The sequence below is a fragment of the Pseudarthrobacter sp. CC12 genome (genome assembly GCF_039907755.1).
Lineage (GTDB): Bacteria > Actinomycetota > Actinomycetes > Actinomycetales > Micrococcaceae > Arthrobacter > Arthrobacter niigatensis.
Genome location: NZ_JARDJH010000003.1, coordinates 222,094 through 274,872, shown reverse-complemented (window position 1 = coordinate 274,872; position 52,779 = coordinate 222,094). Strand labels below are relative to the sequence as shown.

Here is a 52,779-nt window from a genome sequence, read left to right as displayed (position 1 = left end):
TCACCAACGCCCCATCACCTCCCGCCCCAACTCACCAACGCCCCATCACCTCCCGCCCCAACTCACCAACGCCCCATCACCTTGAAACCATCCAGGTCTGTTCCTGTGGATAACTCCTGCAGGGGTCTGGCCTTCTACGCCAGAATGCCAGCATGCATAAGCGCGCTGATCTACCGTCGACCCTGGCCAGCTCTCCGTTCACATACGACTCGGCGGTGACTGCCGGTGTGTCAGCGAAGCGGCTGCGGAAGGATGACGTGGTCCACGTGAGCAGGCGGTTGTACCGCCCCTCGACTTGGAGCTTCGAGTTGGAAGGCGCGGCACGGGTCCTCTCCGAAGTTTCGCCAGGTGCGTGGGTTTCGCACGTCACAGCTGCGCGTTTGCACGGTCAACTGCTTCCCGCGTGGCTGTCGGATTCAACTGAACTGCATATGAGCAAACCGAAGCATTTGCCGCAGGTGCGCCGGAAAGGTGTGGTTGCCCATAAGGTCATTGCCAGTGCCGACGAAATCGAAACTGTCGACGGTATCCGCATCAGCACCCGTTCCCGAACCTGGCTCGACTTGGCCCGGCGGCTGTCGCTGGCTGAGCTGGTCTGCCTTGGAGACCAAATCATTCGCATCCCTCGAGCGGAGTTTGAAGCCAGGTCACAGCCCTTTGACACATTGGAGGGTCTCAGCGCTCTAGTCAGCCGGCACCCTAATCTTCAGGGGGTCGTGCGTGCCCGGGAAGCTTTGGAGCTTATGCGGGTCGGCGCTGATTCGGCACCGGAATCGATGCTGCGGCTGGCAATGCTTGACGCGAACCTGCCAGACCCTGACCTGCAGATCGCACTTCGACCGAATGATGCAGCTTCCCCTACTGCCGACCTGGGCTACCGTCACCGGCGCCTTGCAGTCCAGTACGACGGCGGTCACCATCTTCTTGAGGCTCAGCGATTGAGTGATCGACGGCGCGACAAAGCCTTCGAATCAGCTGGGTGGACGGTTCTGGTATTCACCAAGGACGATGCCACGGACGGTTTTCAACGAGCTGTGGCGGCAATCAAACGACACCTTCACACGGCGTGGATTGACCAATCCTACTCGGCCGGTTTTGCCGGAAGCGGGTGAAAACAAAACTCCACCGCCGCCTCCAAAATCGCAGCCGCTGTGTTTACGCTCCTCAGGGGACGGGAAGTGATGGGGCGTCCCGAAAAAGCCGGCAAAAAGTGATGGGGCGTCCCGAAAAGGCCGGCAGGAAGTGATGGCGCGTTTCGGGAGACTACGCAGGAAGTGATGGGGCGTCCCGGAAAAGCTGCAAAAGGTGATGGGGCGTCCCGGAAAAGCCGGCCGGAAGTGGTGGGGCGTATTAACGCAGGACGCTCCCCCACCCGGTGAGGGTGAGGGAGCGTCCGGGCACCGGGAAAAGACGGTTTTAGCGCTCCAGGTCGCCGCGGATGAAGGCCTCGACCTTCTCGCGGGCGAGGTCGTCGTTGAACTGCTCCGGCGGGGACTTCATGAAGTAGCTGGAAGCGGAGAGCAGCGGGCCGCCGATGCCGCGGTCCAGGCCGATCTTCGCGGCACGGATTGCATCGATGATCACGCCGGCGGAGTTGGGGGAATCCCAGACCTCCAGCTTGTACTCCAGGGACACCGGGGCGTCGCCGAAGTTCCGGCCTTCAAGGCGCACGAAGGCCCACTTGCGGTCATCGAGCCACTGGACGTAGTCCGACGGGCCGATGTGCACGTCCTTGGCAGCCAGCTCGGCTTCCACGTTGGAGGTCACGGCCTGGGTCTTGGAGATCTTCTTGGACTCCAGCCGGTCACGCTCCAGCATGTTCTTGAAGTCCATGTTGCCGCCGACGTTCAGCTGGTAGGTCCGGTCCAGGGTGACGCCCCGGTCCTCGAACAGCTTGGCCATCACGCGGTGGGTGATGGTGGCACCGATCTGGCTCTTGATGTCGTCGCCCACGATCGGGACACCAGCGGCGGTGAACTTGTCAGCCCACTCCTTGGTGCCGGCAATGAACACGGGCAGGGCGTTGACGAAGGCCACGCCGGCGTCGATCGCAGCCTGGGCATAGAACTCGGCGGCCTGCTGGGAACCGACCGGGAGGTAGCAGACCAGGACGTCAGCCTTGGCGTCCTTCAGGGCCTGGACCACGTCGACGGGCTCTTCGGTGGACTGCTCGATGGTCTCGAGGTAGTACTTGCCCAGCCCGTCCAGGGTGTGGCCGCGCTGGACCGTTACGCCCGTCGGAGGGACGTCGGCGATCTTGATGGTGTTGTTCTCGCTGGCCAGGATGGCATCGGAAAGGTCAACGCCGACCTTCTTGCCGTCCACATCGAACGCGGCGACGAACTCAACGTCACCCACGTGGTACTGGCCAAACTCAACGTGCATCAGGCCCGGGATGGTTTCGGCCGGGTCGGCGTCCTTGTAGTAGTGGACGCCCTGCACCAGCGAGGCGGCGCAGTTGCCCACGCCAACGATTGCAACACGGATGGGATGTGAAGACACGGAACTCCTTTGGGGACAAACGTCAGCCGGCCTGGTTGGCCTCCGAGTAATGGACGACGGCGGCCGGCTGGCTTGGCGCCGCGCGGCGCCATTTCATACTACCCAACACAGCGGGACCGGCCGTTGTTCCGCCGGTCCCGCTGTGTAATGAAAACAGGTGTGCCTTAGGCGTCCTGTTTCCAGAGGTTGATATCGGATTCCACGGCAAATTCGTCAATCGCGTTCAGTTCATCGCCGGAGAAGTCGAGGTTGTTGATGGCGGACAGGGTGTCCTCCAGCTGCCGGACGCTTGAGGCGCCCACCAGGGCCGAGGTGACGGGTGAGCCCTTGGGCTGGTCCCGCAGGATCCAGGCGATGGCCATCTGGGCCAGGGACTGCCCGCGGCCCTCGGCGATCTTCCTCAGTCCGCGGACTCGGTCCAGTTTCTCCTCCGTGATCAGGCCCTGGTCCAGGGATTTCTGCTGCGCCGCCCGGGAGTCTTCCGGGATGCCGTGGAGGTAGCGGTCCGTGAGCATCCCCTGCGCCAGGGGCGAGAAGGCGATGGACCCGGCACCCACCTGGTCCAGCACCTCGTACAGGTTGGGCGAGCCGTCCTCGGTCCACCGGTTCAGCATGGAGTAGCTGGGCTGGTGGATAAGCAGCGGCGTCCCGAGTTCCTTGAGGATGCGGGCGGCCTCGAGGGTCTGTTCGGGGGTGTAGGAGGAAATTCCCGCGTACAAGGCCTTGCCGGAGCGGACAGCGTAGTCCAGGGCGCCCATGGTTTCCTCCATGGGCGTCTCGGGATCCGGCCGGTGGCTGTAGAAGATGTCCACGTAGTCCAGGCCCATCCGCTGCAGGGACTGGTCCAGGCTGGAGATCAGGTACTTGCGGGAACCCCATTCGCCGTAGGGGCCGGGCCACATGTAGTAGCCGGCCTTGGTGGAGATGACCAGTTCGTCGCGGTAGGGCTTGAAGTCGTCCCGCAGGTGGCGGCCGAAGTTGGTTTCGGCCGATCCGGCGGCCGGGCCGTAGTTGTTGGCGAGGTCGAAGTGGTTGACGCCTAGGTCGAAGGCACGGCGGAGGATGTCCCGCTGTTCCTCGAACCGCTTGTCGTCCCCGAAGTTGTGCCACAGGCCCAAGGAGATGGCCGGGAGCTTGAGCCCGCTGCGGCCCACCCGGCGGTAGGGCATGGTTTCATAGCGGTTGTCCGCTGCTGCGTAGGTCATGCGTTCTGTCCCTCCTGTTGGGTTGCGATGATCGCGGCACTCCAGGGCGCCATGGCCAGTGCCCCGCCGTCCAACCCGGTTCCGTCGTCGGTAGCCAGCAGGACGCTGCCGGAACCGTCCAGCCGGACCTTGGCGTCGGAGAAGTTCACCAGCACCTCGACGGAACCGCGCCGGAACCGCAGCCAGCGGGCGTCGTCGTCGAACGAAACGTCGGTGCCGCCGAAGCCAAGCCCGGCCAGGTCCGGATGGGATCGGCGCAGCGCCGTCAGGGACCGGTACAGCTCCAGGAGCCGCGCATGGTCACCCGTGGAAGCCTCGGCCCAGTCCAGCTTGGAGCGGCGGAAGGTTTCCGGGTCCTGGGGATCGGGCACGACGGCGGGATCCCACCCCATGCGCTCAAACTCCCTGATGCGCCCTTCCGCGGTGGCCTTGCCGAGCTCAGGTTCGGGGTGCGAGGTGAAGAACTGCCACGGCGTGGAGGCCCCGTATTCCTCGCCCATGAACAGCATGGGCGTGAACGGCGAGGTCAGCGTGAGCACCGCGGCCACGGCCAGCTGCCCATAGGACAGGGACTGGGAGAGCCTGTCCCCCGTGGCACGGTTGCCGATCTGGTCATGGTTCTGGTTGCAGACCACCAGCGCCGCCGGGTGCACCAGCGAGGCGTTGATGGGGCGTCCGTGGTGCCGGCCGCGGAAGCTGGAGTAGCTGCCGTCGTGCAGGAACCCGTCCTTGAGCACCTTGGCCAGCACGGCCAGGGAGTCGAAGTCGGAGTAATAGCCGGTGGTTTCGCCGCTGACGTTGACGTGCACCGCGTGGTGGAAGTCGTCGCTCCACTGGCCGGCCAGGCCGTACCCGTTGGCGTCCCGGGGGTAGATCAGGCGCGGGTTGTTGAGGTCCGATTCCGCGATGAGGGTCTTGGGCAGCCCGGTTTCGGCCGAAATGGCGTCGCCCAGGGCCCCTAGGTCCTCCAGGATGTGCACGGCCCGCTCGTCCCGCAGCGCGTGCACCGCGTCCAGGCGGAGGCCGTCCACGTGGTAGTCACGCAGCCACAGGGCGGCGTTGTCCAGGATGTATTCGCGCACCACGTCCGAGCCGGGGCCGTCCAGGTTTACGGAATCGCCCCAGGTGTTGGCGTCCCCCTGTTTGAGGTACGGGCCGAACTTGGGAAGGTAGTTGCCGCTGGGTCCCAGGTGGTTGTACACCACGTCCTGGATGACGCCGAGCCCTGCCGCGTGGGCGGCGTCGACGAAACGCTGGTAGGCGGCCGGCCCACCGTAGCCCTCGTGCACGGCGTACCACTGGACACCGTCGTAGCCCCAGTTGTGGGTGCCGTTGAACCCATTGACCGGCAGCAGTTCCACGAAGTCGATGCCCAGGTCCGCCAGGTAGCCCAGCTTGTCAACGGCGGCGTCCAGGGTTCCTTCGGGGGTGAAGGTGCCCACGTGGAGTTCGTAGATCACGGAGCCCTGCAGGTCCTTGCCGCCCCAGCCGGAATCCTGCCACTCGAAGGCGGCGGGATCGTAGGTCCGGGACAGTTCGTGCACGCCGGCGGGGAGCCGGCGCGACCGCGGATCCGGGACGGGGGTGCTGTCCCCGTCCAGCAGGTAGCCGTAGTCGACGTCGCCGCCGGCCGGGGCGTCGGGCGCAGTCCACCACCCTTCAGAGCCGGGCGCGGTCTCCTTTTTTTGCATCGGGTACTGCCGGCCGTCGGCCAGCAGTACTACCGATGCTGCTTCCGGCGCCCACACGTCGAAGCGCTCGGGTCCTGCGTTGACCAGGGTCATGCCTTTTCTCCATCCACGGGTACCAGCAGGGCCACGGGGTAGGTACCCAGCACTTTGGACACCGGTACCGGCCCCGGACCGTGGCTGGTACCGGTGAGTTCGTCACGCATGGCAGCGGAAAGCTCGACGGCGGTGTCCCGCCACCCACCGGCGGCTTTCAGGCCGGCGGGCAGCCGGGTAGCCAGGGTCACCGCGCCGGACGAGGCTGCCGAGGTGCCGCGGGAAAACGCGAGCAGGTGCCCTGCGGCCGGGCCGGTGGCGGCGAGCGGGGTGTAGCCCTGGAACAGCTCAGGCCTGTCCCGGCGAAGGCGCAGGGCCCGGGAGGTGACCAGCAGCTTGCTTGCCTCCGTGCCCGCGACCGGCAACTCACCGTCGTCGAGCTTTGCCAGCTCTGCCTGCCGTGCGGCGAAGTCCACGGGCCGGCGGTTGTCCGGGTCGGTCAGCGACCGCTCCCAGAACTCGCTGCCCTGGTAGACGTCCGGCACGCCCGGCATGGTGAGCTGGACCAGCTTCGCGGACACCGAATTCGCGGCCGAGAAGGCGTCGATGCGGGCCACGAAGTCCCCCACGACCTTGGCCACCTTGGCGTCGTCGAAGACTGCGTCGACGGCGGCTTTTACCGCCGCTTCGAAGTCCTCGTTGGGATCGGTCCAGGTGGTGGAGTTGCCGGCCTCCCTGGCTGCCTTTTCCGCATAGCCCTGCAGCCGCTCCCGGCTTGCAGGCCATGCGCCGACGATCGCCTGCCACAGCAGGTTCTCGTACGGCCCGTCCGGAATCGGCGCCAGTCCGCGGAGCGCCTCCAGCGTTTCCGCCCACTCCTGCGGCAGTTCGGCGATGACCGAGATCCGGGCCCGGGCGTCCTCGCTGCGCTTGGTGTCGTGGGTGGACAGGGTGGTCATGGACAGCGGCAGTTCCTGTTGGCGCCGCTGCATGCGCTGGTGGAATTCCTCCGGTGCCACCGCGAACTCGGTGGGCTCGGCACCCACCTCGGTCAGGGTGCCCAGGCGGGTGTAGCGGTAGAACGCCGTGTCCTCCACGCCCTTGGCCATGACCATGCCGGAGGTCTGCTGGAAGCGGACGGCGATGGGGTTGGCAGGGTCCAGCAGCAGCGGCAGGAGGGTTCCCACCGCTACGTCCAGATCCGGCCGGTGCGCCGCGGCGGACTCGCAGGCTTCCTTGAGGACGTCGGCTCCCACCGGCAGGTAGGACCGGTAGACCGGGAAGGACGCGATGATCTCCGCGATGGCGTCGGCTGCCTGGTCCACGGTGATCCCGTGGGACTCGGGGACCAGCCGGGCCAGGCGCAGCACCTCGGAGCGCAGGATGCCGTCGGCGATCATGCGCTTGGTGCCGCGAATCATCCCGGCGTAGTCGGCAGGCGCGGACGTTCCCCGCAAGGAGGCGTCCAGTGCGTCCAGGGCCTGCTGCCCTGCGGGGTCCACGAAGACCCGGTCCACGTCCGCCAGTGCGTCGTAGCCGGTGGTCCCTTCGCAGGCGAAGTCCTGGGGCAGGACTTCGCCCGGTTCCAGGATCTTCTCCACCAGGACGTACGCGCCGCCGCTGAGGTCCTTGAGCCAGCGGAGGTAGCCGGCGGGGTCGGCCAGCCCGTCCGGGTGGTCCACGCGGAGCCCGTCCACCAGGCCGTCGGTGAACCAGCGGCCCACCTCGGCATGGGCCTTCTCGAAGACGGACGGCTCTTCCACCCGGATGCCGGCGAGGGTGGTGACCGCGAAGAAGCGCCGGTAGTTCAGCTCGGCATCGGCACGGCGCCAGTCCATGAGCTGGTAGTGCTGGCGGCTGTGGACGTCCTGCGGGGAGTCACCCTCGCTGTACGTGCCCTCGGCCAGCGGGAACCGGTGGTCGTAGTAGCGGAGCTCGCCATCCTTGACCTCGAGCTTGTCCAGGTCGGCGTCCGAGCCGAGCATCGGCAGCCGGACCTTTCCGCCGCCCAGGTCCCAGTCGACGTCGAACGCTTCGGCGTACGGCGATTCGCGGCCTTCCTTGAGGAGGGACCACCACCACGGGTTCTGTACCGGGGTGGCAACGCCCACGTGGTTGGGCACGATGTCCACCAGGACGCCCATGCCGTGCTCGCGTGCAGCCTTGGAGAGGGCCAGCAGGCCTTCCGGGCCGCCGCGGTCCGGGTCCACCGCGGAGGGGTCCGTCACGTCGTAGCCGTGGTCCGAGCCCTTCTCCGCGGTGAGGATGGGCGAGAGGTACACCCAGTCCACGCCGAGGTCCTTCAGGTACGGGACCTTTTCGGCGGCGTCGAAGAGGGTGAAGCTGCTGCGGATCTGCAAACGGTAGGTGGAAACCGGGGTCCTCATGCCGTGGCGTCCTCGTCGGTGCCCGTTGCCCTTGCCTCGCTCGCCTCCGCAGCCTTGGTCTGTGCCTCCACCATTTCCTCCTGGGCTTCCTCGTGCTCGGCCATGGAGGCCAGGGACGCGGCTGCGGAAGTGTCTACCTCGGCTTCGGGGCCGGAGTAGGCGCGCAGGACCACCATGGACTTCGCGTCCAGGGTCAACGTGGCCCCCGCCTTGAGCGGCTCGTAGGCGTCCGCCTGGGCGGCGGTGTCGATCAGGACCTCCCAGTACTGCGAGTACTCGTCCGACGGAACGCAGAAGTCCACATCCTCGTCGTGGGCGTTGAAGGCCATGAGGAAGCTGTCATCAGTGATCCTGCGGCCGCGCGCGTCCTGTTCCTGGATGCCGTCACCGTTGTAGAACACGCCGATGGTCCGGCCGAAGCCGCTCCCCCAGTCCTCCGGCAGCATTTCGGTGCCATCGGTCTTGAGCCAGACAATGTCCGGCAGCTTCTCGCCTTCGCCACGGCGCACCGGGCGGCCGTCGAAGAAGCGGCTGCGGCGGAACGTGGGGTGGTCGTGGCGGAGCTTGTTCACGAAGGCCGTGAACTCCACCAGCGGCTGGTCCATGGCTTCCCAGTGCACCCAGCTGAGCTCGGAGTCCTGGCAGTACGTGTTGTTGTTGCCCTGCTGCGTGCGGCCCAGTTCGTCGCCGTGGAGCAGCATGGGCACACCCTGGGAGAGCAGCAGCGTGGCGATGAAGTTCCGCTGCTGCCGGGCACGGAGGGTCAGCACCTTCTCGTCGTCGGTGTCCCCCTCCACGCCGCAGTTCCAGGAACGGTTGTGGGATTCGCCGTCGTTGTTGCCTTCGCCGTTGGCCTCGTTGTGCTTCTCGTTGTAGGAGACCAGGTCCCGCATGGTGAAGCCGTCGTGGGCGGTGACGAAGTTGATGGAGGCCACCGGGCGCCGGGCGGAGCTCTCGTACAGGTCGGCGGAGCCGGTCAGGCGGGAAGCGAACTCGCCCAGGGTGGAGGGCTCACCGCGCCAGAAGTCACGGACGGTGTCGCGGTACTTGCCGTTCCATTCCGTCCACTGCGGCGGGAAGTTGCCCACCTGGTAGCCGCCGGGTCCAACGTCCCACGGCTCGGCGATCAGCTTCACCTGGGAAACTACCGGGTCCTGCTGGATGAGTTCGAAGAAGGTGGAGAGCTTGTCCACGTCGTAGAACTCGCGGGCCAGGGTGGAAGCGAGGTCGAAGCGGAAGCCGTCCACGTGCATCTCGGTAACCCAGTAGCGCAGGGAATCCATGAGCAGCTGCAGGGAGTGCGGGTGGCGCACGTTGAGCGAGTTGCCGGTGCCCGTGTAGTCCATGTAGTGCTTGAGGTCGTTGTCCACCAGCCGGTAGTAGGCCTGGTTGTCGATGCCCTTGAAGGACAGCGTGGGGCCCAGGTGGTTGCCTTCGGCCGTGTGGTTGTAGACGACGTCGAGGATCACTTCGATGCCGGCGCGGTGCAGGTCGCGGACCATGGCCTTGAATTCCTGGACCTGGTGCCCCACGTCGCCCGTGGAGCTGTAGGTGTTCTGCGGGGCGAAGAAACCGATGGTGTTGTAGCCCCAGTAGTTGTTGAGGCCCTTCTCTTCCAGGGTGCCGTCATTGACGAACTGGTGGACCGGCATGAGCTCGATGGCGGTGACGCCGAGCTTCTTCATGTGCTCGATCACGGCGGGGTGGGAAACGCCGGCGTAGGTGCCGCGCTGCTCCTCGGGGATCTCGGGGTGCAGTTCGGTGAGGCCCTTGACGTGGGCTTCGTAGATCACCGACTGGTGGTACGGGATCTTCAGCTGGCGGTCGCCGTCCCATTCGAAGAACGGGTTGATGACCACGCCGTGCATGGTGTGCGGCGCGGAATCGGCGTCGTTGCGGGAATCAGGGTCGCCGAATTCGTACGAGAACAGCGCGGGGTCCCAATCGATTTGGCCCTGGATGGCCTTTGCGTAGGGGTCCATGAGCAGCTTGTTCGGGTTGAACCGGTCACCGCTGGCGGGGTTGTACTGACCGTGCACCCGGTAGCCGTACTTCTGGCCGGGCTGGATGTGGGGCAGGTAGCAGTGCCACACGTAGCCGTCCACTTCGGTCAGCTCGATCTTGGTTTCGGTCAAGTCATCGGCCAGGAGGCAGAGCTCGACCCGCTCCGCCCGTTCGCTGAACAGGGCGAAATTGGTGCCGGTGCCGTCAAAGGTAGCTCCCAGCGGGTAGGCAGTTCCAGGCCAGACTTCCATCGTGCTCCTCATTATTTGGTCAGCAGCAGACGGCATTGGAACGCCCCTGCTGCTGGTGCGAACTAATGCCTACCGTAGTGGTTGGCTGTGACTATTACGTTTCCAGGCTCCATATTTACTAAGCATGCTGACTTTACCCCAAATTTCGGGTAGTGCTTCCGCAACACGTCCCGCGGTGATCGGGCCGCCGGACACGGACGCCGACGCCGCCGTCCCGGCCTGGCCGTGCAGGGCAGCACCCAGCGCTGCGATGGCGGCCCACCGCGCGCCGGCGCCGATGCCCAACGCACTGAAGCGCCCGGCGTCGTCCCCTGACTGGGCGAGCAGCGCACCGATGACGCCGGCCAGCACATCCCCGCTGCCGGCCGTGGCGAGCCAGGGCGTGCCGTCCGCCTGGCTGAAAATGGCGCCCTGCGGTGCAGCTACAAGCGTGGTGGCGCCTTTGAGCAGGACGGTAGCCCCGGTGCGCTCTGCCGCGCTGCGCACGGCTGCCAGCGTTCCGGCCTCCACCGCTTCACGGTCCTCAGGGCGGCCCAGCCGCTGGAACAACGATGCGAGTTCCCCGGCGTGCGGGGTCAGCACCACGTGCGGGGGCAGGACGGCGGGGAGCGCCGGCAGCGCCCCGGCGTCGGCCACCACCGGAAGGCCGGACGCGATCGCGTCCCGTGCCCGGGTCAGTTGATCATGGTCCTCCGGCCCCAGGCCGGAGCCCACCAGCCAGGCCTGGACGCGGTTTCCAGCCACGGTCCCGGTGCTGCAGACAACCTCGGGGCACGACTGGCGGACCAGGTCTGCCACCGACGGCGGCCCCAGGTACCTGACCATGCCAACTCCCGCGGCCAGGGCGCCGCGGCAGGCGAGCACCGCCGCGCCGGGGTAGTCCTCGGAGCCCGCCACCACGCCCAGCACGCCGCGGGAGTACTTCTGGGCCCGCCGGGACGGGCGGGGCAGGAGGCGCGCCATGTCAGCGTCCTCGAGCCGGCGCAGGGAGGGCTCCGGCAGGTGCTTCTCGATCCCGATGGGCACCACCAACACCCTGCCCGCGTGGTCCGCGCCGGGGTCGGCGAGCAGGCCGTTCTTCGCTCCGCCGAACGTGACCGTGAGGTCGGCCGGGAGGATGGGTGTGGCGGCCTCGCCGGTGTCCGCGTCCACGCCGCTGGGAAGGTCGCACGCCACCACAAAGCCGCGGCGGTGCGCGTCAGCGACAGCCTGGACGAGGGCTGCGGCGCTCCCCCGCAGGCCGCCCTTGGCGCCGGTTCCCAGCACGGCATCAATCACGACGTCGGCCCGGGCGGCTTCTTCTGCCAGGTCAGGAAGTCCAGCGTCCGTGAGCCGCTGCACCCTGCTGCCGGCGCGCTCAAGTGCGGCCAGGCCGGCCTGGTGGGCCGCGTCCGCGGTGAGGACCGCCGTCGTACGCATTCCCCGGGCGGCCAGGAAGGCGCCGGCGAACAGGCCGTCACCGCCGTTGTTGCCCTTGCCTGCCAGCACCACCACGCGGGCGCCATTCAGGCGGCTGTAGCGTGAACGAAGTTCATTGACGACGGCGTTGGCCAGGCCGTGCGCGGCGCGCTGCATGAGCACGTCCCCCAGCCCGTCGGCGAGGAGTGGCCCCTCGGCGGCCCGGACCTGCGTTCCGGTGTAGGCGCTGATCATGCGGCGGGGGCCTGGTCAGCCTTCGGCCAGGACCGTGGCCGTGGCGATGCCGCCGTCGTGGCTGATGGACAGGTGCCAGCGCTTGACGCCCTTGGCCTCGGCCACCGCAAGGACCGTTCCCTTGACCTGAACGGTGGGCCCGTTGCTGTCCAGGCCGATCCAGCAGTCCTGCCAGTTCATGCCGGCGGGCGCACCGAGGACCTTGGCCACCGCTTCCTTGGCGGCGAACCGGGCGGCCAGGGACCGGGTGTTCAGTTCCCGTTCCGCCGGAACGAACAGGCGGTCCCGCAGACCCGGCGTCCGCTCCAACTGCCGCCCGAACCGCTCGATGTCTACTACGTCTACCCCGATGCCAACGATCATGGGTGCCATTCTACGGTGGCGGCTGCAGCGGGAAGGCTGGTGCGCGCCGGTCATTCGGGCTGTCCGCCATCAGCGGAAACGCGTGACTTTTGGGGCGATCTTGCGGAGCGCACGCCGGGAACCGGGGGCTCCGGGGCCGGGCCGGCGTAAAAGTTACGCAGATCCGCCCGGCCCCAGGTATCAACGTTTTTCCATTTGCTGGAGATAATGCCCTATGGACAAGTCGATAGGCCCCCAGGCGCCACGGAGGAGAAGACCTTGGCGAAGGGTTTTCAAAGGAGTCCTGATCGCACTCGCCGTCATCGCTGCTCCGTTTCTTGTGTTGCAGGCGTCGTACGTGTTGGGAACGGCCAGGATGGTGTCACTCGCCGACAGGCTCCATCCGTTGGCCGGGTGGGAACCCGATGGTGAAAACGTCAGCGGCGACTTCTTCTGCGTCCCTGTCGCTGTGCCTTGCGACAGCATGTGGCGCCAGTACAGGACTCAGCAACCCCCTGCTCCCTCCGACATCCGCAAACTAACCGTGGCGGCGGGGCTGGACGGGAAAGTGGACGGGGACTGTGAAACGTCTCCCCTTCCTCCGAATGTCACCGGAATGTACACAGCATGCAGCGCAGCCGGAGTGTTGGACGGCTTTGACGTTGAGGTTCGGGTGCTGAAGTTGGCGGAGAACGACCCGGAACGGATCATCCAGTTCCGGCTAAGCAACATCAAAAACCGCTAGGCAAAACAGAAACCCCGGGCCGCTGTGGCCCGGGGTCTGCGTTCCATTGGGTTTATTCGACGGTGACGCTCTTGGCGAGGTTGCGGGGCTGGTCCACGTCGTAGCCCTTGGCTGCGGCGAGTTCCGCGGCGAAGATCTGCAGGGGGACGGTGGTCAGCAGGGGCATCAGCAGGGTGGGGGTCTCGGGGACGTAGAAGACGTACTCGGCGTAGGCCTTCACGGCTTCGTCGCCTTCCTCGGCGATGACCAGGGTGCGGGCGCCGCGGGCACGGACTTCCTGGATGTTGGAGACCACCTTGGCGTGCAGCGAGTCACGCCCGCGCGGGGACGGGACGACGACGAACACGGGCTGGCCTTCATCGATCAGGGCGATGGGGCCGTGCTTGAGCTCACCGGCGGCGAACCCTTCGGCGTGGATGTACGCGATCTCCTTGAGCTTCAGCGCGCCCTCGAGGGCCACGGGGTAGCCCACGTGGCGGCCCAGGAACAGCACTGACTTCTCGTTGGCCATGCTGCGGGCCAGTTCGCGCAGCGGGCCGGCGTTGTCCAGGATGGTCTGGATCTTGGCGGGGATCTTGTTCAGGTCCGCCAGTACGTCCTTGATCTGGCCGGAGAAGATGTTCCCGCGCAGCTGCGCCAGGTACAGGCCCAGCAGGTACGCGGCCGTGATCTGGGCCAGGAACGCCTTGGTGGAGGCCACGGCGATCTCCGGGCCGGCGTGCGTGTACAGCACGGCGTCGGATTCACGCGGGATGGTGGAGCCGTTGGTGTTGCAGATGGAGATGGTCTTGGCGCCCTGTTCGCGGGCGTACCGGACGGCCATCAGGGTGTCCATGGTCTCGCCGGACTGGGAGATTGAGACCACCAGGGTGTTCTGGTCCAGGATCGGATCCCGGTAACGGAACTCGTGGGCCAGCTCCACCTCGGTGGGGATCCGGCACCAGTTCTCGATCGCGTACTTCGCCACCATGCCGGCATACGCGGCGGTGCCGCAGGCCAGGACGATGATCTTGTTGACCTGCTTCAGCAGCTCCGGGTCGATCCGCAGCTCATCCAGGGTCAGCTTGCCCTTAATGTCCGAACGTCCCAGCAGGGTCTGCGCCACGGCGTCGGGCTGGTCATGGATTTCCTTCTCCATGAACGAGGAGAAGCCGCCCTTTTCCGCGGAGGCCGGGTCCCAGTCCACGTGGTATTCCTTGCCCTGGGCCAGGTTGCCGTAAAAGTCGGTGATCTCCACCGTGTCCGCGGTGATGGTCACGATCTGGTCCTGGCCCAGCTCCACCGCGCGGCGGGTGTAGTCGATGAACCCGGACACGTCCGAACCCAGGAAGTTCTCCCCCTCGCCCAGGCCCACCACCAGCGGTGAGTTGCGGCGGGCGGCCACGACGACGTCGGGCTGGTCCGCGTGCACAGCCAACAGCGTGAAGGCGCCCTCCAGGCGCTGGCAGGCGAGCTCCATCGCCTTGGTCAGGCCGCCGTTGGCGGTGTCCCCGCCCAGCTTGTTCCGCAGGATGTCTGCCAGCAGCGCGGCAGCGACCTCGGTATCCGTCTCGGACAGGAACGTCACGCCCTTCTCCAGCAGCTCCAGCTTGAGCTCGGCGAAGTTTTCGATGATGCCGTTGTGGATCACGGCGAGCTTGCCGCCATCAGCCAGGTGCGGGTGCGCGTTGCGGTCCGTCGGCCCACCATGCGTCGCCCACCGTGTGTGGCCAATACCGGTCAGCGCCTCCGGCAACGGCCGGGCCTCCAGCTCGCCAATCAGGTTGCTCAGCTTCCCGGACTTCTTCCGCGACTCGATAGCACCCTGGGACACCACAGCCACACCGGCAGAGTCATAACCGCGGTACTCCAGGCGGCGGAGCCCCTCAAGGACAACATCCAACGCACTGTGACCATTAACTGCACCGTCCACGGAACGGCCTACGTAACCCACGATTCCACACATAGGGACAAGACTATCGGGCGCGTGTCACTTGTTCTAAACAGGAGGACCACGATGCAGCGCCCCCGTGATAGGTGCCGCCGCGCTGAACAGGGGCGTCATTTCGCGATGCGCCGGGCGGGGGGCAGAATCTTTAGCGTGACTTCGCAACGCAATGAAGCGAACGGGGAGGGTGCCTCGCCGTTCGTGGAGCTGGACCGGCATACCTGGTCCCGGCTCGCAGCCCAGATGGAACAGCCCCTCAACGAAGAGGACGTGCTGCGCCTTCGCGGGCTCGGCGACCCCTTGGACATCAAGGAGGTCAGTGACGTCTACCTGCCGCTGTCACGGCTCCTGCACCTGTATGTGGAGGCTGCCGGACAGCTGCACGCGGCCACCACCACCTTCCTTGGCGAGCAGACCCAGCGCACCCCCTTCGTGATCGGCGTGGCCGGCTCGGTCGCGGTGGGCAAGTCCACCATCGCCCGTGTGCTGCGGGAAATGCTGCGCCGCTGGCCGGGCACGCCCAACGTCGAGTTGATCACCACGGACGGTTTCCTCTACCCGCTGGCCGAGCTCAAGCGCCGGCAACTGCTGGACCGCAAGGGGTTCCCGGAATCCTATGACCGGCGGGCGCTGCTGCGCTTCGTGAGCGAGATCAAGGGCGGCGCCGAGGAAGTCCGGGCGCCCTGGTATTCGCACGTCACGTACGACATCGTGCCCGGCAAGGAAGTGGTGGTCCGCCGCCCGGACGTGCTGATCGTCGAGGGCCTGAACGTCCTGGCCCCGGCCCGCCCCCGGCATGACGGCCGGCAGGGCCTGGCCCTGAGCGACTTCTTTGACTTTTCCATCTACGTGGACGCGAAGACCTCCTATATCGAGGAGTGGTACGTGGACCGGTTCCGGAAGCTGCGGAGCACCGCGTTCGCGCAGCCGGAGTCCTATTTCCACCGCTACGCCACGCTCTCCGACGATGAGGCAGAGAACACCGCCAGGGACATCTGGAAGCGGATCAACGAGCCCAACCTGGAGGAGAACGTGCTGCCTACCCGCGGCCGGGCGCAGCTGGTGCTGACCAAAGACGCGGACCACTCCATCCGCCGCATGCTGCTCCGGAAGGTTTAGCACAGGTGTGCTACGAATGCGGGTCGCACAGCCGGCGCAGCTTCACGCGCTTCCTCGCTGCGGGGGCCGGGCTGACTGTCCTGTCCGCCTGCACGCCTGAGGCACCCAAGGCGGCGTCGTCGTCGTCCGCTGCTCCATCCCCGTCCCCCTCCCCTGCGGCCGCCACCGCGTCAGCGGGCCCGACGGCGGACGCGGCCACCGTGGGCCAGCCGCCTGAGGCGCCGTCCCCCACACCGTCGCCATCGGCAGCTTTGGCACGGCAGTTTTCGCTCGATGATCCGGCGAGCCCCTGGGTCATCGCGAACAAGCACCGGCCTTTGAAGCCGGCCGACTATGTGCCTGCCGACCTGGTGCGTCCCACCGTCGCCATTTCCGCCGCAGGTGAGGCGGCGCTGCTGAACAGCACCACGGCAGCAGCGGCCGAGGCGATGTTCGCGGCGGCCGCGCAGGACGGTGTGGCGATGGTCCTGGCCAGCGGCTACCGTTCGTACAGCACCCAGCTGACCACCTACAACGGGTACGTCGCGTCGCGCGGACAGGCCGACGCCGACACCGCCAGCGCGCGTCCCGGCCACTCGGAGCACCAGACCGGGTGGGCGTTCGACATTGGGGACGGCGGGGGCGCCTGCAGCTTCCAGCCGTGCTTTGCAGAGCAGCCTGCGGCCACGTGGGCGAAGGCGAACGGGCACCGGTTCGGATTCGTGGTGCGCTACCCGTGGATGCTGCACCCCATCACGGGGTACTACTACGAGCCCTGGCACCTGCGGTACGTGGGGGTTGAGGCGGCAACGGACATGCTGAACCGCGGCATCGGAACGCTCGAAGAATACTTCGGGCTGGAAGCGGCACCGGGATACTTCTAAACGTTCCGCACGCCAATCCGGTTCCCAAGACGCGATAAAAATTTACCGCCGCGTTATCTGAAGCACTCCCTCCGTGGGCTAGCGTGGGTCCCATGCTGACAGGATTCAAGAATTTCATTATGAAGGGCAACGTCGTAGACCTTGCCGTCGCTGTTGTCATGGGTACTGCCTTCGGCGCGGTTGTAACCGCGCTGGTGAACAAGGTGCTCATGCCGTTCATTGCAGGGCTTGTGGGATCGCCGAACTTTGACAGCTTCGCCAAGGTGGACTTCAACGGCAACGCCGTGGAGTTTGGCGTCCTGCTAACTGCGATAGTCAACTTCCTGCTGATTGCCGCCGCCATCTACTTTGTGGTGGTCATGCCCATGAACCACATGATCGAGCGCCGCAACCGCCGTCTCGGCATCAACCAGGACGTCAAGGAAGAATCTGCCGAGGACCCGCAGATCGCCCTGCTGACCGAAATCCGTGACTCCCTCCAGAGCCGGAATATCTGACCCCGTATCCGCCCCACGACTGTGGCCCGTCTCCTGATGGAGGCGGGCCACAGTTGGTTGCAGATGTTAGCGGTTAGTTGGGTCCCGCGTTGTCGTGACTACCTGCGGGTCTTGCTCAGGATCGCGGCAATTTATGGGAAATTTACGCCATTAGGTCCCCTTGTCCTATTAGGCTCAGTGCACCGCAGCCTCATTGGGGAGGCCGCGGAACCGTGGCTGCAGATGTTGGGTCTGCAACTCTCTGGAAGGCTTTTGATGAAACTTCGCCAGCAGTCAACGTCAATTGACATTGAACGGGTAATTCTCGTCCCGATCATGGCGCTCTTGTTATTGTCGGCCGTGTCCGCACTATTTTCGGGCTCGAAGGTCGCTTCGTCCTCTGCCCTCGTCACCGGGTTGCACGTCTCCTACCAAGTCCTGATGACCGTCTTCTATCTGATGGCGGTCTACTTCCTTTTGACCAGGAACTCTGCAAGCGCCCGGAGCGGGCGGATTGCTCCCACAGTCGCGGCCTACGTCGGGACCTTCCTGCCTTTCCTGCTCGCGTTTGCCGGCGGGACGGAAGTATCTGACGGTCTGGCACTTTTTTCGGTGGCCCTCATGACCCTGGGAATGGTCTTTACTGTCTGGTCCCTGATGACGCTCGGCAAGAGCTTCGGCGTAGAGCCCCAGGTAAGAACGCTCGTACAGCACGGCCCCTACCGGCTGATCCGCAACCCTCTTTACGTCGGAGAGATGATCACCCTGATCGGGGCTGTCTGCTTCAGCCCCACTCTGCTGAAGATGGCAATCCTTGTGGCACTGGCAGCCGTTCAGGCATACCGGGCAATTCAGGAGGAGCAGCTGCTGGCTGAAAACGTGCCCGAATATGCCGCATACAAGCTGCGGACTGCGCGGTTCGTGCCCGGCTTATTCTGACCCTGCTGATGGTCCCGGAAACCGCTTGGCAGGTCCCCCAGCGAAATGTGGCCCGCTTCCCTTTCGGGAGGCGGGCCACATTTCTTTGGCTTCTAGTTTGCGGCGAGCTCCAGCGCGAGTTCGGTCCGGACCACCTGTGCGAGGTGTTCGGCAATGGACTGGGCCGTCTCTTCGTCCGCCGCCTCCACCATCACACGGACAACCGGCTCGGTGCCGGAGGGGCGGAGCAGGACGCGTCCGGTGTCACCCAGAGCGGCTTCCGCTGCCGCCACGGCCTGGGCCAATACCTCGCTGCTGCCCACCCTGCTGCGGTCAACACCCTTGACGTTGATGAGTACCTGCGGGAGCTTGGTCATGACCGTGGCGAGCTCCTTGAGCGGCTTCCCGGTCAGGGCCACCTGTGCGGCGAGCTGCAGGCCGGTCAGGAGGCCGTCGCCGGTAGTCGCGTGGTCGGAGAAGATCACGTGGCCGGACTGCTCGCCGCCCAGGTTGTAGCCGCCGTCGCGCATTCCTTCGAGTACGTACCGGTCCCCCACGGCTGTTTCCATAATGGTGATGCCGGCGTCGCGGAGGGCGATCTTAAGGCCCAGGTTGCTCATGACGGTCGCCACGAGGACATCGTCCTTGAGCTTGCCGGCCTTCTTGAGCGCGACGGCGAGGATGGCCATGATCTGGTCGCCGTCCACCTCGTTGCCTTCATGGTCCACGGCCAGACAGCGGTCAGCGTCGCCGTCGTGGGCGATGCCGAGGTTGGCGCCGTACTTGATGACGGCGTCCTTGAGCGGGCCGAGGTGGGTGGAGCCGACACCGTCGTTGATATTCAGTCCGTCAGGATCCGCGCCGATGACGATGACGTGGGCGCCGGCGTCCTTGAAGAGCTGGGGCGAGCAGCCGCTGGCGGCACCGTTGGCGCAGTCCAGCACCACGGTGAGTCCATCCAGACGGTGCGGCAGGGTGCGGAGCAGGTGGACGATGTAGCGGTCCTCCGCATCCGAGAAGCGCTGGATGCGGCCGACGTCGGGGCCGGTGGGGCGGACGGCTTCCTTGCTCATCTGTGCCTCAATGGCGTCCTCCACCTCGTCGGGCAGCTTCTGGCCGCCCCGGGCGAAGAACTTGATGCCGTTGTCCGGCGCCGGGTTGTGGGAGGCGGAGATCATGACTCCGAAATCGGCGTCCAGGTCCGCTACAAGGTAGGCGGCGGCGGGGGTGGGCAGGACGCCGGCGTCATAGACGTCGATGCCCGAGCTGGAGAGGCCGGCTTCCACGGCTGCGGCGATGAATTCGCCGCTTGCGCGCGGGTCACGGGCCAGCACGGCGCGGGGCCGGGAGCCGTTGGAGTTGCGGTCGTGGCCGAGCACGACGGCGGCCGCCTGGGCCAGCTGCAGGGCCAGCTCTGCTGTCAGCAGGCCGTTGGCCAGCCCCCGGACACCATCAGTTCCAAATAATCTAGACACCGGTCAAGTCTAGAGGATGGGGTTGCCGCAGCTTTAAGCGGCTGGCCAGCGGCTTTTTTCCCGCCCCGATTCGGGTGTCCAACGCGGACAGGGGCATGCAAGAGTCCATAACGGCAAAAGCCCGCCCCACCAACCGGTGGGACGGGCTTTTGGGCAAGCGGATTTAGCGCTTGGAGTACTGCTGAGCCTTACGGGCCTTCTTGAGACCGGCCTTCTTACGCTCGATGACACGGGCGTCGCGGGACAGGTAACCGGCCTTCTTCAGGGTCGGGCGGTTGTTCTCGACGTCGATCTCGTTCAGCGAACGGGCGATGCCGAGGCGCAGGGCGCCTGCCTGGCCGGAGATGCCGCCGCCGTGGATGCGGGCGATGACGTCGTAGGCGCCTTCGAGATCAAGGATCTTGAAGGGCTCGTTGACGTCCTGCTGGTGCAGCTTGTTCGGGAAGTAGTTGTCCAGCGCACGGCCGTTGATGGTCCATTTGCCGGAGCCGGGCACGACGCGGACGCGTGCAACGGCTTCCTTGCGGCGGCCAACAGCTGCGCCAGCAACGGTCAGGGCCGGGCGCTCCTTCTTGGGAGCAGCTTCAGCAGCTGAGCTCTCAGAGGTGTAGCTGGTCAGGTTTTCCTCGGCTTCGACAGCCTCGGTGGTCTCTTCGTTCTGAGCCACGATTCTCCTTGTATAGATAAGTTGTTTGGTGGCCAGGACTACTGGGCGACCTGGGTGATTTCGAAAGTCTTGGGCTGCTGGGCGGCGTGCGGGTGCTCAGCACCGCGGTACACCTTCAGCTTGCCCAGCTGCTGGGCAGCGAGGGAGTTCTTGGGGAGCATGCCCTTGATGGCCTTCTCAACGGCGCGGACCGGGTTGGTTTCCAGCAGTTCCGCGTAGTTGACGGAGGTCAGGCCGCCCGGGTAGCCGGAGTGGCGGTATGCGCGCTTCTGCTCCAGCTTGGCGCCGGTCAGGGCTACCTTCTCGGCGTTGATGATGATGACAAAGTCGCCCATGTCCATGTGGGATGCGAAAGTGGCCTTGTGCTTGCCGCGCAGCAGGATTGCGGTCTGGCTTGCAAGACGACCAAGGACAACGTCGGTGGCGTCAATGACGTGCCACTGGCGGTTGATATCGCCGGGCTTCGGGGTGTACGTACGCACGGTGTTTGCCTCGTTCTTGTTCTGGCGTTCTTGTTTAGGTGTCGCTAGCTCGCGCACCTACTGTCTGCGCGCTACCGGAACAGAGGTGAGGGCTCCATGTAACCAGTCATCCTGAAGTTCCGAATGTGCACGTTGAGTAGTTATCCTGCAACCGGATCCTCAAGCGGGCACGCACCATCGGAATAGGACACGCACAACGACTACCTAGATTAGCGCGTCAGGTGGTTCGGGGTCAAAATGAGGTAGCCGGAGGCCACTGGGGCCGCGCCGGCCCAAACCAACGCAGGGGGATGCAGTGTTGTCAGCGGGGAACTGGGACCCTAACGCGGTGCTCTTGGTCGTTGGCGCCGCGCTCTTGGGAACCGTCCTCTCCCCCATCGCCGAGCGACTGATCGCAAGGCTGATTCCCAGGCTCGGGGAAGTGCCGCGCCCGCAGGCAAGAATTACGACCGCGGCAGTAACCGCCATCGCGTGCGCCGCCTTTGCCACGCGTTTCGGCAGCGCGCTGAGCCTCCTGGCCTTCCTTTTACTTGCTGTCCTGGGCGTCCAGCTGGCAAGGATCGATGTAGCACTCCACCTGCTGCCGAATCCCCTCGTGTTGATGTTGCTGGCCGGGGGTCTTCTATTGCTTTTGCTGCCGGGGATATTCGATAAGCAATCTGATGATTTCCTCCGCGCAGTCCTGGGAGCCGTCATCTTGTTTGCCGGATACCTTGTTTTGGGACTTATCTCGCCCGGCGGCATTGGGATGGGCGATGTGAAGCTCGCAGCGCCCGTCGGCCTTTACCTGGGGTACCTAGGTTGGAGCCACCTCCTCTACGGGGGGCTAATCGGCTTCGTCCTGAATGGCATCGTCACGGTGATTGTCTTGAGCAGGAAAGGCCGGGATAAAGCCATTGAAGTGCCTCACGGGCCCTCCATGTTGGGCGCCCTTACCCTCGTCGCACTCCTTTTCTCCTAGCGGATGAGGCGTATCCGCTGTTCCTCGGCAGTGCCGCGGCTTCACAGCACCGAGTAGTCCGCCGCATACCTGCAGAGACTGGCTGAGTACCGAACCGCGTATTCGAGTACCTATTTTTGGCGTACCCCTAAAAAGTCGAGTACTACTACGCATTGTTGCGCCCTACCCCTCAGTGACAATCTCTTCTTAGCGAAGTCCAGCCGCTAAAGATTTATGGGGGCAGCTGGAAATTCGTTGAAATCAAAATATCGATTTATTTCACCGAATAAAGGAAAATATAATGACTTCTCTCATGGTCTCAATGACTGCTTTCATCGCCGGCGTAAAGGATCGCTTGGTAGGCGAGGAGAAAGGCGCCACAGCCGTTGAATACGGCCTGATGGTCGCCCTGATCGTCATCGCCGCAATCGTCGGCATCGCAGCCGTCGGAACCAATTTGAACACCATGTTCGACGGCATTTCCGGCCGGCTCGTAGCACCGTAACGCCGCACGCGCGACATCGCTTGATGGCGGCTCCCAGGCCTCCTGGGAGCCGCCATCACCTTTCAGGGACAAGGGTCGGAAAATGCGCAACAAAAAAGAAGAGGGCGCAGCGGCAGTCGAGTTCGCATTGATTCTACCTGTGCTGCTGCTGATCTTGATCGGAATTATCGAATTTTCTCTTGCATTTAATGCTCAACTGTCATTAAATCAGGCCGCACGTGAGGGGGCCAGGTACATGGCCATCCACAACAACCCCGGAGACGCAGCCGCGGCAGCAGGCAATGCTGCCGGTCGCCTCACACCCGCCTCGGTGACCACGACTTTTTCTGTCACGGGTGGCGGGACGACATGCTCAGCCGGCAAACAGGTCACGGCTATCACTAGTTATACGTTGACCACGGCTACCGGCTTCCTTGACGCATTCACCGGCACCATCGTCATGACCGGAAAAGGAACCATGTCATGCGGAGGCTGAACCGAACTTCCGAGAATGAACGCGGAGCCACTGCCGTGATGGTGGCGGTCATGATGGTGATGCTCCTTAGCTTTGGCGCCATAGCCGTCGACGTCGGAGGGATGTACGCCGAGAAATCCGTTGTTCAAAACGGGGCGGATGCGGCAGCTCTGGCGGTCGCACAGAAATGTTCCAAGAACAAAGACGACCCTGCCTGCGTTACAGGCTCGGCGCTTTCAGGCACCCTGGCGAATGCCAACGCCAAAGACAACCTAACAAACGTGGCTTCAACTGTCGTGAACAAGCCAGCCGGCAAGGTGACGGTTACCACGAACGCCCAGGATACTTCCGGAGTTCATTTCTCGACATTCTTTGCCAGGATCTTCGGGACCAACACGACGAACATCAGTGCGGTCGCGGAAGCGAAGTGGGGCGGAGCAAAGGCAGGAGATATCTTCCCGATTGCCTTCTCGGAATGCGAAGTCGACCTCAGCACCTCGGGAGATGGCGCACTGCAATTCCTTCTGTCCCATGGAACCGGTGCGGGAAAGAAGGACACCTGCCACAGCACCGCGTCGGGTCTTGAGATTCCAGGCGGCTTTGGCTGGCTGGTTACGGGCGGCTCGTGCACGGTCAAAGTCGATCTGGCATCACCATGGGTAGCCAGCAATACCGGAAACAATCCCGAGGCCGGCTGCGGGAGCATCCTTCAAGACTGGAAGGACAAACTCATCGCAGGGAAGAAGGTGGTAGCGCTGCTGCCAGTTTTCGACCAGACAAGCGGTACTGGCGCCGGCTCCAAGTTCCACCTCCGAGCCTTTGCTGCCATTGATATTGCCGGCTGGGATCTAGCCAACCAGGACCCGTTCCATTACATGCCTGCGTCCGCTCAGGCATTCAAGGATGCCGGTGGTTGGAAATCCAGCGACCTCGGCATCGTTGGAAAGTTTGTCCGCTACGTATCGCTTGACGAGGAATTCGATGTCGGCGGTCCTACCGACTACGGCGGAACCGTCGTAGAACTCACGAAATAAGAAACAAAGGAGAACATCGTGAAAACCAGGCTGCTGGGGGGCCTAGCAGCACTGCTCTTGGCAATTGTCGGATCTGTACTTATGTTCAACTATGCACAAGCAGCCGACAGCCGAGCACAGCAAGGCCTAGATCCCGTTGAAGTTCTCGTCGTTCAAAAGCAAGTTCCCGCAGGAACACCCGTCGCTGAACTTGCTAAGTCCCTGCAACAAACTTCCCTTCCGGGCGCCGCAGTACCCGAGGATGCTGTCAAATCCCTTTCGGACTTCTCCGGCAAGGTCACCGCTGTTTCGCTCGAGCCGGGCGAGCAGTTGTTAGGGGCAAGGTTGGTTGACCCCAACACCTTGGCCGCTCCGGGCACAGTCCCCGTCCCCAAGGGCATGGAAGAACTCACCCTCCTGCTGGAACCGCAGCGCATTCTGGGTGGACAGCTGAAAGCCGGAGACACCGTTGGCGTTTATACGTCTTACAAACTTGATGACGCCGCCGCAGCAAGCGCCCCTGTTGGGAACGACGCTAAGGGCTTCAAGGAGTTCACCAAGCTGGCCTTCCAAAAAGTCCTGGTGACCAGCGTCCAGCAAGCGGCCGCCGACTCGGCCAAAAAGGACTCCAGCTCCTCGACGGACGGACCGGCCCTTCCGTCTGGCTCGGTATACGTAACACTGGCCCGCGAAGACGCGGATGCCGCGCAAATCGTGTTCGCATCCGAATTTGGAAAAGTTTGGCTGTCGAAGGAGAACAGCGACTCCAAGGACGGCAACCCAGGTGTGATAACCCTCGGAAAGGTCTCGCAATGAGCCGCTTCGTTCTCGTCACCGCTTCACAGGATTTTCAACGTAAGGTGTCCCAGGCAGTACGCGGAGCGCTTCATGGTTCAGTTCAAGTGCTGCCACCGTCAGTCCTATTGGGCGGCCCGCAGGAGCTCTTTGACCGGCTCACAGGAGAACCACCGGAAGTGTTGATCCTCGGCCCGGGCCTGCCAGAGGACGACGCTCTCAAACTCGCTACCGTATTCGATCTCCAGTTTCCGGAGATCAGCCTGGTCCTCGTCGAAGACAGGGAACCCGAGCAAGTAATCACCGCAATGCGCGCCGGCATCAGGGATATCGTCAGTCCCAGCGCTGACACCGACCAACTCCGAATCCTCCTTGAGCGCGCCTGCCTTGCGTCAGCGGGAAGGCGCCGCGGATTAGTAGCGGCTGCGGGACCAGAACGGGCTCCCGGTCGCGTCATTGCCGTGATGTCGCCTAAGGGGGGAGTCGGCAAGACAACCGTGGCCACTAATTTGGCAATAGGTCTGGGCAAGATCGCCCCTATGGGCGTAGTCATTGTCGACCTGGACGTCCAGTTCGGAGATGTCGCAAGCGGCCTCCTGTTGGAACCTGAGCACACGCTGAAAGACGCTGTCAGCGGCGCGGCATTTCAGGACTCAATGGTTCTCAAAGCGTTCCTCACAGTCCACCCGAGCGGAATCTACGCACTTTGTGCACCCCAGAGTCCAAGCGAAGCGGACCACATCAGTGGGGAGGCAGTTAGCCACCTTCTCAGCCAAATGGCCGCGGAGTTCCAGTACGTTGTAGTGGACACAACTCCAGGCCTCGGAGAACATGTCTTGGCCACTCTGGAACAAGCCACGGATGCAGTCTGGGTATGCGGGATGGACGTGCCAAGCATCAGAGGACTCCATACAAGTTTTTCCATCCTGCGAGAGCTGCAGCTTGTGCCACCGGGCAGGCATGTAGTGCTTAATTTTGCTGACCGTAGGAGTGGGCTGACCATACAGGATGTCGAGGCCACCATAGGTGTGCCGGTCGACACAGTTATTCCCCGTTCCCGCGCCGTCCCGTTCTCTACCAACAAGGGCGTTCCTCTTCTGCAGGAGTCCTCCCGTGACGCGGCCGCACGAGCTTTCGGAAAGCTTGTCGAACGCTTCGATCCAAAACGAAGCGCACAACCCCAAAGAAAAGTACATCGTCGGATGGTGATCTCATGAGCTTGGCAGAACGACTTCAAGCGGCGCGTAGTGGTCCCGTGCCCATCCAGGGCACGCCTCTCCAAGAAACGACTACCCCTGCATTCGATACCGCAAGTGCCGTTGCTGCGCCCGTAGATGCTCTGGCCGGACTTAAGCAGCGCGCGGGGAAGGCCTTGTTTGAGCGGCTCGGCGGCCGACTGACTGATTCTTCACTTAGCGACGAGGAACTCCGGAAGATTGCACGGGACGAACTTAGTACCGTCATTGATGACGAGCAGGTACCGCTCACCCCGGAAGAACGCCGTCGGCTGATTAGGGACGTGGGCGATGACGTTCTCGGATACGGGCCTCTCCAGCGATTCTTGGACGATCCGTCCATCACGGAAATCATGGTTAACAGAGTTGATCAGATCTATGTCGAGCGGGATGGCAAGTTGCTGCTGACAGACAGTCGCTTCAGTAGCGAGGTGCACCTTCGAAAAGTCATAGAGCGCATCGTCGCCAAGGTCGGCCGGCGTATTGACGAGTCTTCGCCACTGGTGGACGCGCGCCTGGAGGACGGATCGCGCGTCAACGCGATAATTCCCCCATTGGCCGTGAATGGTTCTTCCCTGACCATTAGAAAATTCAGCAAAATCCCGCTAACTGTTCAGAATCTCATAGATTTTGGCACGCTGACCCCACAGATGGCGGAACTCCTCGATGCCTGCGTTCGGGCGAAACTCAATATTATCGTTTCGGGCGGTACTGGTACCGGGAAGACCACTCTCCTCAACGTTCTGTCGTCATTTATCCCGGGCGACGACCGAATAGTCACTATTGAAGATGCTGTCGAATTGCAGCTGCAACAGAGTCACGTTGTGAGGCTCGAAAGCAGGCCGCCGAACATTGAGGGTAAGGGTGCGGTCACAATCCGCGAGCTGGTCCGCAATTCCCTCCGCATGCGACCCGACCGCATCGTCGTTGGCGAGGTCCGAGGAGGCGAGAGCCTTGACATGCTGCAGGCTATGAACACTGGACACGACGGCTCAATCTCGACGGTGCATGCCAACTCCCCAAGGGATGCCATCGCCCGCCTGGAGACCCTGGTCCTCATGGCGGGGATGGACCTGCCGCTGCGCGCCATACGCGAACAGGTCTCGTCTGCGGTCAACCTCATCGTTCACCTGTCGAGGTTGCGGGATGGCACACGACGTGTCACCCACATCACCGAAGTTCAAGGCATGGAGGGTGAGATTGTCACTCTTCAAGATGCCTTCGTCTTCGACTACAGCGCTGGCGTTGACAAGAATGGAAGGTTCCTTGGCCAGCCGGTTTCAACAGGAATCCGTCCCCGCTTTATAGACCACTTTGCAGAACTGGGAATCGCCGTTTCACCAGGTATTTTTTCTGGAATCACATCGCAGCTAGGGAGGCGGTAGCTGTGCCAGGTTCTGAAGTATTCGTTGCCGGCATCATCCTTCTGGGAGCCTCCCTAGCCACTGCGGTCCTGGTCGTTTTCAAACCGGCCAATGGGCCTCTGCCCCTGAACAGGCGGCGGCCCCTCGGAGCAACTGAACAAACAGCAATTAGCCGTGTGGCTTCATCTGCTGTACAACTCGTGGAGAGGGCACTGGCTGGGAGAAAAAGCACAACGCTTCATTCGAATAGCCTTCTCAGTCTGGCCGGAATTTCGCTGCCCCAGGCGGACTTCGTGGTTCTTGTCGCGGCGGCTGCTACGGCTGCAGGCTTTGTAGGACTTATCCTCCAAGGAATCGGCGTTGGCCTTCTGTTGGTTGTAACAATTCCACTGGTGGCCAGGGTTGGCTTGTCCATACTCGTCCAACGGAGGCGGGCAGCATTCGAAGCACAGTTGGGCGAGACTCTGACAATGATTTCAGGTGGTCTGCGAGCGGGACATAGCGTTCTGCGGGCAATCGACGCAGTCGCGCAAGAGGCGAGTGAACCCACCGCAACCGAATTCTCCCGCGTCGTGAATGAGACCCGGCTCGGCCGCGATCTACAGGATTCACTCAATGAAGTTTCTGCACGTATGAAGAGCGAAGACTTTAGCTGGATGGCCCAAGCAATCGAGATAAATCGTGAAGTGGGTGGAGATCTTGCGGAAGTGTTTGATCAAGTTGGAGAGACTATCCGTGAACGAACTCAGATAAAGGGCACAGTCAAGGCGTTGAGCGCAGAAGGCAAGCTCAGCGCCATCATCCTCATGGCACTTCCGGTCCTACTTTTCATTCTGATCAGTCTCGCAAACCCCAAGTATATGGGGCAGCTGACCGGCCATCCCGTGGGCTGGATACTACTGGGCATCGCTGCCGTAATGATGACCATCGGCGGAATCTGGGTTCACAAAATCAGCGATTTGAAATTTTGAGGGGTGAACAGTGCAACCGATAGCCTGGGGCATCATCGCCCTGACAGTAATACCAGTGTCGTTCCTCGTTTGGTCCTTGGTCGTTACGGACCGCAGGTCTCGTGTGCTGATACAGGGCAACCTGAGTAAGGGAATAGATGCATCTGCCAGCGCCGTATCCAGCCAGAACATGGATCTGGAGAGGTTCGCGGCACGTGTCACCCCAAAGGGCTACGCAGCCAAACTCGACAGACTGCTTGCGTTGGCCGGACGGCCTGCCGCTATGCCTCTTCCACGCCTTCTCATAGCAAAGCCCGCCATAGCACTCCTGGCAGCAATCATCATGATGCTCTTCCTCAGCCGGGGAGCATCTCCCCAACTGATACTGCTGGCACTCTTCACCACGGTGCTCGGGTACTTCGTCCCCGACTTACTGATCTACAGCCGCGGTTCCGAGAGGCAAAAGAAGATTCAGCTTGAACTTCCGAACACCTTGGATCAGATGTTGATTTCGGTAGAAGCAGGGCTGGGTTTCGAATCGGCCATGGCCAGGGCCGGTCACAACGGCAAGGGCCCCCTTGCGGAGGAATTGATTCGAACCCTTCAGGACATGCAGGTGGGCCGCAGTCGTCGGGACTCATACATAGCCCTGGCAGACCGCAGCAACGTCCAGGATTTGCGCAACTTCGTTCGAGCGGTTGTACAGGCTGATACGTACGGCATCGCCATTGCAAAAGTCTTGAAAGCTCAGGCTGGCGACATGCGCGTCAAGCGGCGCCAGCGAGCAGAGCACAAAGCGATGAAGTTGCCCGTACTAGTTCTTTTCCCACTACTGCTCTTCATCTTCCCGGTGATCTTCATCGTCATTCTTGGGCCGGCGGTGATCAACATCATCCAGGCCTTCAGCTGATCTAAATGCTCCTTCGTCCAAAGGCTGGACCCCCTCGGCACCCAGAACCGAGGGGGTCCTTTTGTGCGCCAATCTCCTGCTAGCCAGCATTAGCACAGGGAAGACACAGCAGGAGCGCAGGAAAGGTGCAACCAAAAAAGGGTTTCCGCAGGATGTTGCAAGATCGGGTCAACGTCGGATCAAGCGTTGCTAACTTCGATTCAGTGCTGGTGCAGGGCCAGCCAATCGTCTCGCTCAGGAGTACAGAATGCTTTCTCTCTACACCAACTTCATGATTCGCCTTCGCAACAGTGAAAAGGGCGCAACCGCCGTCGAATACGGCATTATGGTCGCCCTCATCGCGGTCGTCATCATTGTTGCAGTCACCCTCCTTGGGAAAAACATCACCAGCATCTTCAGTGACGTTGCGAACACTGTGAAGCCGACCACTGCTGCTACTCCTCCCGCCTAACATCCTTAGGTCGCCCGCCGCCCTGACCCCATATCGCAACGGCGGGGGTCATTGCGACAGAAGCAAGCAACCCAAGAGGAGGTGTAACAGGTGAAACGTGATTCGGAGCGCGGCGCTGCTGCAGTCGAATTCGCGATCCTGTTGCCCCTCCTCTTGACGCTTGTGTTGGGAACCATCGAGTTTGGCCGGGTCTATAACGCCCAACTTACTCTGACTAACGCAGCCCGCGAGGGCGTGCGGGTAATGGCGATCAACAATAATCCGACCGCAGCCGCAACCGCAGTTCAAAGCGCCGCCGCTTCTCTTAGCTCAACCATTCCCTCATCAGCCGTCACCGTGAGCCCAACCGCTTGCAGCACGGGTATCCAAGTGACAGTCACCGTGAAGTACACAGTTTCCAGCATCACCGGAATTGCCGGGCCGTTCCCGATGACAGGCAAAGGAGTCATGCTTTGCGGCGGCTGAAAGTAGTCCTGCAAGGCTGCAAGACAACGAACGAACGCGGCGCCATTTCAGTGATCGTTGCCATCATGCTGGTGGTCCTGCTCGGCTCCGTGGCCATTGCTGTCGACGTAGGAGTGCTGTATTCGGAGCACGCCCAACTGCAGAACGGCGCAGATGCCGCGGCCATAGGTGTCGCCCAGAAATGCGCCCGGAACTCCGCGGATACTCTATGCACCACGTCGACTTTGGCCGCCACACTTGCCAACCAGAATGCACTGGATGGCAGCAGCAACCTTCGCTCCATTGCCTTGGACACGACAGGTCGGAAGGTGGTCGTAGCTACGACGGCGGCAGAAAAAGGCGCACCCGTCGACTCTGTCTCACTCTTTTTCGCGGACGTCCTGGGAATTCCGACCGCGAAGGTAGGCGCCACGTCTTCCGCGGTCTGGGGCAGCCCTGCGAAAGGCCCTACCGCGTTCCCGCTCGCCTTTTCCATCTGCCAAGTCCAGAACATGGTGGATAAGGGCCTCCAGGTCCTTCAGAATAAGGACAGCAAATCTGCAAACCCTGGCTGCACCCTTCCATCCGGGGGGACTGTGCCGGGAGGCTTCGGCTGGCTGGCCCAGGATCCCGGCAAGTGCGGCGCCAGCATCGATTTGAGCATCGACAAGGGCGGCAGCGACCCAACGAACACAAAAACAGGGAACAGCGCGCCTAGCAACTGCGAGGCCACTCTGAATGGTTGGGCGGCAGACATTAATGCCGGGCGCAAGGCCATCGTTCTCCTACCGGTCTTCGACAGAGTCACTGGCACTGGCGCTGGCGCCGTCTACCACCTCACAGCTTTCGCCGCCTTCAATGTGGTGGGTTGGAAGTTCAGTGGACAGGACAACACATCTCCCTACTCGTTCAACAACTCGGCACCAAAAGGTTCGGGCTCCGCTGCCGCTGCTACTTGCACAGGCGATTGCCGGGGCGTCATCGGGCAATTCGTGACGTACGTATCCCTTGCCGATGGCTACACCCTGGGCCCCGTCAGCCCTTACGGTGCAACCATCGTCCGCCCGACCCTCTAGCGCTATCCCATCAGGAGAAAAAGTGAAATCTCGCATGCTAGCTGGCACGGCCGCCGTAGCCCTGGCGCTTGTGGGAGCCCTTCTCATCATCGTTTACGCGAACGGCGCCGACGCACGGGCGATGGCCACCACGAACCCCAAGAAAGTGCTGGTCGTCCAAAAGGCCATCCCAGCCGGAACCCCGGTGAATGACATGACGGCTTCGCTCGTCATCGAGGACGTGCCCGCAGCCGGTGTAGCCGCCACTGCGCTCACCTCGCTGGATGGCAAGGGCGGGGCCGTGGCCGCCGTAGACCTGGTACCCGGCGAACAACTTCTAAAGGAACGTCTGGTCGACCCGGCAGACGCCAAGACCAGCAGCGCCGCGAAGGTGCCAACCGGACTGCAGGAAATCACCTTCGAACTCGAGGCTAAACGAGTCGTGGGCGGCCGAATTGAAGCCGGGGACCACGTGGGCATCGGGTTCAGCTTTACAGGTGGCGCGGACAAGTCGAAGCCGGGCGAGCCCACCTCGCAGCTAACCCTCCGCAAGGTCCTCGTAACCGCAGTTCAGCGGGCCCCCCAACCGTCTGCGAAGCCAACAGATGGCACCAACCCCCAGGACACAACGCTCCCGCAGGGTTCATTCATGGTGACGGTGGCGGTCAACGACATCGACGCCACCAAGATCATCTACTCCTCGAACAACGGTGACCTATGGCTCACCAAGGAACCCCTCGACGCGCAGGACAACGGCGGCTTCATCGCCAGGAAGGACAACGTGTACAAATGAGCCGCTTCGTCCTCCTCTCCCCCAACGGCGACTTCGACCAGAAGCTGCGCGCCGCCGTCGCCAACGGCCTGCGCGGCACCCTCCAGACCATCGCCAGCGACATCCTCCCCGCAGGTCCCGCGGAGCTGTTCGGCCTCCTCAACCAGGAACAGCCCGAGGTCCTCATCATCGGCCCGGACGTCCCGTATGAAGAGGCGCTGCGGTTCGCCAAGGTATTCGACGTCCAGCTGCCTGGCCTCAGCCTGGTCCTGGTCAGCGACGTGGACCCCGACTACCTCCTTTACGCCATGCGCGCCGGCATCCGCGACATCCTGAGCCCGCAGGCCGACGCCGCGGAAATCAGGGTGCTGCTGGAGCGCGCCTGCCAGTCCTTCGCCACGCGCCACCGCGGTCCGGAGGCACAGCAGGCGGAGAGCGGCAGCGGCCTGGTCATCGGCGTCTTCTCCCCCAAGGGCGGCGTCGGCAAGACCACGCTGGCCACCAACATCGCCATCGGCCTTGGCCAGATCGCGCCCATGAGCGTGGTCATCGTGGACCTTGACCTGCAGTTCGGGGACGTCGCCTCCGGCCTCTACCTCAATCCGCAGCACACCGTCACTGACGCCGTCTCCCCTGCCGCCGCGCAGGACTCGCTGGTCCTGAAGGCCTTCCTCACGGTCCACCCTGCAGGCATCTACGCCCTCTGCGCCCCGCCCAACCCCGTGGACGCGGACCACATCACCCCGGAACAGATCGGCCACCTGCTCGAACAGCTGGCCCAGGAATTCCAGTACGTGGTCATCGACACCGCGCCCGGGATGCCCGAAATCGGCCTCGCCGCGATGGAACAGTGCACCGACGTGGTCTGGGTCAGCGCCATGGACATCCCCAGCCTCCGCGGCCTCCGCTCCGGCCTTGAGGTCCTGCGCCAACTGGACATCATGCCCGAATCCCGCCACGTGGTCCTGAACATGGCCGACGCGAAATCCGGCCTGAACGTCCGGGACGTCGAATCCACCATCGGCGCGCCCGTGGACGTCAGCGTCCCCCGCTCCCGCGCCGTGGCCCTGTCCACCAACCGCGGCATCCCCGTCCTCCAGGAATCCAAGAAGGACCCCGCCGTCAAGAGCCTCCGCCAGCTGGTGGAGCGCTTCAACCCGGCATGGCGCACGCAGGCCCAGCGGAAACTTCACCGAAGGGTGGTCATCTGATGAAACTCTCCGAACGCATCAACGCGGTCCAGTCACGCAACCAGGCGTCGGGCACCGCGCTGCTGGAGCCGCCCCGCCCGGCCCCCGCGCCTTCGCCTTCCCCCTCGGAAAGCACGGAGCGGCACCAGCCGGCGCACGCCGCCGTCGTGCATTCAACGCACGACGCCGGCACCTCCTTGGTGCCCACGGCACCGCGGGTGGATGTCTTCGCAGCCATGAAGGACAGGGCGGCCACCGCACTGTTCGAACGGATGGGGACGCGCTTCAACGACGCAGCCGTAAGTGAACGGGAACTGCGGAGCACCGCCAAGGAGGAACTCACCCGCATCGTCGACGCCGAGCAGGTGCCGCTGACCCCGGAGGAACGCACCCGCCTGGTCCAGGACGTTGCCGACGACGTGCTGGGCTACGGCCCTCTTCAGCGCCTCCTGGACGATCCCGCCGTTACCGAAATCATGGTCAACCGCATGGACCAGATCTACGTGGAACGCAAAGGCAAGCTGACGCTCACCGAGTCGCGCTTCAGCTCCGAGGAGCACCTGCGCAAGGTCATCGAACGGATCGTGTCCAAGGTAGGCCGCCGCATCGATGAGTCCTCCCCGCTGGTGGATGCCCGCATGGAGGACGGTTCCCGTGTAAACGCGGTCATTCCGCCGCTGGCCGTCGGCGGCTCGTCGCTGACCATCCGAAAGTTCAGCAAAACCCCGCTGACCGTCCGGAACCTCATCGACTTCGGCACGCTCACGCCGGAAATGGCCGAGCTGCTGAACGCCTGCGTCAAGGCCAAGCTGAACATCATCGTCTCCGGCGGTACCGGCACGGGCAAGACCACGCTGCTGAACGTCCTGTCCTCCTTCCTGCCGCACGACGAACGCATAGTCACCATCGAGGACGCCGTGGAACTGCAGATCCAGCAGGAACATGTGGTCCGGCTGGAAAGCCGCCCGCCGAACACCGAGGGCAAGGGCGAAGTCACCATCCGCGAGCTCCTCCGCAACTCCCTCCGTATGCGCCCGGACCGGATCGTGGTGGGCGAGGTCCGCGGCGGCGAATCGCTGGACATGCTCCAAGCCATGAACACCGGCCACGACGGCTCCCTCTCCACCGTGCACTCCAACTCGCCCCGCGATGCCGTGGCCCGCCTGGAAACCCTGGTTCTCATGGCCGGGATGGACCTGCCGCTGCGCGCCATCCGCGAACAGATCGCCTCCGCCGTGAACCTCATCGTCCAGATCTCCCGGCTCCGCGACGGCTCCCGCCGGATCACCCACGTCACGGAGGTCCAGGGCATGGAAGGGGACATCGTCACCCTCCAGGACGCCTTCATCTTTGACTACTCGGCAGGCGTTGACGCGCAGGGCCGGTTCCTGGGCCGGCCTGTAGCCACCGGCATCCGACCCCGCTTCATCGACCGGTTCGAGGACCTGGGCATCCATGTGTCACCCGCGGTGTTTGCGACGCCGCTTGGTCCAGGCGTGAAATAGGGACGGGCCCATGATCATCGCCATCGGAAGCGTTATCCTCCTCGCAGCCATCTGTCTGCTGGGCGTGGCCGTGCTCCTGCCAAGCGCACCCTCGGTGCCGCTGGACCGCCGTCGCCCGTCCGAACCCGAGCCGCCATCCTCGCTGACCCGCGTGGCCTTGTCCGCAGTCAGGTCCTTCGAACGGCTCCTCGCCGGCCGGAAGGTCAAGCTCTTCGCCCGGGCCGAACTGGAGAACGCCGGCCTGCGGCTCAGCCAGGCCGAGTTCTTCCTGCTGGTGGGGATCGGCGCCTGCGTCGGCATGCTGGTGGGCCTGGTCACGGTTGGCCCCGTCATGGGACTGCTGCTGGCCCTGCTGGCACCCTTCGTGGGCAAACTGGTCCTCGGATTCCTGGCCGGCAAGCGCCGCACCGCCTTCGACAGCCAGCTGGGCGACACCCTGCAGCTGCTCTCCGGCGGCCTGCGCGCAGGGCACAGCATCCTGCGCGCCATCGACGCCGCGGCGACCGAATCGCAGAAGCCCACCTCGGAGGAGATGCGGCGGGTGATCACCGAGACCAGCCTTGGCCGCGACCTGCTCGCCGCCCTCAACGACACCGCCGACCGGATGAAGAACGAGGACTTCGTGTGGATCTCGCAGGCCATCCAGATCAACCGCGAGGTGGGCGGCAATTTGGCCGAGGTGCTGGACCAGGTCAACGAAACCATCCGCGAGCGCGCAGAGATCAAGGGCCACATCAAGGCCTTGGCCGCGGAAGGCAAGTTCTCCGCCTACATCCTGATCGCCATGCCGTTCGGCATTGTGGCCATGCTGCTGGCCGTGAGCCCCAACTACATGAACGCGATGTTCACCCATCCGCTGGGCTGGGTGATGATCGGTGCCTCCTTTGTCCTGATGACCATCGGTGCGCTGTGGATGCGCAAGATTATCGACCTGAAGTTCTGAGGACCCCATGAACCTCATCGTCCTGCTCTCCGTCCTGCTGGTCTGCATCCCCCTGGGTGCCATGGCCTGGTCCGTCCTGACCGTGGACAAGCAGGGCCGCGTCGCGGTTACCGACCTCCTCTCCCGTGGCGCCCCGCCCGCCGCAGTTGCACCTGCATCCACGCCGAGCCTCCTGGAAGGCATCGGCCGGCGCGTCACTCCCCCGGCCTACGTGGCTTTCCTGGACCGGCTGCTGTCCCTCGCCGGCCGGCCCGCCTCAATGCCGCTGGGAAAGGTGCTGGGGTCCAAGCTCGCCCTCGGCCTGGCGGGCGTCGCGGTGGGCCTCTGGCTCGCGGGCATCGGAAGCAGCCCGTTGATGAAGCTCGCCGGAATCTTCGTCCTGGTCCTTGGCTACTTCATCCCGGACCTCCTCCTCTACAGCAAAGGCCAGGAGCGGCAGAAGGCCATGCAGCTTGAACTGGCCAACACGCTGGACCAGATGCTGATCTCCGTGGAGGCAGGGCTCGGCTTCGAAGGCGCCATGGCCCGCGCCGGCGAGAACGGCAAGGGCCCGCTGGCCGAGGAACTGGTCCGCACCCTCCAGGACATGCAGGTGGGACGCAGCCGCCGTGAGTCCTACATCGCCCTGGCGGAACGGACCAGCATCCCTGAGCTGCGCAGCTTCGTGCAGGCAGTGGTCCAGGCCGACACGTACGGCATCGCCATCAGCCGGGTCCTGCGTGTCCAGGCGAAGGTAATGCGCGTCAAGCGGCGCCAGCGGGCCGAGGAAAAAGCCATGAAACTGCCGGTCATGATCCTATTCCCGCTGTTGTTCTTCATCTTCCCGGTCCTCTTCATCGCCATCCTGGGACCGGCCGTGATCAATACGGTGATGACGTTCAGCGGACAATAATCGATACGCAGGGCGACGGCAAGGTTGCCTCAAGGTTTACACAGAATGATAAGAAATTGGACGCCGAAGGATTTCCAGGAAGTAGCCTTGAACAATGCAGAGTCAGGATCCCGGTTCCAGCGGAAAGAGCCCCGTTGTGGGCTCCCCGCTGGCCGGGGTCCCGTTGCCTGCCGCTCCCGGGCCGGCGGCACGCACGGCCCTCTCACTCGAAGCGGCTGCGCTTTTGCCGTTGATTGACGCAGCCGTGCTGGCCGAACTCGAGGACGAACTGGCCGGATCAGGACTGGCCCAGCGTTTCGCCCGCGACTACGCCGCCATGTGGGACCTGCGCCTGGCGCGGCTGGGAACAGCCGTGGACACCCAGGACGAGGCCTCTGCCCTGGATGCCGTCATCAGCCTGAAGATCAGCTCTGCCATGGTGGGCGGTGTCCGGCTGGCCAGGCTCGCCGAAGTCCTCGAAGGCCTCATCCGGAAGGGCGACTTTGTCCAGGGCCAGGCCATGATGGCCGGGGTGGCCCAGGACGGGGCCCGGACGGTGTCCGAGCTCCAGTCGACCTACATCCTGGAAAACGGCTGACGCTCAGGCGTCATCGGGCCTGCGCGGTGCGAGCCGGTAGCCCACCCCGCGGACGGTCTGCAGCCAGCGCGGAGACAGCTGGTCCTCCTTGAGCTTGCGCCGCAGGTTTCCCACATGCACCTCCACGGCCCGCTCATCCGCCTCGCTGATGTACGTGTCGTGGTCATAGAAGTCGCCCCGTACGGCGCGCACCAGGTCAGCCCTGGTGCACACGGCACCGCCGCCCTTGAGCAGGACGTGCAGCAGGTCGAATTCACTGCGGGTCAGTCCCAGCGGCTCACCTTTGACCTCCACCGTGCGTGTCCGGTGGTTCAGGAGGAGGCCGTTGTGCTGCAGCACCGCCGGGTCGGCGTGTACGGCAGGGGCCGCGGCCTGTCCCCAGTGCGACGGGGACGGCTGCTCCCCCGCGACCTCGTGCCGGGGCCTGCGCATCATTGCCGCCACCCTGGCCCGGAGTTCCCGCGGCCTGAAGGGTTTGGCAATGTAGTCGTCCGCGCCGGCATTCAGAGCCGACAGGAGGTCCGGTTCTTCCGTCCGTCCCGTCAGCATCACCACGTACGCGTTACTGAAATTCCGGATTCGCCGCAAAACCTCGAAGCCGTCAATATCCGGCAGGCCAATGTCGAGCGTGACAACGTTGGCCTGCTTGCTGCGGACCACCTCAACCCCGGCCCGCCCATCAACAGCTGTATGCACTTCGAAGCCCGCTTGTGTCAGTACGCCTTCCAGGAGGTTCCGTACATCCGCGTCATCTTCGATTACTACAGCTACACCAAGATCGTCCATTGCTATCCCTGCGCCAGGCGGAGATGGCCCCCCATTGGCCCAGCGCCAATGCCATTCCCGCTCCAACCATTTATACGCTACTAGTAAGCCCTGCTGATCACAGCTGAATTCGCCCCGAAAATTGAAAAGTCAATTATTATGACAAGACATGTGCAGTATGGAGCGGAAAGGGTAAGTAGCGGGGTAGGGAAAGCAATTCAAAGACCCCGCCGGGCCTGCAATCCAGTTGTGAAGGGGTACGAGTCAGAAACATGGCTGAGCCATTGTTCCACCGCGGGCCCGGCCGCATCTTCCGCCGGCTGGGACCACGCGCCCAAGTGGTGCTGTGCCAGCTTCCCCTGACCGTGGTGGTGGCCGTTATCGCACTGATCACGCCCTCCGCGTGGCCATCCTTGTTGGGAAGTCCCTGGTACGGGGCCGGCGTGGCCCTGCACGGACGCCTGTTCCTGGCGTGCTTCCTGGTTCCCTGGGAACGCCTGCCGCACAGGCCGTACCTGCTGGTCCCCGTCCTGGACTTCCTGGCGATTGGCCTTATGCGCAACGGTGCGGCACCGCTTTTGCCGGGGCTGGCCGTCCTGGCGGTCTTCCCGGTCATCTGGCTCTCCGCATCCGGCATGCTGGCCCGCACCAGCCTGGTCCTCAGCTTCCTGGGGCCGTTTTTCATCATGGCCCCCACAGCGATTGGCCATTTTCCCGCCGTCACCGCATCGGACCTCACCACAGTGGTTCTCTTCCCCGTGATGATGCTCGCCGTTTCCCTGGCGATCCGCTTCGCGAGCGTGAACCTGCGCCTGCAGCAGCGCAAGCTGGCAGAGAAGGACCGTGAGCTCCGGAACCTGCTGGCGGCGAGCCGGGAACGGGAGAAGCTGCTTGAAACCGTCCTGGACGCCACCGACGTCGGAATTGCCGCCGTCGACCGTTCCGGCCACTTCCTGGTGTCCAACAGCCGCCAGCGCAACTTCCGCCGCGCCACGGGCGCTGACGACGCCATCCCGGGCCAGGGGCACCAGCTCATCTTCGGCCAGGACCGGCGGACGCTGCTTCCGCCTGACCGCCGGCCCATCAGCCGTGCCATGGCGGGGGAATCCTTCGCCGACTACCTGGTGTGGGCCGGTGAAGGCCCGGATCAGCGCGCGGTATCCACGGCGGCGCGTCCATTGGTCAGCGAGGACGGCAGGCTCACCGGAGCCGTTGTGGTCTACACCGACGTCACGGGCTGGGTGGAATCCCTGGCCGCCAACCAGGACCTTATCTCCAACGTCTCGCACGAGTTCAAGAACCCCTTGAACTCCATCATTGGCAACGTGGACCTGGTCCTGGAAGAGGCGGACAGCCTGCCACCGCACCTGGCCCAGCGGCTCCTGGTGGTCCAGCGGAATGCTGAGCGGCTCCTGGAGCTGGTGGCCGACCTCACCGCCACCACCGCCCTGAACGTCCACCCCAAGCGGACAGACCTCGCCAGCCTGGTGGAGACCAGCCTCAGCTCAGCCCTGGCCTCGGCGCAGCGGTCCCATGTGGAGATCGCAGCCGACGTCCCCTCACCGTTGTGGGCCTACGCGGACCCGCTGAGGATCGGGCAGGTGCTGGACAACCTGGTCTCGAACGCCATCAAGTACTCACCGGACGGCGGACGGATCAGCATCAGCGCGACGACGGATCCGGAGTGGGTGCGGCTGAGCGTCAGCGACACCGGGATGGGCATCTCCGACGACGACGCCGCCAAAGTCTTCAACCGCTTCTTCAGGACCGAATCGGCGCAAAAGGCGGCCATCCCGGGTGCAGGCCTGGGCCTCTCCATCACCCGGATGATCGTGGAGCGCCACGGCGGCAGCATCATGTGCGAGAGCGGGGAAGGCCAGGGCAGCACGTTCACGGTGACGCTCCCCGCAGAGGGTCCGCCGCCGTCGTTCTAGCAACGCGACAAAGGATCAGTGCTCGCGGACCGCCCTGGTCTGTTCGGCGCGGGCCAGCATTTCGCTGTCCGAGGGGTAGGCCACTTCTTCCAGCACCAGCGGATGGGGAGCCGCGAGGACCGACTTGGCGTCCCGCTTCTGCAGCAGCAGACGCTCGTGCAGCCAGCCCGGTTCTTCAATGCCTTCCCCCACGTACAGTGCCGAGCCGATGAGGGCCCGCACCATGTTGTGGCAGAACGCGTCCGCCTGGACGGTGGCCACAATGACGCCGTCCTCGCCGCGCCGGAACTCAAAGCGCTGTAGATCCCTGATGGTGGTGGCTCCTTCGCGGGGCTTGCAGAAAGACAGGAAATTCTGCAGGCCCAGCAGCTGTGATGCACCCTGGTTCAACAGGTCCACGTCCAGCGGGTTCTTGTGCCACAGCGTTAAGTACCGCTCCAGCGGGTCCCACAGGGCGGGCCCGTCGGCGATCCGGTAGCTGTAGCGCCGCCAGAGCGCGGAAAAGCGAGCATCAAAGCCAGCGGGGGCCGGCGAGATATTGTGGACCTCCACCGCCCCGTGCAGATCACCCAGGGACCGGTTCAGGGCACCGCGGAGGCGGCGCAGCATGGCGACGGCGGGATCAAGTTCGTGCCCGCGCGGCAGCCCCAGCCACTCGGCTTCGGTGAGGTCCAGGTGGACCACCTGGCCCCGGGCGTGCACGCCGGCGTCGGTCCGCCCGGCAACTGTGACCCGCACCCGGCGCCGGACCAGCAACTCGATGGCTTCCTCCAGGACGCCCTGGACAGTGCGCAGGCCGGGCTGCAGCGCCCACCCGCTGAACGGGCCGCCGTCGTACGAAAGGTCAAGCCGGATACGCAAAAACCCGCCGCCCCCTGGAACGGGGGCCGCGGGTTTTTGGTGGTTCACAGACCTAAGTCTATGCGAAGAGAATCAGCGAATTACTTCGCGTCCTTCTCTTCAGCTGCGGGAGCCTCGGCAGCTTCCTCAGCGGCGGGTGCCTCTTCGGTTGCAGCTTCTTCGGCAGGAGCCTCAGCAGCTTCGGTCTCGACGACCTCGGCCTCGGGAGCTTCTTCTGCAGCGGGGGCAGCAGCAGCTTCCTTCCTGTCGGCGTCGCGCTTTGCAGCGGAAGTAGCCTCAGCAACTACGGCCTGCTTCGCGGAAACCGGCTCGAGGACCAGTTCGATGACAGCCATGGGAGCGTTGTCGCCCTTGCGGTTGCCGATCTTGGTGATGCGGGTGTAGCCGCCGTCGCGGTTCTCGACAGCCTGGGCGATGTCGGTGAACAGCTCGTGGACGACGCCCTTGTTGCTGATCAGGCCGAGCACGCGGCGGCGGGAAGCGAGGTCGCCACGCTTGGCGAAGGTCACCAGGCGCTCTGCGTACGGCTTCAGGCGCTTGGCCTTGGTCACCGTGGTGGTGATCCGCTTGTGCTCGAACAGGGATGAGGCCAGGTTCGCGAGCATGAGACGCTCGTGAGCCGGGCCGCCGCCGAGGCGCGGACCCTTAGTGGGGGTAGGCATAATTGTTTCTCCTCATGTGGAAGCCGTGGGCGGCACACCATGGTGCTGCCCGCCGGCCAAGGTCTGGTTTAGAGTTCGTCGTCGCCGAAAGCGGCGTCGTCCTCTTCGATTGCTGCGGCGCGTGCTGCGAGGTCAAAACCGGGAGGCGAGTCCTTGAGGGACAGGCCCAGTTCAACCAGCTTTGCCTTGACCTCGTCAATGGACTTGGCACCGAAGTTGCGGATGTCCATCAGGTCAGCCTCGGAGCGGGCAACGAGTTCACCCACGGTGTGGATGCCCTCACGCTTGAGGCAGTTGTAGGAACGGACGGTGAGGTCCAGATCCTCGATCGGCAGTGCCATGTCGGCTGCCAGGGCAGCGTCGGTGGGCGACGGGCCGATCTCGATACCTTCAGCTGCGGTGTTCAGCTCACGGGCCAGACCGAACAGTTCCACCAGGGTGGTGCCTGCGGAAGCAACGGCATCGCGCGGGGCGATGGCCTGCTTGGTCTCGACGTCGACAATCAGCTTGTCGAAGTCGGTGCGCTGCTCAACACGGGTTGCTTCCACGCGGAAAGTAACCTTCAGCACCGGCGAGTAGATGGAGTCAACCGGGATACGGCCGATCTCTGCGTCGCCGGACTTGTTCTGAGCTGCCGAAACGTAGCCGCGGCCGCGCTCGATGGTCAGTTCGAGTTCGAACTTGCCCTTCGAGTTCAGCGTGGCGATGTGCAGATCCGGGTTGTGGAATTCGACGCCGGCCGGCGGAGCGATGTCCGCGGCGGTGACGACTCCGGGGCCCTGCTTGCGCAGGTAAGCCACGACAGGCTCGTCGTGCTCGGAGGAAACCGAGAGGCTCTTGATGTTAAGGATGATCTCGGTGACATCTTCCTTGACACCCGGAACCGTGGTGAACTCGTGCAGCACACCATCGATCCGGATGCTGGTTACGGCAGCACCGGGGATGGAGGAGAGCAGGGTACGGCGGAGGGAGTTTCCGAGGGTGTAGCCGAAGCCCGGTTCCAGCGGTTCGATGATGAAACGCGAACGGTTTTCGGAGACGACCTCTTCGGAGAGGGTGGGGCGCTGTGCAATGAGCACTTAGGTTTCCTTTCGGCGAGCATCCGCTATATGACGCAACACAGGTGGTGGAAATTCGGTCTGAAGACTTAACGCGCTGGGCTTGCCCGGACCATCGCTGGTCCGGGCAAGCTCCTGCTGCGGAAAAGAATTAGACGCGGCGGCGCTTCGGCGGGCGGCAGCCGTTGTGCGCTGCGGGGGTGACATCCTGGATGGAGCCAACCTCGAGGCCTGCGGCCTGCAGCGAACGGATGGCGGTTTCGCGTCCGGAACCCGGTCCCTTGACGAAAACGTCTACCTTGCGCATGCCGTGCTCCTGCGCACGCTTGGCAGCGGCTTCGGCAGCCATCTGGGCAGCGAACGGGGTGGACTTGCGCGAGCCCTTGAAGCCAACCTCACCGGAGGAAGCCCAGGAGATAACAGCGCCGCTCGGATCCGTGATGGAAACGATGGTGTTGTTAAAGGTGCTCTTGATGTGCGCCTGGCCAAGCGCGATATTCTTCTTGTCCTTCTTACGCGGCTTGCGAACCGCGCCACGAGTCTTCGGGGGCATTTTTTCTCCTACAGAAAGTTATTGGGGAAAGTCCGTAAATCCCGGGCGGGAATTTTAACGGGCCTTCTTCTTGCCGGCGACGGTACGCTTCGGGCCCTTGCGGGTACGTGCGTTGGTCTTCGTACGCTGACCGCGTACGGGCAGGCCCTTGCGGTGGCGCAGGCCTTCGTAGCTGCCGATCTCAACCTTGCGGCGGATATCTGCTGCTACTTCGCGGCGAAGGTCACCCTCAACCTTGTAGTTGCCTTCAATGTAGTCACGCAGCTCAACCAGCTGGGCATCAGTCAGGTCCTTGACGCGGACGTCAGCGCTGATGCCAGTGGCAGCCAGGGTTTCGTGTGCACGGGTCTTGCCCACGCCGTAGATGTAAGTAAGCGCAATTTCCAGCCGCTTTTCGCGGGGAATGTCTACGCCAGCGAGACGAGCCATAGTGGCAGTACTCCTTGATAAACCGGAGGTCGTAGGCAGTACACCCGCACGTTCCGTGCGGCCCCAGCCTCCGACCGGGGGTTAGCTGTCCGGACTCTTTCGAGCTCAATGTTCCAGATCAGCTTGTGCTGCCTTTATTTACTTGCGTGGGTTAGCAACCCAGGATTTCCTTCAGGGAAGGAAATTAGCCCTGGCGCTGCTTGTGGCGCGGGTTCTCGCAGATCACCATGACCCGGCCATTACGGCGGATCACTTTGCACTTTTCGCAGATCTGCTTGACGCTCGGCTTGACCTTCATGGCATTCCTTTGCGTGTAGCAGTTTGGTCAACTGGAGCAACGGTCAGCTTGCACTGCCGCAGCCCAGCAATTTACTTGTAGCGGTAGACGATACGACCACGGGTGAGGTCGTACGGGCTCAGCTCCACCACTACGCGGTCCTCAGGGAGGATTCGGATGTAGTGCTGACGCATCTTTCCAGAGATGTGTGCCAGAACGATGTGCTTGTTGGTGAGCTCAACGCGAAACATCGCGTTAGGCAGCGCCTCGGTCACAACGCCTTCGATCTCAATGACCCCGTCCTTCTTGGCCATACCCTCCGCTAACTGTTGTTGCCGCAGCCCCGCCGGATAGCACCGGGCATGACCACGAACGTTTTTGTTGGATCGATTGCCGCCTCCAGGCCCAAAAGGGCGTGGCAGTCCAGACAACCAACAAACAACACTACCCTGTTGGCCGGTAAAAGTTAAATCGGCCATAGTAGCCTACGCGGTGCGGTACGCACCATATTCACCGGCCGGGGTGGCCACGGGATCTGCTGCGGCCACGCCGTCAAGGATCGCCAAACGGACGACGTCGGCTGCCGCGCTTTGGAGCGTGATGAGGCTGACCTGCCGGGCAGCTCCGTCGGAGCGGTCGAGTGCGACGGCGCCGGTTGCCAGACAAAAAACGGTATCCCCGTCAGCCAGGGTATGGCTCGGATTCAAGGCCCGGGCAATCCCCGCATGGGAAGCAGCGGCCGTACGTTTACATTCGGCCCCATCAAGTACGGCATTGGTAGCCACGACGACAAGAGTGGTATTGAGCGGGGCACCGTGTGCGGGCTGCGCCGGCTGGGCGGTCGCGCCAAACGGGAGCCCAAGTGCGTTGACTATGGCCAGCGCGCCCACTACAACCCCGTTCTCCAGCGTGACGGACGCCGTGCCAACTCCCCCTTTGTACTGCCCCCTGCCGATAAGGGCCCCGGTTCCGGCACCGGTATTGCCGCGTCCGACGTCGTGCCCTTCCCCTTGTGCTGCTGCGGCGGCCGTTGCCGCGTAGCCCATCTCCGGCGTCGGCCGTGCGGAGAAGTTCCCGCCCCTGCCCAGGTCGAAGATGGCGGCGGCGGGGACAATGGGCACCACTCCCCCGGGGACGGCGAAGCCGCGGCCGTTTTCCTCGCACCAGCGCTGGGCACCGGTGGCAGAGGCCAGGCCATAGGCACTGCCGCCGGTGAGAACGACGGCGTCCACTGTGCGGACCAAGGTAGTGGGATCGAGGGCGTCTGTTTCGTGGGTGGCCGGGCCGCCGCCCTGGACGTCAACCGAGCCCACCGTACCTGGGGGTGGCAGGACCACGGTGACGCCCGTCAGCCAGCCGTCGGTGTTCTTTTGGACGTGGCCCACGCGGATGCCCGGGACATCGGTAAGGGTTCCCATTCCCCTATTGTCCCCTCTGCTGGCGCGCCCCTGCCGCATCGGCAAACTTTATGCGAGACTGCAAACAACACAGGGTTAATGGGCAACGAAGCCTTTGTTAACTATTTGAGGAGAAGGGCTTTTTCAGGGGTTTCGCCCACCGACAATGTGGTGAAGTAATGGCTTGATTCCCCTTACCCGCGACCGGCCACGAGCTGGCTCCGAAACCCGTGAGAGATCCGCATGACACGTCAACTCTCCCCACGACCCTCCACCAGGCCCGCTGGCCCCGGTGCCAGCACCGCCAAAATACCCCACAGGCGGTGGAGCGCAAGGAACCGCCGCGATTTCTTTGTTTTCCTTGCCATGGCCTTGCCCAACCTGGTACTGATCGCCGTCTTCACGTACCGGCCGCTGTTCAGCAACATGTACTACTCCACGCTGGACTGGACGCTGGGTTCCCCGTCCGCCACCGTGGTGGGCCTGGGCAACTACGTCACGTTCTTCACCAGCAACGATGCACCGAAGGTGCTGGGAACCACGGCGGTGTTCACCCTGGTCACGGTGGGCGGTTCCATGATTCTGGGACTGCTGGTGGCGCTGGCCCTGAACGCCAGGGTCCGCGGCACCACGTTCGCCCGGTCCGCGGTCTTTGCCCCCTACGTCCTCTCCGGCGTCGGTGTCGGCCTGGTGTGGTTGTTCATTTTCGACCCCGGCTATGGCGTCCTTGCCTGGCTGCTCCGCGGCATCGGCCAGCAGAGCCCGCAGTGGATCAACGATCCCCAGCTGTCCCTGGTCATGGTGATCCTGGTGTACGTCTGGAAGAACCTGGGCTACTGCGCGGTGGTGTACCTCGCCGGGCTGCAGTCCCTGCCGACCGAAGTCATGGAGGCGGCGTCCCTCGACGGCGCCAACGGGTTCCGGCGCTTCGTCAGCATCTCAATGCCGCTGCTGTCCCCCACCACGTTCTTCCTCCTGATCACCACTTTGCTCAGCTCGCTGCAGGCCTTCGACCTCATCAGGATCATGACGCCGCTGGGCACCGGCACCAGCACCCTGATCTACGAGGCCTACCTCCAGGCCTTCGGCGCCTACAACAGGGCCGGCTACTCGGCAGCCATTTCCGTGGTCCTGTTTGCCATCCTCCTGGTGATCACCGTGCTCCAGCTGCGGTTCGTGGAACGAAAGGTTCATTACTCGTGACGTCCCTCTCACCGGTGAGCCCGGACCCCACCGCCCCCGCCGTCTCCGCTCCAGACCCGGGCCTGCGTCCCGACCGGCCGTTCTCCCGCCGGAACCTGGTCCAGACCGTGGTGGGCGGCTACCTGCCCCTGATCATTGCCACCCTGGTGGTATTCCTGCCCCTGCTGTGGATGGTGCTCAGCTCCTTCAAGACGTCCGGCGAGATTGTCACCACCGATCTGAAAATCCTCCCGGAAAGCCTGAACCTGGAGAACTACCGGACCGCAATGACCACGGTCCCGTTCGGCCAGTTCTTCCTGAACAGCACCATCGTCACGCTGGCAGGGGCCACCATCAAAGTGATCCTGGCGATCCTGACAGCGTATGCCCTGGTCTTTGTCCGCTTCCCGTTCCGGAACTTCATCTTCCTGCTGATCCTGGTGGCCCTCATGGTGCCACCGCAGGTGTCCATCCTGCCCAACTTCATCCTCATCGCGGGGATCGGCGGCAAGAACACGCTGTGGGGGATCATCCTCCCCGGCCTGGGCACTGCGTTCGGTACCTTCCTGCTGCGGCAGCACTTCCGGACCCTGCCGGCGTCCATCCTGGAATCGGCCGAGATGGACGGGGCCGGGCACTGGCGCCGCCTCTGGCAGATCGTGGTCCCCGTGTCCGTTCCCTCCATCGCCACCGTAGCGCTGGTGACCATCGTGACCGAATGGAACGACTACATCTGGCCGCTCATCATCACGGACCGGCCGGAAACCATGACCCTGCCGGTGGGCCTGACCCTGCTGCAGAACAACGAAAGCAACGCAGCCGGCTGGGGCGTCCTCATGGCCGGCGCGGTCCTGGTCATCGTTCCCATCCTGATCGTCTTCGCGGCCCTGCAGCGCTACATCGTGGCGGGCCTCACCCAGGGCAGCGTGACCGGCTAAGCCGCCGGCCGCCGTCGTACTTCCCAACCTTTTAGTACCCCCCTTCCGCAGGCAACAACCGAAAGGAACTGTCATGACACTTCACCTGGACCGGAGGCACTTCCTGGGCCTGGCAGGGGCCACCGCCTCTGCCGCTGCCCTGGCCGCATGCGGCGGACCCTCGACAACCGGCGGTGGCCAAGCCACATCCCAGGCAGCCGACATCGACTTCAGTGGCGTCAAGCCGGCGGCAAAGATCGACTTCTGGTCCAGCCACCCGGGCCAGTCACAGGACGTTGAGAAGAGCCTGATTGAAAAGTTCCAGGCCAAAAACCCGGGCATCACCGTCAACCTGGTCACCGCAGGGGCCAACTACGAGGAAATTGCCCAGAAATTCCAGACCGCGCAGGCCGCCAAGTCCGGCCTTCCCGGAGTGGTTGTCCTCTCCGACGTGTGGTGGTTCCGGTACTACACCAACGGCAGCATCATTCCCGTGGATAGCCTGACCAAGCAGCTGAACATGAAGATGGACGACTTCCAGCAGTCGCTGGTCAACGACTACAAATACGACGGCAAGCAGTGGGCGCTCCCCTACGGCCGGTCCACTCCGCTGTTCTACTACAACAAGGACCACTTCGCCGCGGCCGGGCTGCCGGACCGTGCACCCAAGACGTGGCAGGAATTCGCTGAGTGGGCCCCGAAGCTGAAGGCAAGCTCAGGCGCCCAGTACGCCTACATCTACCCAGCGCTTGCCGGGTACGCGGGCTGGACGCTGCAGAACATGCTCTGGGGCTGGGGCGGTGGCTGGTCCAAGGAATGGGACATCACCTGCGACTCCAGCGACTCCGTGGCCGCACTGCAGTGGGCCCAGGACTCGATCTACAAGGACAAGTGGGCAGGTGTCTCCTCCAAGGAAGCGGCGGACGACTTCTCCGCAGGGCTGACCTCGACCACCATTTCCTCCACCGGTTCGCTGCTGGGAATCCTGAAATCGGCAAAGTTCAACGTGGGCGTTGGCTTCCTGCCCGGCGGCCCGAAAGCGGAGACCAACGTCTGCCCCACGGGCGGCGCAGGCCTGGGCATCCCCAGCGGCATCACCAAGGAGGAACAGCTCGCGGCCGGCATGTTCCTGGACTTCGTCACCCAGCCGGAGAGCACCGCCGAGTTCTCTGCCGCCACCGGGTACATGCCTACCCGCAAGTCGGCGGACATGACGGCAGTCCTGGCCAAGACACCGCAGATCAAGACCGCCATGGACCAGCTCGCGGTGACCAAGGTCCAGGACAACGCCAGGGTGTTCCTGCCGGGCGCCGACCAGGAAATGGCGAAGTCCGCAGCGAAGATCCTCACGCAGCAGGGCGACGTCAAATCCACCATGACGGACCTGAAGACCACCCTGCAGGGCATCTACGACAAGGACGTGAAGCCGAAGCTGAAGTCCTAGCGGAATTCGCTACGCCTAAACGCCGGCGACGCGCAAAATCCCTGCCGACCCCATTATTTCGGGGTCGGCAGGGATTTTCTGCGTCGTGGCGGAAAGCGCACGTCCCTTACGGGATCGGGACCGGCGTGACGCCTAGGGGCACCAGGTGCTCCGCACCGCCGTCGGGCGCGGAAAGAACCCAGATCCCCCTGTCGTGGACTGCCACGGAGTGCTCCCACTGGCAGGAGCGCTGGCCGTCCGTGGTCACAACGGTCCAATCATCCTCCAGGACCGCGGTCTCGATGCTGCCCCGCACCAGCATGGGCTCAATGGCCAGGCAAAGGCCGGCCTTGACCTTGGGTCCGCGGTGGCTGGTGCGGTAGTTCAGGACGTCCGGGGCCATGTGCATCTCGGAGCCGATGCCGTGCCCCACGTAATCCTCCAGGATGCCCAGCGGCTTGCCCGGGACCGAGGACACGTAATCGTCGATGGCCGCACCGACGTCACCGACGTGGCCCCGCTTGGCCAGCGCAGCGATCCCGTGCCACATGGCAGCCTGGGTCACATCGGAGAGCCTCTGGTCTTCAGGATCCGCGGTTCCCACGATCACGGTGCGGGCGGAATCCGAGTGCCACCCGTCGACAATCGCGCCGCCGTCGATGGAGATGATGTCGCCGTCCTGCAGCACGCGGCTGCCAGGAATTCCGTGCACCACTTCCTCGTTCACGGACGTGCAGATGGTGGCCGGGAAGCCGTGGTAGCCCAGGAAGTTGGACTTGGCACCTGCCTCGTTGAGGACGGCGGCGAAGACATCGTCAAGGTGCTTGGTGGTGACCCCGGGAACTGCGGCGGTGACGGCGGCGTCCAAGGCACGGCTGAGGACCAGTCCGGCCTCATGCATGGTACGCATTTGGGCGTTGTTCTTGATTTCGATGCGGGGCTGGCCGAAGGCCATGATGTGTCCTTTCAAATGGCTGAGGCTCCTCCCGGATGCCGGGAGGAGCCTCGATAAAACTTGGGCGCCTTGGGTCAGGCTGCCTGCGCGGCCTTGATGGCCTGCATTACGCGGTTGGTGACTTCGTCGATGGGACCGATCCCGTCAACCTTGGTGAGGATGCCGCGGTCTGCATACTTGGCCACCACGGCTTCGGTCTGCTCGTGGTACAGGTCCAGGCGGTGGCGGATGACGGCTTCGTTGTCGTCGCTCCGGCCCGTTTCCTTGGCACGGCCCAGGAGGCGGTGTACGAGTTCTTCGTCGTCGGCAGTCAACTGCAGGACCACGTCGAGCTTCTCGTCGCCGTCGGCGAGGATCTCGTCAAGGTAGTCAACCTGCGCGGTGGTGCGCGGGTAGCCGTCCAGCAGGAAGCCGTTTTCGACGTCGGACTCGTTCAGCCGGTCGCGGACCATCTTGTTGGTCACGCTGTCCGGGACGAAGTCGCCGTTGTCCATGTACTTCTTGGCCTCAATACCGAGAGGGGTTTCACCCTTCACGTTGGCCCGGAAGATGTCGCCGGTGGAGATGGCCACAACGCCGAGGCGTTCTGAAATCCGCTCCGCCTGCGTTCCTTTTCCGGAACCGGGAGGTCCAATAATCAGCATTCTCGTCATCGCAAAAGCCCTTCGTAGTGACGTTGTTGTAGCTGCGCATCAATCTGCTTTACGGTCTCCAACCCAACGCCCACCATGATCAGGATCGAGGTGCCACCGAACGGGAAGTTCTGGTTTGCGTTGATCAGCACCAGCGCCACCAGCGGAATCAGTGCCACGAAGCCCAGGTAGAGGGCGCCGGGCAGGGTGATCCGTGAGAGCACGTACTGCAGGTAGTCAGCGGTCGGCCTGCCGGCGCGGATACCTGGGATGAAGCCGCCGTACTTCTTCATGTTGTCTGAGACTTCTTCAGGGTTGAAGGTAATCGCGACATAGAAGTAGGTGAAGAACACGATCAGGAGGAAATAAACCGCCATGTAGATCGGGTGGTCTCCGCGGGTGAGGTTGTTGTTGATCCACTCAACCCACGCTGGCATGGACTCGCCGTTCCGGGGCTGGTTGAACTGCGCGATCAGCCCGGGAATGTAGAGCATGGAAGAAGCGAAGATCACCGGAATGACGCCGGCCATGTTCACTTTGATGGGAATGTAAGTGCTGGTCCCGCCCACGGTGCGCCGCCCGATCATCCGCTTGGCGTACTGCACCGGAATGCGGCGCTGTGACTGCTCGACGAAGACCACCAGGGCCACCGTGAGGAGACCCACCACCAGGACCAGGAAGAAGGTTCCCGGTCCCTGCGAGGTCCAGATGGCACCCAGCGAAGTGGGGAACTGGGCGGCGATGGAAGTGAAGATGAGCAGCGACATGCCGTTGCCCACGCCCTTCTCCGTGACGAGCTCGCCCATCCACATGATCAGGCCGGTGCCGGCCGTGAGCGTGATGATGATCAGGATGGTGGTGATGATGCTGCTGTCAGGGATCACCGGCAACTGGCAGCCGGGAAGCAGCTGCCCTGAGCGGGCCAGGGACACCAGGGTGGTGGCGTTGAGCAGGCCCAGCGCGATGGTGAGGTAGCGGGTGTACTGGGTCAGCTTGGACTGTCCCGAGGCGCCCTCTTCGTAAAGCTGCTGGAACCGGGGAATGACCACCCGGAGCAACTGGACGATGATGCTGGCCGTGATGTACGGCATGATGCCCAGGGCGAAGATGGACACCTGGAGCAACGCGCCGCCGCTGAAGAGGTTGACGAGCTGGTACAGCCCGCCGGCGGTCTGACCGTTATGCAAGCATTGCTGGACATTCTGGTAGTTCACACCTGGCGAGGGAATGAAAGCACCCAAGCGGAAGATGGTGATGATTCCCAGCGTGAACAACAACTTGCGTCGCAGATCAGGCGTGCGAAAGGCCCGGCCAAATGCGCTAAGCAAGCGTCCTCCTGTGGTGTCAATAAGGGTGGGGTGGCGGAATTTGATAAATCCCGACATCCGAGTCTAACGGGTCTGGGACCCGACCGAACAATCCGGGCCGCCGCGCATGCGCCGGATGGCGGGAATTGTTCGCCGGGCGGATATGAAAACTCCCGGTATCCGGGGCCGAAGCCCGCGGATACCGGGAGTTCAACAGCTGGCGCCGTCCCTTACAGGGCGGTGGTGCTTCCGCCTGCTGCAGCAATCTTTTCAGCGGCGCTGGCCGAGAATGCGTGGGCGGTGACGTCAACCTTGACGGTGATGTCGCCGGTGCCCAGCACCTTGACGGGCTGGTTCTTGCGAACGGCACCCTTTTCGACCAGGTTCTCCACGGTGACTGCGCCACCTTCCGGGAACAGCTCGTTGAGCTTGTCCAGGTTTACAACCTGGAACTCAACCCGGAACGGGTTCTTGAAGCCGCGCAGCTTCGGCAGGCGCATGTGCAGCGGCAGCTGGCCGCCGGCAAAGCCAGCCTTCACCTGGTAGCGGGCAGCCGTACCCTTGGTACCGCGACCGGCGGTCTTGCCCTTGGATGCCTCACCACGACCAACACGGGTCTTGGCGGTCTTGGCACCCGGTGCGGGACGCAGGTGGTGAACCTTCAGGGCGCTCTGCTTCTCAGCAGCCTGCGCCTTATCAGCAGTGTTCTCTGCCATTTACTTCGCCTCCTCTACCTTTACCAGGTGCGGAACCGTGTTGAGCATACCGACGGTCACGGCGTCGGCGGTGCGGACAACGGTGTGTCCAATCCGCTTCAGGCCGAGGGACCGCAGGGTATCGCGCTGGTTCTGCTTGCCGCCAATGGCGGACTTGATCTGAGTGATCTCCAACTGAGCGTCGGAGGGGACCAGGTTCTTAGCCAAGACTAGACACCTGCCTTCGGAGCCAGGAGGGCCTTCACCAGCGCAGCCGGAGCGATCTCGTCCAGCGGCAGGCCGCGGCGTGCAGCCACTGCTGCCGGCTCTTCGAGGCGCTTCAGGGCATCAACGGTCGCGTGAACGATGTTGATGGCGTTGGAGGAACCGAGCGACTTGGAGAGGATGTCGTGGATGCCCACGCACTCCAGTACTGCACGGACCGGACCACCGGCGATAACACCGGTACCGGCGGAAGCCGGACGCAGCATTACGACGCCGGCAGCGGCTTCACCCTGAACGCGGTGCGGGATGGTGTTGCCAACGCGGGGAACGCGGAAGAAGGACTTCTTGGCCTCTTCAACGCCCTTGGCGATAGCAGCGGGAACTTCCTTGGCCTTGCCGTAGCCCACGCCGACCATGCCGTTACCGTCACCAACGACGACCAGTGCGGTGAAGCTGAAGCGACGACCACCCTTGACGACCTTGGAAACGCGGTTGATGGTGACAACGCGCTCTACGAACTGGTTCTTTTCGGCTTCGCGGCCACCGTCGCGGCCGCCACGGCCACCGCGGTCGCCGCGGCCCTGGCCACGGTCGCCACGCTCGCCGCGACGGGCGCCACCACGGCGGTCCTCGGCCGCGGGGGCAGTGGTCTCAGCAGCTGCGGCTTCGGGCGCCTTCTGATCTGCAGACACAGTGTCCTTTTCCTTGTTTGCTTCGGTCACAGTGACAGCCCACCTTCGCGTGCACCGTCAGCGACGGCGGCAATCCGGCC

At 63.7% G+C, this 52,779-nt stretch carries 55 protein-coding genes (1 of these 55 only partly in view); 28 read left to right on the top strand and 27 right to left on the bottom strand.

The features are described from left to right. The first annotated feature begins 152 nt into the window (after positions 1–152). The gene (locus PV772_RS04410; protein WP_307362685.1) at positions 153–1,112 is read left to right on the top strand and encodes a DUF559 domain-containing protein; all 960 of its coding nucleotides are present in this window, start codon (positions 153–155) and stop codon (positions 1,110–1,112) included. A gap of 304 nt (positions 1,113–1,416) precedes the next feature. On the opposite strand, the gene PV772_RS04405 is transcribed toward PV772_RS04410, so the two are convergent. The 7 genes from PV772_RS04405 to PV772_RS04375 form a co-directional block, all read right to left on the bottom strand. After that, positions 1,417–2,502, bottom strand: a complete 1,086-nt coding sequence (locus tag PV772_RS04405) for an inositol-3-phosphate synthase (protein ID WP_141159814.1) — start codon at positions 2,500–2,502, stop codon at positions 1,417–1,419. Between the two features lie 164 nt (positions 2,503–2,666). Continuing rightward, positions 2,667–3,707 carry an L-glyceraldehyde 3-phosphate reductase gene (mgrA, locus tag PV772_RS04400; RefSeq protein ID WP_347885462.1) on the bottom strand — a complete coding sequence of 347 codons (1,041 nt, stop codon included), beginning with the start codon at positions 3,705–3,707 and terminating at the stop codon, positions 2,667–2,669. Beyond that, the gene (gene treZ, locus PV772_RS04395) at positions 3,704–5,491 is read right to left on the bottom strand and encodes a malto-oligosyltrehalose trehalohydrolase (RefSeq protein WP_347885461.1); all 1,788 of its coding nucleotides are present in this window, start codon (positions 5,489–5,491) and stop codon (positions 3,704–3,706) included. Before treZ ends, mgrA begins: the two co-directional genes overlap by 4 nt. Next, entirely contained in the window at positions 5,488–7,818 is a 2,331-nt protein-coding gene (gene treY, locus PV772_RS04390; RefSeq protein WP_347885460.1) for a malto-oligosyltrehalose synthase, read from the bottom strand. The genes treZ and treY overlap by 4 nt, the downstream gene beginning before the upstream one ends. Continuing rightward, on the bottom strand, positions 7,815–10,073 hold the full coding sequence (gene glgX / locus PV772_RS04385) for a glycogen debranching protein GlgX (protein WP_347885459.1): 2,259 nt from the start codon (positions 10,071–10,073) through the stop codon (positions 7,815–7,817). The genes treY and glgX overlap by 4 nt, the downstream gene beginning before the upstream one ends. A 69-nt stretch (positions 10,074–10,142) precedes the next feature. Next, complete coding sequence (locus tag PV772_RS04380; RefSeq protein ID WP_347885458.1) at positions 10,143–11,726, bottom strand: NAD(P)H-hydrate dehydratase; 1,584 nt, start codon at positions 11,724–11,726, stop codon at positions 10,143–10,145. 15 nt (positions 11,727–11,741) lie between these two features. Next, positions 11,742–12,089, bottom strand: a complete 348-nt coding sequence (locus PV772_RS04375; RefSeq protein ID WP_141159808.1) for a holo-ACP synthase — start codon at positions 12,087–12,089, stop codon at positions 11,742–11,744. A gap of 214 nt (positions 12,090–12,303) precedes the next feature. Here PV772_RS04375 and PV772_RS04370 point away from each other — a divergent pair, with 214 nt between their 5' ends. Beyond that, positions 12,304–12,813 (top strand): hypothetical protein, encoded by a 510-nt coding sequence (locus PV772_RS04370; RefSeq protein WP_347885457.1) that lies wholly within the window; start codon positions 12,304–12,306, stop codon positions 12,811–12,813. 52 nt (positions 12,814–12,865) lie between these two features. Here the strand turns inward: PV772_RS04370 and glmS are convergent, their stop codons facing one another. Then, entirely contained in the window at positions 12,866–14,758 is a 1,893-nt protein-coding gene (gene glmS, locus PV772_RS04365) for a glutamine--fructose-6-phosphate transaminase (isomerizing) (RefSeq protein WP_347885456.1), read from the bottom strand. Between the two features lie 105 nt (positions 14,759–14,863). Here glmS and coaA point away from each other — a divergent pair, with 105 nt between their 5' ends. The 4 genes from coaA (at position 14,864) to PV772_RS04345 (ending at position 18,137) form a co-directional block, all read left to right on the top strand. Beyond that, positions 14,864–15,859 (top strand): type I pantothenate kinase, encoded by a 996-nt coding sequence (gene coaA, locus PV772_RS04360; RefSeq protein WP_347885455.1) that lies wholly within the window; start codon positions 14,864–14,866, stop codon positions 15,857–15,859. 5 nt (positions 15,860–15,864) lie between these two features. Further along, a complete protein-coding gene (locus PV772_RS04355) occupies positions 15,865–16,722 on the top strand; it encodes a M15 family metallopeptidase (protein ID WP_347885454.1) in 858 nt (285 codons plus the stop codon). 92 nt (positions 16,723–16,814) lie between these two features. Next, a complete protein-coding gene (mscL, locus tag PV772_RS04350) occupies positions 16,815–17,219 on the top strand; it encodes a large conductance mechanosensitive channel protein MscL (RefSeq protein ID WP_141159804.1) in 405 nt (134 codons plus the stop codon). 255 nt (positions 17,220–17,474) lie between these two features. After that, on the top strand, positions 17,475–18,137 hold the full coding sequence (locus tag PV772_RS04345; protein ID WP_347885453.1) for an isoprenylcysteine carboxylmethyltransferase family protein: 663 nt from the start codon (positions 17,475–17,477) through the stop codon (positions 18,135–18,137). 92 nt (positions 18,138–18,229) lie between these two features. On the opposite strand, the gene glmM is transcribed toward PV772_RS04345, so the two are convergent. The 3 genes from glmM to rplM all read right to left on the bottom strand — a co-directional run bounded on the left by glmM (position 18,230) and on the right by rplM (position 20,740). After that, the gene (gene glmM, locus PV772_RS04340; RefSeq protein WP_141159802.1) at positions 18,230–19,591 is read right to left on the bottom strand and encodes a phosphoglucosamine mutase; all 1,362 of its coding nucleotides are present in this window, start codon (positions 19,589–19,591) and stop codon (positions 18,230–18,232) included. A gap of 163 nt (positions 19,592–19,754) precedes the next feature. Further along, positions 19,755–20,258: a 30S ribosomal protein S9 gene (gene rpsI / locus PV772_RS04335; RefSeq protein ID WP_141159801.1), complete on the bottom strand. Its 504-nt coding sequence runs from the start codon at positions 20,256–20,258 to the stop codon at positions 19,755–19,757. A gap of 38 nt (positions 20,259–20,296) precedes the next feature. After that, the gene (gene rplM / locus PV772_RS04330) at positions 20,297–20,740 is read right to left on the bottom strand and encodes a 50S ribosomal protein L13 (RefSeq protein ID WP_043454696.1); all 444 of its coding nucleotides are present in this window, start codon (positions 20,738–20,740) and stop codon (positions 20,297–20,299) included. Between the two features lie 355 nt (positions 20,741–21,095). Here rplM and PV772_RS04325 point away from each other — a divergent pair, with 355 nt between their 5' ends. From PV772_RS04325 to PV772_RS04240, 18 genes are all read left to right on the top strand, one after another. Beyond that, entirely contained in the window at positions 21,096–21,701 is a 606-nt protein-coding gene (locus PV772_RS04325; RefSeq protein WP_347885452.1) for an A24 family peptidase, read from the top strand. A 280-nt stretch (positions 21,702–21,981) separates the two neighbouring features. Then, positions 21,982–22,185 (top strand): Flp family type IVb pilin, encoded by a 204-nt coding sequence (locus PV772_RS04320; protein WP_347885451.1) that lies wholly within the window; start codon positions 21,982–21,984, stop codon positions 22,183–22,185. A gap of 82 nt (positions 22,186–22,267) precedes the next feature. Continuing rightward, a complete protein-coding gene (locus PV772_RS04315) occupies positions 22,268–22,660 on the top strand; it encodes a TadE family protein (RefSeq protein WP_347885450.1) in 393 nt (130 codons plus the stop codon). Continuing rightward, positions 22,648–23,673, top strand: coding sequence for a pilus assembly protein TadG-related protein (locus PV772_RS04310; RefSeq protein ID WP_347885449.1), 1,026 nt, complete (start codon positions 22,648–22,650; stop codon positions 23,671–23,673). The genes PV772_RS04315 and PV772_RS04310 overlap by 13 nt, the downstream gene beginning before the upstream one ends. Positions 23,674–23,691: 18 nt before the next feature. Further along, on the top strand, positions 23,692–24,468 hold the full coding sequence (gene cpaB, locus PV772_RS04305; protein ID WP_347885448.1) for a Flp pilus assembly protein CpaB: 777 nt from the start codon (positions 23,692–23,694) through the stop codon (positions 24,466–24,468). Further along, entirely contained in the window at positions 24,465–25,664 is a 1,200-nt protein-coding gene (locus PV772_RS04300; protein ID WP_347885447.1) for an AAA family ATPase, read from the top strand. The genes cpaB and PV772_RS04300 overlap by 4 nt, the downstream gene beginning before the upstream one ends. Continuing rightward, positions 25,661–27,067, top strand: a complete 1,407-nt coding sequence (locus PV772_RS04295) for a CpaF family protein (RefSeq protein WP_347885446.1) — start codon at positions 25,661–25,663, stop codon at positions 27,065–27,067. The genes PV772_RS04300 and PV772_RS04295 overlap by 4 nt, the downstream gene beginning before the upstream one ends. Positions 27,068–27,069: 2 nt before the next feature. Beyond that, positions 27,070–28,017 carry a type II secretion system F family protein gene (locus PV772_RS04290; protein ID WP_347885445.1) on the top strand — a complete coding sequence of 316 codons (948 nt, stop codon included), beginning with the start codon at positions 27,070–27,072 and terminating at the stop codon, positions 28,015–28,017. Between the two features lie 10 nt (positions 28,018–28,027). Then, positions 28,028–28,906 (top strand): type II secretion system F family protein, encoded by an 879-nt coding sequence (locus PV772_RS04285; RefSeq protein WP_347885444.1) that lies wholly within the window; start codon positions 28,028–28,030, stop codon positions 28,904–28,906. 247 nt (positions 28,907–29,153) lie between these two features. Further along, positions 29,154–29,357 carry a Flp family type IVb pilin gene (locus tag PV772_RS04280; RefSeq protein WP_347885443.1) on the top strand — a complete coding sequence of 68 codons (204 nt, stop codon included), beginning with the start codon at positions 29,154–29,156 and terminating at the stop codon, positions 29,355–29,357. 90 nt (positions 29,358–29,447) lie between these two features. Further along, positions 29,448–29,822, top strand: coding sequence for a TadE family protein (locus tag PV772_RS04275; RefSeq protein ID WP_347885442.1), 375 nt, complete (start codon positions 29,448–29,450; stop codon positions 29,820–29,822). Between the two features lie 50 nt (positions 29,823–29,872). Continuing rightward, positions 29,873–30,877, top strand: coding sequence for a Tad domain-containing protein (locus PV772_RS04270; RefSeq protein ID WP_347885468.1), 1,005 nt, complete (start codon positions 29,873–29,875; stop codon positions 30,875–30,877). Between the two features lie 22 nt (positions 30,878–30,899). Then, complete coding sequence (locus PV772_RS04265) at positions 30,900–31,649, top strand: RcpC/CpaB family pilus assembly protein (RefSeq protein ID WP_347885441.1); 750 nt, start codon at positions 30,900–30,902, stop codon at positions 31,647–31,649. Further along, entirely contained in the window at positions 31,646–32,839 is a 1,194-nt protein-coding gene (locus PV772_RS04260; RefSeq protein WP_347885440.1) for an AAA family ATPase, read from the top strand. The genes PV772_RS04265 and PV772_RS04260 overlap by 4 nt, the downstream gene beginning before the upstream one ends. Beyond that, a complete protein-coding gene (locus PV772_RS04255) occupies positions 32,839–34,323 on the top strand; it encodes a CpaF family protein (protein WP_347885439.1) in 1,485 nt (494 codons plus the stop codon). The genes PV772_RS04260 and PV772_RS04255 overlap by 1 nt, the downstream gene beginning before the upstream one ends. Before the next feature lie 10 nt (positions 34,324–34,333). Beyond that, the gene (locus tag PV772_RS04250; protein ID WP_347885438.1) at positions 34,334–35,266 is read left to right on the top strand and encodes a type II secretion system F family protein; all 933 of its coding nucleotides are present in this window, start codon (positions 34,334–34,336) and stop codon (positions 35,264–35,266) included. Between the two features lie 7 nt (positions 35,267–35,273). Further along, on the top strand, positions 35,274–36,158 hold the full coding sequence (locus tag PV772_RS04245) for a type II secretion system F family protein (protein ID WP_141182118.1): 885 nt from the start codon (positions 35,274–35,276) through the stop codon (positions 36,156–36,158). A 94-nt stretch (positions 36,159–36,252) separates the two neighbouring features. Continuing rightward, positions 36,253–36,735 (top strand): Hpt domain-containing protein, encoded by a 483-nt coding sequence (locus tag PV772_RS04240; RefSeq protein ID WP_347885437.1) that lies wholly within the window; start codon positions 36,253–36,255, stop codon positions 36,733–36,735. A gap of 3 nt (positions 36,736–36,738) precedes the next feature. On the opposite strand, the gene PV772_RS04235 is transcribed toward PV772_RS04240, so the two are convergent. Then, positions 36,739–37,521: a response regulator transcription factor gene (locus PV772_RS04235; RefSeq protein WP_141182120.1), complete on the bottom strand. Its 783-nt coding sequence runs from the start codon at positions 37,519–37,521 to the stop codon at positions 36,739–36,741. Positions 37,522–37,772: 251 nt separating this feature from the next. On the opposite strand from PV772_RS04235, the gene PV772_RS04230 reads away from it, so the two are divergent. Next, on the top strand, positions 37,773–39,434 hold the full coding sequence (locus PV772_RS04230; RefSeq protein ID WP_347885436.1) for an ATP-binding protein: 1,662 nt from the start codon (positions 37,773–37,775) through the stop codon (positions 39,432–39,434). 15 nt (positions 39,435–39,449) lie between these two features. On the opposite strand, the gene PV772_RS04225 is transcribed toward PV772_RS04230, so the two are convergent. From PV772_RS04225 to PV772_RS04190, 8 genes are all read right to left on the bottom strand, one after another. After that, the gene (locus PV772_RS04225; protein WP_347885435.1) at positions 39,450–40,343 is read right to left on the bottom strand and encodes a tRNA pseudouridine synthase A; all 894 of its coding nucleotides are present in this window, start codon (positions 40,341–40,343) and stop codon (positions 39,450–39,452) included. A 32-nt stretch (positions 40,344–40,375) separates the two neighbouring features. Next, on the bottom strand, positions 40,376–40,957 hold the full coding sequence (gene rplQ, locus PV772_RS04220) for a 50S ribosomal protein L17 (protein ID WP_307362604.1): 582 nt from the start codon (positions 40,955–40,957) through the stop codon (positions 40,376–40,378). Between the two features lie 68 nt (positions 40,958–41,025). Further along, a complete protein-coding gene (locus tag PV772_RS04215) occupies positions 41,026–42,036 on the bottom strand; it encodes a DNA-directed RNA polymerase subunit alpha (RefSeq protein WP_013601812.1) in 1,011 nt (336 codons plus the stop codon). A 130-nt stretch (positions 42,037–42,166) separates the two neighbouring features. Next, on the bottom strand, positions 42,167–42,568 hold the full coding sequence (gene rpsK, locus PV772_RS04210) for a 30S ribosomal protein S11 (RefSeq protein WP_018760435.1): 402 nt from the start codon (positions 42,566–42,568) through the stop codon (positions 42,167–42,169). A 54-nt stretch (positions 42,569–42,622) separates the two neighbouring features. Beyond that, on the bottom strand, positions 42,623–42,997 hold the full coding sequence (gene rpsM / locus PV772_RS04205; RefSeq protein ID WP_003803743.1) for a 30S ribosomal protein S13: 375 nt from the start codon (positions 42,995–42,997) through the stop codon (positions 42,623–42,625). A gap of 184 nt (positions 42,998–43,181) precedes the next feature. After that, a complete protein-coding gene (gene rpmJ, locus PV772_RS04200) occupies positions 43,182–43,295 on the bottom strand; it encodes a 50S ribosomal protein L36 (RefSeq protein ID WP_009358722.1) in 114 nt (37 codons plus the stop codon). 71 nt (positions 43,296–43,366) lie between these two features. Beyond that, on the bottom strand, positions 43,367–43,588 hold the full coding sequence (gene infA / locus PV772_RS04195) for a translation initiation factor IF-1 (RefSeq protein ID WP_009358723.1): 222 nt from the start codon (positions 43,586–43,588) through the stop codon (positions 43,367–43,369). 171 nt (positions 43,589–43,759) lie between these two features. After that, a complete protein-coding gene (locus PV772_RS04190; protein ID WP_347885434.1) occupies positions 43,760–44,692 on the bottom strand; it encodes a P1 family peptidase in 933 nt (310 codons plus the stop codon). Between the two features lie 222 nt (positions 44,693–44,914). Here PV772_RS04190 and PV772_RS04185 point away from each other — a divergent pair, with 222 nt between their 5' ends. From PV772_RS04185 to PV772_RS04175, 3 genes are all read left to right on the top strand, one after another. Beyond that, on the top strand, positions 44,915–45,874 hold the full coding sequence (locus PV772_RS04185; protein ID WP_347885433.1) for a sugar ABC transporter permease: 960 nt from the start codon (positions 44,915–44,917) through the stop codon (positions 45,872–45,874). Beyond that, positions 45,871–46,791, top strand: coding sequence for a carbohydrate ABC transporter permease (locus tag PV772_RS04180; protein WP_141159778.1), 921 nt, complete (start codon positions 45,871–45,873; stop codon positions 46,789–46,791). Before PV772_RS04185 ends, PV772_RS04180 begins: the two co-directional genes overlap by 4 nt. A gap of 73 nt (positions 46,792–46,864) precedes the next feature. Then, complete coding sequence (locus tag PV772_RS04175) at positions 46,865–48,214, top strand: ABC transporter substrate-binding protein (RefSeq protein WP_141159777.1); 1,350 nt, start codon at positions 46,865–46,867, stop codon at positions 48,212–48,214. A gap of 106 nt (positions 48,215–48,320) precedes the next feature. On the opposite strand, the gene map is transcribed toward PV772_RS04175, so the two are convergent. The 7 genes from map to rplR form a co-directional block, all read right to left on the bottom strand. Continuing rightward, complete coding sequence (map, locus tag PV772_RS04170; RefSeq protein ID WP_347885432.1) at positions 48,321–49,148, bottom strand: type I methionyl aminopeptidase; 828 nt, start codon at positions 49,146–49,148, stop codon at positions 48,321–48,323. Between the two features lie 74 nt (positions 49,149–49,222). Continuing rightward, a complete protein-coding gene (locus tag PV772_RS04165; protein ID WP_210411207.1) occupies positions 49,223–49,792 on the bottom strand; it encodes an adenylate kinase in 570 nt (189 codons plus the stop codon). Positions 49,793–49,797: 5 nt separating this feature from the next. Beyond that, positions 49,798–51,108 (bottom strand): preprotein translocase subunit SecY, encoded by a 1,311-nt coding sequence (gene secY, locus PV772_RS04160; RefSeq protein ID WP_141159774.1) that lies wholly within the window; start codon positions 51,106–51,108, stop codon positions 49,798–49,800. A 209-nt stretch (positions 51,109–51,317) separates the two neighbouring features. Then, a complete protein-coding gene (gene rplO / locus PV772_RS04155) occupies positions 51,318–51,803 on the bottom strand; it encodes a 50S ribosomal protein L15 (protein WP_141159773.1) in 486 nt (161 codons plus the stop codon). Next, positions 51,804–52,010: a 50S ribosomal protein L30 gene (gene rpmD, locus PV772_RS04150; protein ID WP_009358731.1), complete on the bottom strand. Its 207-nt coding sequence runs from the start codon at positions 52,008–52,010 to the stop codon at positions 51,804–51,806. A 2-nt stretch (positions 52,011–52,012) separates the two neighbouring features. Continuing rightward, complete coding sequence (rpsE, locus tag PV772_RS04145) at positions 52,013–52,729, bottom strand: 30S ribosomal protein S5 (protein ID WP_141159772.1); 717 nt, start codon at positions 52,727–52,729, stop codon at positions 52,013–52,015. Next, positions 52,726–52,779: the 3' end of a 50S ribosomal protein L18 gene (gene rplR, locus PV772_RS04140; protein ID WP_141159771.1), read on the bottom strand. It continues 330 nt past the right edge of the window; 54 of the gene's 384 nt are visible here — the last part of the coding sequence; its start codon lies off the right edge, out of view; its stop codon occupies positions 52,726–52,728. The genes rpsE and rplR overlap by 4 nt, the downstream gene beginning before the upstream one ends.

Excerpts from the sequence above, each read along its gene's own strand:
- PV772_RS04410 (WP_307362685.1), top strand. The coding sequence starts at position 153 with ATGCATAAGCGCGCTGATCTACCGTCGACCCTGGCCAGCTCTCCGTTC.
- mgrA (WP_347885462.1), bottom strand. The coding sequence starts at position 3,707 with ATGACCTACGCAGCAGCGGACAACCGCTATGAAACCATGCCCTACCGC.
- treZ (WP_347885461.1), bottom strand. The coding sequence starts at position 5,491 with ATGACCCTGGTCAACGCAGGACCCGAGCGCTTCGACGTGTGGGCGCCG.
- treY (WP_347885460.1), bottom strand. The coding sequence starts at position 7,818 with ATGAGGACCCCGGTTTCCACCTACCGTTTGCAGATCCGCAGCAGCTTC.
- glgX (WP_347885459.1), bottom strand. The coding sequence starts at position 10,073 with ATGGAAGTCTGGCCTGGAACTGCCTACCCGCTGGGAGCTACCTTTGAC.
- PV772_RS04380 (WP_347885458.1), bottom strand. The coding sequence starts at position 11,726 with ATGATCAGCGCCTACACCGGAACGCAGGTCCGGGCCGCCGAGGGGCCA.
- PV772_RS04375 (WP_141159808.1), bottom strand. The coding sequence starts at position 12,089 with ATGATCGTTGGCATCGGGGTAGACGTAGTAGACATCGAGCGGTTCGGG.
- PV772_RS04370 (WP_347885457.1), top strand. The coding sequence starts at position 12,304 with ATGGACAAGTCGATAGGCCCCCAGGCGCCACGGAGGAGAAGACCTTGG.
- glmS (WP_347885456.1), bottom strand. The coding sequence starts at position 14,758 with ATGTGTGGAATCGTGGGTTACGTAGGCCGTTCCGTGGACGGTGCAGTT.
- coaA (WP_347885455.1), top strand. The coding sequence starts at position 14,864 with ATGCGCCGGGCGGGGGGCAGAATCTTTAGCGTGACTTCGCAACGCAAT.
- mscL (WP_141159804.1), top strand. The coding sequence starts at position 16,815 with ATGCTGACAGGATTCAAGAATTTCATTATGAAGGGCAACGTCGTAGAC.
- PV772_RS04345 (WP_347885453.1), top strand. The coding sequence starts at position 17,475 with ATGAAACTTCGCCAGCAGTCAACGTCAATTGACATTGAACGGGTAATT.
- PV772_RS04320 (WP_347885451.1), top strand. The coding sequence starts at position 21,982 with ATGACTTCTCTCATGGTCTCAATGACTGCTTTCATCGCCGGCGTAAAG.
- PV772_RS04315 (WP_347885450.1), top strand. The coding sequence starts at position 22,268 with ATGCGCAACAAAAAAGAAGAGGGCGCAGCGGCAGTCGAGTTCGCATTG.
- PV772_RS04310 (WP_347885449.1), top strand. The coding sequence starts at position 22,648 with ATGCGGAGGCTGAACCGAACTTCCGAGAATGAACGCGGAGCCACTGCC.
- PV772_RS04300 (WP_347885447.1), top strand. The coding sequence starts at position 24,465 with ATGAGCCGCTTCGTTCTCGTCACCGCTTCACAGGATTTTCAACGTAAG.
- PV772_RS04295 (WP_347885446.1), top strand. The coding sequence starts at position 25,661 with ATGAGCTTGGCAGAACGACTTCAAGCGGCGCGTAGTGGTCCCGTGCCC.
- PV772_RS04280 (WP_347885443.1), top strand. The coding sequence starts at position 29,154 with ATGCTTTCTCTCTACACCAACTTCATGATTCGCCTTCGCAACAGTGAA.
- PV772_RS04260 (WP_347885440.1), top strand. The coding sequence starts at position 31,646 with ATGAGCCGCTTCGTCCTCCTCTCCCCCAACGGCGACTTCGACCAGAAG.
- PV772_RS04255 (WP_347885439.1), top strand. The coding sequence starts at position 32,839 with ATGAAACTCTCCGAACGCATCAACGCGGTCCAGTCACGCAACCAGGCG.
- PV772_RS04250 (WP_347885438.1), top strand. The coding sequence starts at position 34,334 with ATGATCATCGCCATCGGAAGCGTTATCCTCCTCGCAGCCATCTGTCTG.
- PV772_RS04245 (WP_141182118.1), top strand. The coding sequence starts at position 35,274 with ATGAACCTCATCGTCCTGCTCTCCGTCCTGCTGGTCTGCATCCCCCTG.
- PV772_RS04240 (WP_347885437.1), top strand. The coding sequence starts at position 36,253 with ATGCAGAGTCAGGATCCCGGTTCCAGCGGAAAGAGCCCCGTTGTGGGC.
- PV772_RS04235 (WP_141182120.1), bottom strand. The coding sequence starts at position 37,521 with ATGGACGATCTTGGTGTAGCTGTAGTAATCGAAGATGACGCGGATGTA.
- PV772_RS04230 (WP_347885436.1), top strand. The coding sequence starts at position 37,773 with ATGGCTGAGCCATTGTTCCACCGCGGGCCCGGCCGCATCTTCCGCCGG.
- rplQ (WP_307362604.1), bottom strand. The coding sequence starts at position 40,957 with ATGCCTACCCCCACTAAGGGTCCGCGCCTCGGCGGCGGCCCGGCTCAC.
- rpsK (WP_018760435.1), bottom strand. The coding sequence starts at position 42,568 with ATGCCCCCGAAGACTCGTGGCGCGGTTCGCAAGCCGCGTAAGAAGGAC.
- rpsM (WP_003803743.1), bottom strand. The coding sequence starts at position 42,997 with ATGGCTCGTCTCGCTGGCGTAGACATTCCCCGCGAAAAGCGGCTGGAA.
- rpmJ (WP_009358722.1), bottom strand. The coding sequence starts at position 43,295 with ATGAAGGTCAAGCCGAGCGTCAAGCAGATCTGCGAAAAGTGCAAAGTG.
- infA (WP_009358723.1), bottom strand. The coding sequence starts at position 43,588 with ATGGCCAAGAAGGACGGGGTCATTGAGATCGAAGGCGTTGTGACCGAG.
- PV772_RS04190 (WP_347885434.1), bottom strand. The coding sequence starts at position 44,692 with ATGGGAACCCTTACCGATGTCCCGGGCATCCGCGTGGGCCACGTCCAA.
- PV772_RS04185 (WP_347885433.1), top strand. The coding sequence starts at position 44,915 with ATGACACGTCAACTCTCCCCACGACCCTCCACCAGGCCCGCTGGCCCC.
- PV772_RS04175 (WP_141159777.1), top strand. The coding sequence starts at position 46,865 with ATGACACTTCACCTGGACCGGAGGCACTTCCTGGGCCTGGCAGGGGCC.
- map (WP_347885432.1), bottom strand. The coding sequence starts at position 49,148 with ATGGCCTTCGGCCAGCCCCGCATCGAAATCAAGAACAACGCCCAAATG.
- PV772_RS04165 (WP_210411207.1), bottom strand. The coding sequence starts at position 49,792 with ATGCTGATTATTGGACCTCCCGGTTCCGGAAAAGGAACGCAGGCGGAG.
- rplO (WP_141159773.1), bottom strand. The coding sequence starts at position 51,803 with ATGGCAGAGAACACTGCTGATAAGGCGCAGGCTGCTGAGAAGCAGAGC.